This window comes from Sphingomicrobium sp. XHP0239, assembly GCF_039555325.1.
Classification (GTDB): domain Bacteria; phylum Pseudomonadota; class Alphaproteobacteria; order Sphingomonadales; family Sphingomonadaceae; genus Sphingomicrobium; species Sphingomicrobium maritimum.
Map to the genome: position 1 here is coordinate 780740 of NZ_CP154608.1, position 55310 is coordinate 836049.

Annotated in this window: 59 protein-coding genes and 1 other RNA gene (2 of these 60 running past the window's edge); 37 read left to right on the forward strand and 23 right to left on the reverse strand. The window is 64.2% G+C overall.

Features of this window, described 5'->3' with window-relative positions; all coding sequences use genetic code 11:
• From WJT74_RS03990 to recA, 5 genes are all read left to right on the forward strand, one after another.
• On the forward strand, positions 1-844 hold the end of the coding sequence (locus WJT74_RS03990; protein WP_343347130.1) for a M13 family metallopeptidase. It extends 1199 nt beyond the left edge of the window; 844 of the gene's 2043 nt are visible here — the last part of the coding sequence; the start codon falls outside the window, past its left edge; it ends in the stop codon at positions 842-844.
• A gap of 1 nt (position 845) precedes the next feature.
• Positions 846-3245, forward strand: a complete 2400-nt coding sequence (locus WJT74_RS03995) for a response regulator (RefSeq protein WP_343347132.1) — start codon at positions 846-848, stop codon at positions 3243-3245.
• A gap of 33 nt (positions 3246-3278) precedes the next feature.
• On the forward strand, positions 3279-3647 hold the full coding sequence (locus WJT74_RS04000) for a response regulator (RefSeq protein WP_343347134.1): 369 nt from the start codon (positions 3279-3281) through the stop codon (positions 3645-3647).
• Between the two features lie 57 nt (positions 3648-3704).
• Positions 3705-4445, forward strand: a complete 741-nt coding sequence (locus WJT74_RS04005) for an alpha/beta hydrolase (RefSeq protein WP_343347136.1) — start codon at positions 3705-3707, stop codon at positions 4443-4445.
• 99 nt (positions 4446-4544) lie between these two features.
• Positions 4545-5618 carry a recombinase RecA gene (gene recA / locus WJT74_RS04010; RefSeq protein WP_343347139.1) on the forward strand — a complete coding sequence of 358 codons (1074 nt, stop codon included), beginning with the start codon at positions 4545-4547 and terminating at the stop codon, positions 5616-5618.
• A 49-nt stretch (positions 5619-5667) separates the two neighbouring features.
• On the opposite strand, the gene WJT74_RS04015 is transcribed toward recA, so the two are convergent.
• The gene (locus WJT74_RS04015) at positions 5668-6936 is read right to left on the reverse strand and encodes a multidrug effflux MFS transporter (RefSeq protein ID WP_343347141.1); all 1269 of its coding nucleotides are present in this window, start codon (positions 6934-6936) and stop codon (positions 5668-5670) included.
• Positions 6937-7006: 70 nt separating this feature from the next.
• On the opposite strand from WJT74_RS04015, the gene WJT74_RS04020 reads away from it, so the two are divergent.
• The 3 genes from WJT74_RS04020 (at position 7007) to WJT74_RS04030 (ending at position 9806) form a co-directional block, all read left to right on the forward strand.
• Complete coding sequence (locus WJT74_RS04020) at positions 7007-7627, forward strand: glutathione S-transferase family protein (protein WP_343347143.1); 621 nt, start codon at positions 7007-7009, stop codon at positions 7625-7627.
• Positions 7628-7704: 77 nt separating this feature from the next.
• Positions 7705-9024, forward strand: coding sequence for a dicarboxylate/amino acid:cation symporter (locus WJT74_RS04025; RefSeq protein ID WP_343347145.1), 1320 nt, complete (start codon positions 7705-7707; stop codon positions 9022-9024).
• Positions 9021-9806, forward strand: coding sequence for a TIGR01459 family HAD-type hydrolase (locus WJT74_RS04030; RefSeq protein ID WP_343347148.1), 786 nt, complete (start codon positions 9021-9023; stop codon positions 9804-9806). Before WJT74_RS04025 ends, WJT74_RS04030 begins: the two co-directional genes overlap by 4 nt.
• A 4-nt stretch (positions 9807-9810) precedes the next feature.
• Here the strand turns inward: WJT74_RS04030 and rpoH are convergent, their stop codons facing one another.
• Both rpoH and WJT74_RS04040 read right to left on the reverse strand, forming a co-directional pair.
• Positions 9811-10728 carry an RNA polymerase sigma factor RpoH gene (gene rpoH / locus WJT74_RS04035; RefSeq protein ID WP_343347151.1) on the reverse strand — a complete coding sequence of 306 codons (918 nt, stop codon included), beginning with the start codon at positions 10726-10728 and terminating at the stop codon, positions 9811-9813.
• Between the two features lie 66 nt (positions 10729-10794).
• Positions 10795-11742, reverse strand: a complete 948-nt coding sequence (locus WJT74_RS04040; RefSeq protein WP_343347153.1) for an RluA family pseudouridine synthase — start codon at positions 11740-11742, stop codon at positions 10795-10797.
• A 93-nt stretch (positions 11743-11835) separates the two neighbouring features.
• Here WJT74_RS04040 and WJT74_RS04045 point away from each other — a divergent pair, with 93 nt between their 5' ends.
• From WJT74_RS04045 to WJT74_RS04090, 10 genes are all read left to right on the forward strand, one after another.
• The gene (locus WJT74_RS04045) at positions 11836-12471 is read left to right on the forward strand and encodes a histidine phosphotransferase family protein (RefSeq protein ID WP_343347155.1); all 636 of its coding nucleotides are present in this window, start codon (positions 11836-11838) and stop codon (positions 12469-12471) included.
• An 86-nt stretch (positions 12472-12557) separates the two neighbouring features.
• Positions 12558-14918: a chemotaxis protein CheA gene (locus WJT74_RS04050; protein ID WP_343347157.1), complete on the forward strand. Its 2361-nt coding sequence runs from the start codon at positions 12558-12560 to the stop codon at positions 14916-14918.
• Complete coding sequence (locus WJT74_RS04055; RefSeq protein ID WP_343347160.1) at positions 14918-15364, forward strand: chemotaxis protein CheW; 447 nt, start codon at positions 14918-14920, stop codon at positions 15362-15364. Before WJT74_RS04050 ends, WJT74_RS04055 begins: the two co-directional genes overlap by 1 nt.
• A gap of 60 nt (positions 15365-15424) precedes the next feature.
• Complete coding sequence (locus tag WJT74_RS04060) at positions 15425-15790, forward strand: response regulator (protein ID WP_343347162.1); 366 nt, start codon at positions 15425-15427, stop codon at positions 15788-15790.
• 14 nt (positions 15791-15804) lie between these two features.
• Positions 15805-16902: a chemotaxis-specific protein-glutamate methyltransferase CheB gene (cheB, locus tag WJT74_RS04065; protein ID WP_343347164.1), complete on the forward strand. Its 1098-nt coding sequence runs from the start codon at positions 15805-15807 to the stop codon at positions 16900-16902.
• Positions 16902-17753: a CheR family methyltransferase gene (locus tag WJT74_RS04070; protein WP_343347166.1), complete on the forward strand. Its 852-nt coding sequence runs from the start codon at positions 16902-16904 to the stop codon at positions 17751-17753. The genes cheB and WJT74_RS04070 overlap by 1 nt, the downstream gene beginning before the upstream one ends.
• A gap of 34 nt (positions 17754-17787) precedes the next feature.
• On the forward strand, positions 17788-18468 hold the full coding sequence (locus WJT74_RS04075; protein WP_343347168.1) for an N-acetylmuramoyl-L-alanine amidase: 681 nt from the start codon (positions 17788-17790) through the stop codon (positions 18466-18468).
• A gap of 16 nt (positions 18469-18484) precedes the next feature.
• Positions 18485-18865, forward strand: an RNA gene (rnpB, locus tag WJT74_RS04080) — RNase P RNA component class A.
• A 359-nt stretch (positions 18866-19224) separates the two neighbouring features.
• Entirely contained in the window at positions 19225-19953 is a 729-nt protein-coding gene (locus tag WJT74_RS04085) for a CPBP family intramembrane glutamic endopeptidase (RefSeq protein WP_343347170.1), read from the forward strand.
• A gap of 32 nt (positions 19954-19985) precedes the next feature.
• Positions 19986-20522 (forward strand): J domain-containing protein, encoded by a 537-nt coding sequence (locus WJT74_RS04090; RefSeq protein ID WP_343347173.1) that lies wholly within the window; start codon positions 19986-19988, stop codon positions 20520-20522.
• Here WJT74_RS04090 and WJT74_RS04095 read toward each other — a convergent pair.
• The 8 genes from WJT74_RS04095 to pspA all read right to left on the reverse strand — a co-directional run bounded on the left by WJT74_RS04095 (position 20519) and on the right by pspA (position 23998).
• Complete coding sequence (locus WJT74_RS04095) at positions 20519-20962, reverse strand: PaaI family thioesterase (protein WP_343347175.1); 444 nt, start codon at positions 20960-20962, stop codon at positions 20519-20521. The genes WJT74_RS04090 and WJT74_RS04095 overlap by 4 nt on opposite strands.
• Positions 20959-21360, reverse strand: a complete 402-nt coding sequence (locus WJT74_RS04100; RefSeq protein WP_343348092.1) for a SufE family protein — start codon at positions 21358-21360, stop codon at positions 20959-20961. Before WJT74_RS04100 ends, WJT74_RS04095 begins: the two co-directional genes overlap by 4 nt.
• 264 nt (positions 21361-21624) lie before the next feature.
• Complete coding sequence (locus WJT74_RS04105; protein ID WP_343347177.1) at positions 21625-21939, reverse strand: hypothetical protein; 315 nt, start codon at positions 21937-21939, stop codon at positions 21625-21627.
• A complete protein-coding gene (locus WJT74_RS04110) occupies positions 21940-22245 on the reverse strand; it encodes a hypothetical protein (RefSeq protein WP_343347180.1) in 306 nt (101 codons plus the stop codon).
• Positions 22246-22247: 2 nt separating this feature from the next.
• Complete coding sequence (locus tag WJT74_RS04115) at positions 22248-22574, reverse strand: hypothetical protein (RefSeq protein WP_343347182.1); 327 nt, start codon at positions 22572-22574, stop codon at positions 22248-22250.
• Between the two features lie 12 nt (positions 22575-22586).
• Entirely contained in the window at positions 22587-22973 is a 387-nt protein-coding gene (gene pspC, locus WJT74_RS04120; RefSeq protein ID WP_343347184.1) for an envelope stress response membrane protein PspC, read from the reverse strand.
• Positions 22973-23302, reverse strand: a complete 330-nt coding sequence (gene pspB / locus WJT74_RS04125; protein WP_343347187.1) for an envelope stress response membrane protein PspB — start codon at positions 23300-23302, stop codon at positions 22973-22975. The genes pspC and pspB overlap by 1 nt, the downstream gene beginning before the upstream one ends.
• A gap of 27 nt (positions 23303-23329) precedes the next feature.
• Positions 23330-23998, reverse strand: coding sequence for a phage shock protein PspA (gene pspA, locus WJT74_RS04130; RefSeq protein WP_343347190.1), 669 nt, complete (start codon positions 23996-23998; stop codon positions 23330-23332).
• Positions 23999-24152: 154 nt separating this feature from the next.
• Between pspA and pspF the strand changes: the two genes are divergently transcribed.
• The 3 genes from pspF (at position 24153) to WJT74_RS04145 (ending at position 26554) form a co-directional block, all read left to right on the forward strand.
• A complete protein-coding gene (gene pspF, locus WJT74_RS04135) occupies positions 24153-25196 on the forward strand; it encodes a phage shock protein operon transcriptional activator (protein ID WP_343347192.1) in 1044 nt (347 codons plus the stop codon).
• Positions 25197-25276: 80 nt separating this feature from the next.
• Positions 25277-25819: a tetratricopeptide repeat protein gene (locus tag WJT74_RS04140; RefSeq protein WP_343347194.1), complete on the forward strand. Its 543-nt coding sequence runs from the start codon at positions 25277-25279 to the stop codon at positions 25817-25819.
• A gap of 105 nt (positions 25820-25924) precedes the next feature.
• Positions 25925-26554 carry a superoxide dismutase gene (locus WJT74_RS04145; protein ID WP_343347196.1) on the forward strand — a complete coding sequence of 210 codons (630 nt, stop codon included), beginning with the start codon at positions 25925-25927 and terminating at the stop codon, positions 26552-26554.
• Positions 26555-26605: 51 nt separating this feature from the next.
• Here the strand turns inward: WJT74_RS04145 and WJT74_RS04150 are convergent, their stop codons facing one another.
• From WJT74_RS04150 to dapF, 6 genes are read right to left on the reverse strand one after another with little or no spacing between them, the layout of a single operon-like run.
• The gene (locus WJT74_RS04150; RefSeq protein WP_343347198.1) at positions 26606-27367 is read right to left on the reverse strand and encodes an ABC transporter permease; all 762 of its coding nucleotides are present in this window, start codon (positions 27365-27367) and stop codon (positions 26606-26608) included.
• The gene (locus WJT74_RS04155) at positions 27364-28296 is read right to left on the reverse strand and encodes an ABC transporter ATP-binding protein (RefSeq protein WP_343347200.1); all 933 of its coding nucleotides are present in this window, start codon (positions 28294-28296) and stop codon (positions 27364-27366) included. Before WJT74_RS04155 ends, WJT74_RS04150 begins: the two co-directional genes overlap by 4 nt.
• A complete protein-coding gene (locus WJT74_RS04160; protein WP_343347202.1) occupies positions 28293-28916 on the reverse strand; it encodes an inner membrane-spanning protein YciB in 624 nt (207 codons plus the stop codon). The genes WJT74_RS04155 and WJT74_RS04160 overlap by 4 nt, the downstream gene beginning before the upstream one ends.
• Complete coding sequence (ftsY, locus tag WJT74_RS04165; RefSeq protein ID WP_343347204.1) at positions 28913-29830, reverse strand: signal recognition particle-docking protein FtsY; 918 nt, start codon at positions 29828-29830, stop codon at positions 28913-28915. The genes WJT74_RS04160 and ftsY overlap by 4 nt, the downstream gene beginning before the upstream one ends.
• Complete coding sequence (mtaB, locus tag WJT74_RS04170; protein WP_343347206.1) at positions 29827-31041, reverse strand: tRNA (N(6)-L-threonylcarbamoyladenosine(37)-C(2))-methylthiotransferase MtaB; 1215 nt, start codon at positions 31039-31041, stop codon at positions 29827-29829. The genes ftsY and mtaB overlap by 4 nt, the downstream gene beginning before the upstream one ends.
• Positions 31038-31838: a diaminopimelate epimerase gene (gene dapF, locus WJT74_RS04175; RefSeq protein ID WP_343347209.1), complete on the reverse strand. Its 801-nt coding sequence runs from the start codon at positions 31836-31838 to the stop codon at positions 31038-31040. The genes mtaB and dapF overlap by 4 nt, the downstream gene beginning before the upstream one ends.
• Before the next feature lie 41 nt (positions 31839-31879).
• Here dapF and WJT74_RS04180 point away from each other — a divergent pair, with 41 nt between their 5' ends.
• From WJT74_RS04180 to rimM, 4 genes are all read left to right on the forward strand, one after another.
• Complete coding sequence (locus WJT74_RS04180) at positions 31880-32437, forward strand: DUF924 family protein (protein ID WP_343347212.1); 558 nt, start codon at positions 31880-31882, stop codon at positions 32435-32437.
• 157 nt (positions 32438-32594) lie between these two features.
• Positions 32595-34046: a signal recognition particle protein gene (ffh, locus tag WJT74_RS04185; protein ID WP_343347214.1), complete on the forward strand. Its 1452-nt coding sequence runs from the start codon at positions 32595-32597 to the stop codon at positions 34044-34046.
• Positions 34047-34074: 28 nt separating this feature from the next.
• Complete coding sequence (rpsP, locus tag WJT74_RS04190; RefSeq protein WP_343347216.1) at positions 34075-34575, forward strand: 30S ribosomal protein S16; 501 nt, start codon at positions 34075-34077, stop codon at positions 34573-34575.
• 6 nt (positions 34576-34581) lie between these two features.
• Positions 34582-35082 (forward strand): ribosome maturation factor RimM, encoded by a 501-nt coding sequence (gene rimM / locus WJT74_RS04195; RefSeq protein WP_343347219.1) that lies wholly within the window; start codon positions 34582-34584, stop codon positions 35080-35082.
• On the opposite strand, the gene WJT74_RS04200 is transcribed toward rimM, so the two are convergent.
• On the reverse strand, positions 35067-36017 hold the full coding sequence (locus WJT74_RS04200; RefSeq protein ID WP_343347222.1) for an NAD(P)/FAD-dependent oxidoreductase: 951 nt from the start codon (positions 36015-36017) through the stop codon (positions 35067-35069). The genes rimM and WJT74_RS04200 overlap by 16 nt on opposite strands.
• A gap of 164 nt (positions 36018-36181) precedes the next feature.
• On the opposite strand from WJT74_RS04200, the gene WJT74_RS04205 reads away from it, so the two are divergent.
• The 3 genes from WJT74_RS04205 to rplS are packed head-to-tail and all read left to right on the forward strand — an operon-like array spanning position 36182 to position 38055.
• Positions 36182-36901, forward strand: coding sequence for a DUF5818 domain-containing protein (locus tag WJT74_RS04205; protein WP_343347226.1), 720 nt, complete (start codon positions 36182-36184; stop codon positions 36899-36901).
• A gap of 31 nt (positions 36902-36932) precedes the next feature.
• Positions 36933-37664 carry a tRNA (guanosine(37)-N1)-methyltransferase TrmD gene (gene trmD, locus WJT74_RS04210; protein ID WP_343347229.1) on the forward strand — a complete coding sequence of 244 codons (732 nt, stop codon included), beginning with the start codon at positions 36933-36935 and terminating at the stop codon, positions 37662-37664.
• A 4-nt stretch (positions 37665-37668) separates the two neighbouring features.
• Complete coding sequence (gene rplS, locus WJT74_RS04215; protein ID WP_343347231.1) at positions 37669-38055, forward strand: 50S ribosomal protein L19; 387 nt, start codon at positions 37669-37671, stop codon at positions 38053-38055.
• Positions 38056-38131: 76 nt separating this feature from the next.
• On the opposite strand, the gene WJT74_RS04220 is transcribed toward rplS, so the two are convergent.
• On the reverse strand, positions 38132-40276 hold the full coding sequence (locus WJT74_RS04220) for a M28 family peptidase (protein WP_343347233.1): 2145 nt from the start codon (positions 40274-40276) through the stop codon (positions 38132-38134).
• A gap of 193 nt (positions 40277-40469) precedes the next feature.
• On the opposite strand from WJT74_RS04220, the gene WJT74_RS04225 reads away from it, so the two are divergent.
• The 6 genes from WJT74_RS04225 (at position 40470) to WJT74_RS04250 (ending at position 47577) form a co-directional block, all read left to right on the forward strand.
• The gene (locus WJT74_RS04225; protein ID WP_343347236.1) at positions 40470-42725 is read left to right on the forward strand and encodes a S9 family peptidase; all 2256 of its coding nucleotides are present in this window, start codon (positions 40470-40472) and stop codon (positions 42723-42725) included.
• Positions 42712-43428 (forward strand): polysaccharide deacetylase family protein, encoded by a 717-nt coding sequence (locus tag WJT74_RS04230; protein WP_343347239.1) that lies wholly within the window; start codon positions 42712-42714, stop codon positions 43426-43428. Before WJT74_RS04225 ends, WJT74_RS04230 begins: the two co-directional genes overlap by 14 nt.
• A 73-nt stretch (positions 43429-43501) precedes the next feature.
• Entirely contained in the window at positions 43502-44527 is a 1026-nt protein-coding gene (locus tag WJT74_RS04235; RefSeq protein ID WP_343347242.1) for an aspartate-semialdehyde dehydrogenase, read from the forward strand.
• Between the two features lie 5 nt (positions 44528-44532).
• Complete coding sequence (locus WJT74_RS04240; protein ID WP_343347245.1) at positions 44533-44862, forward strand: hypothetical protein; 330 nt, start codon at positions 44533-44535, stop codon at positions 44860-44862.
• A complete protein-coding gene (locus WJT74_RS04245; protein ID WP_343347248.1) occupies positions 44859-45623 on the forward strand; it encodes an alpha/beta fold hydrolase in 765 nt (254 codons plus the stop codon). Before WJT74_RS04240 ends, WJT74_RS04245 begins: the two co-directional genes overlap by 4 nt.
• Before the next feature lie 55 nt (positions 45624-45678).
• Positions 45679-47577 (forward strand): M2 family metallopeptidase, encoded by a 1899-nt coding sequence (locus tag WJT74_RS04250; protein WP_343348095.1) that lies wholly within the window; start codon positions 45679-45681, stop codon positions 47575-47577.
• Between the two features lie 95 nt (positions 47578-47672).
• On the opposite strand, the gene WJT74_RS04255 is transcribed toward WJT74_RS04250, so the two are convergent.
• From WJT74_RS04255 to WJT74_RS04265, 3 genes are all read right to left on the reverse strand, one after another.
• Entirely contained in the window at positions 47673-47876 is a 204-nt protein-coding gene (locus tag WJT74_RS04255) for a hypothetical protein (RefSeq protein WP_343347250.1), read from the reverse strand.
• A 121-nt stretch (positions 47877-47997) separates the two neighbouring features.
• Positions 47998-48270, reverse strand: coding sequence for a hypothetical protein (locus WJT74_RS04260; protein ID WP_343347252.1), 273 nt, complete (start codon positions 48268-48270; stop codon positions 47998-48000).
• Positions 48271-48382: 112 nt separating this feature from the next.
• Positions 48383-48862 (reverse strand): peroxiredoxin, encoded by a 480-nt coding sequence (locus WJT74_RS04265; protein ID WP_343347254.1) that lies wholly within the window; start codon positions 48860-48862, stop codon positions 48383-48385.
• A gap of 97 nt (positions 48863-48959) precedes the next feature.
• Between WJT74_RS04265 and WJT74_RS04270 the strand changes: the two genes are divergently transcribed.
• The gene (locus WJT74_RS04270; RefSeq protein WP_343347257.1) at positions 48960-49523 is read left to right on the forward strand and encodes a YqgE/AlgH family protein; all 564 of its coding nucleotides are present in this window, start codon (positions 48960-48962) and stop codon (positions 49521-49523) included.
• Between the two features lie 59 nt (positions 49524-49582).
• Positions 49583-50968 (forward strand): adenosylhomocysteinase, encoded by a 1386-nt coding sequence (ahcY, locus tag WJT74_RS04275; protein ID WP_343347260.1) that lies wholly within the window; start codon positions 49583-49585, stop codon positions 50966-50968.
• 493 nt (positions 50969-51461) lie between these two features.
• Here ahcY and WJT74_RS04280 read toward each other — a convergent pair whose 3' ends face one another.
• Complete coding sequence (locus WJT74_RS04280) at positions 51462-54857, reverse strand: TonB-dependent receptor domain-containing protein (protein ID WP_343347262.1); 3396 nt, start codon at positions 54855-54857, stop codon at positions 51462-51464.
• Between the two features lie 272 nt (positions 54858-55129).
• On the opposite strand from WJT74_RS04280, the gene WJT74_RS04285 reads away from it, so the two are divergent.
• On the forward strand, positions 55130-55310 hold the 5' portion of the coding sequence (locus tag WJT74_RS04285) for a sensor histidine kinase (protein WP_343347264.1). 2156 nt of this gene lie beyond the right edge of the window; the window shows 181 of its 2337 coding nt (coding positions 1-181); its start codon is at positions 55130-55132; its stop codon lies off the right edge, out of view.

Here is a 55310-nt window from a genome sequence, read left to right on the forward strand (position 1 = left end):
CGACTGGATGGCCGACGAAACCAAGGTGCAGGCGATCCAGAAGCTCAACGGCTTCACGACCAAGATCGGCTATCCGGACCAGTGGGATCCCTACGAGGGTCTCGAGATCCGCGAAGGCGACGCGTTCGGCAACGCGATGCGCTCGGCCGAATGGCAGCACCAGGACAGCCTGTCGCGGCTCGGCGGGCCGATCCAGCGCTGGCGCTGGGGGATGGCCCCGATGACGGTCAACGCCTACGCCAACTTCGGGATGATGGAGATCGTCTTCCCCGCCTCGATCCTGCAGCCGCCCTTCTTCGACCCCAATGCCGATCCAGCGATCAACTACGGCGGCATCGGTGCGGTGATCGGTCACGAGATTAGCCACCATTTCGACGACCAGGGCGCCAAGTATGACAGCAACGGCAACCTCAACAACTGGTGGACCGAGGCCGACTACGCCAATTTCGAGGCGCGCGGTAAGGCGCTGATCGAGCAGTATGACCAGTACGAGATCTTCCCCGGCGAGAATATCGACGGCGAGTTCACGCTGGGCGAGAATATCGGCGATCTGGCCGGCCTCTCGATCGCGTACGACGCCTACAAGAAGTCGTTGAACGGACAGGAAGCGCCGGTGATTGACGGCACGACCGGCGATCAGCGCTTCTTCCTGGGTTGGGCGCAGGTGTGGCGCCGCAACTACCGCGACGAGGAACTGAAGAACCGGTTGAAGACCGACAGCCACTCGCCGTCGATCCAGCGGGTGTGGGTCATCCGCAACATGGATGCATGGTACGATGCGTTTGACGTCCAGCCGGGCGACGACATGTACCTCGCGCCCGACGAGCGCGTGACCGTCTGGTAGCATGCTCGCACGCCACGCTGCTCTGGAGGATCCCGGTCTCGAGGGTTTCGACCTTCGCCTGCCCGGGCTTCTCGTGGGGCTGGTGGCGCTTGCCAGTGTCCTCGCGCTCGCCTTTCTCGCCGACCGTCCGATTGCGGCGGTGGGCGTGGCGGGGGCGGGGCTGCTGCTCGCTGGCGCGGGCTGGCGCCTGTTCCGCCGGTCCGATTCCGGAGAAGAGCCCGATCCGCAAGCAGAGCCGCTCGAGGCGTTCGGACTGGCGAAGGCGGCATTGCATCTGTCCGACGCGGCGGTGGCCGTCACCGACCTTTCGGGGCGGCTGCTGCTCGCCAATCGGGCCTACGACGAGCGCTTTTCGGGGGGCGACGATCCACTGACGCGCGGGAACGCGCCGGAGATGCTGGTCCGACGCGCCAAGGCCGACGGGCGTGCCGAGACCGACCTGCAACTCGGCGACAAGGCCGTCGGGACGACTCGGGTCGAGCGGATCGGGCACGACCCTGGTGCGCTCTTGCTGTGGCATTTTCCCGTCGCGGCGCAGCCAGACCCGCTCCAGATTGCCAAGGCGCGGGTCGCGGGAAAGATGGGCGAAAGGCTCGCGGCGGCCGGCGTGCTCATCGCGCTCGGCGATCAGGAGGGTCGATTGGTTGCCGCGAACACCGCCTTTCGCGATCGCGCGTTCGACCGGGTGCCGACCGATCCACCGCGTCTCGACACCCTGTTGCAGCAGGACGACAACGGCAATCTGCGGTTCGTGTCCGAAGGCGAGGGAGCCAAGGCGCTGCGGGCGATCCACGTTCCGATGGACGTCGATCGGCCCGAAGGTGCCGGGACGTTGCTGCTGTTCGAGGCGCAGGACAATATCGGCCTCGCCTCCAGCGAGAACGTGCAGGCGTTGCTCGAACTTCTGCCGCTCGGGCTTGCCTTCGTCGATCGCGATGGACGCTTCCTCACCATGAACCGAGCGTTCCGGGTCGCCGGCGGGATTTTGGATGCGGACATGCCCGCCTATCCCGGCGACCTCGTGGTCAAGGAGGACAAGGGGACCGTCGCCGACAATGTCCGTCGGCATGCCCGCGGGCCCGCCATGTCGAACGACATCGCCGTCCGCCTCGTGCGCAATCCCAAGGAGCCGGTCGCGCTGACGGTCGCAGGACTGCGCGGGATCGGGGAGGCGACCGTGCTCCTCCTTCTCAAGGACAATAGCGAGGAAGCCAAGCTCAAGCGCCAGATCGCGCAGGCCACCAAGATGCAGGCGGTGGGCCAGCTAGCGGGCGGGGTCGCGCACGATTTCAACAATATCCTGACCGCCATCATCGGCCACTGCGACCTGATGCTGATGCGGCATACGCCGGGCGACAGCGATTACGACGATATCCAGCAGATTAAGTCCAACTCCAACCGCGCCGCAGGTCTCACGCGCCAGCTGCTCGCTTTTTCGCGTCAGCAGACCCTTCGCCCACAGGTGCTGCAGCTTGCCGATGTGGTCGCGGAAGTCTCGCACCTCCTCAAACGGCTCCTCGGTGAAACGGTCGAACTGAAGGTGAAGCACGGCCGCGATGTGGGTCTCGTGCGGGCCGATCCGGGTCAGATGGAGCAGGTCATCGTCAATCTCGCCGTGAACGCGCGGGATGCGATGCTCGACAAAGGGGGCGGCACGCTCACCATCCAGACCTACAAGGTACGCGCCGACCAGGTCGCCGATATCGGCAGCGAGATCCTGCCGGTCGCCGATTACAGTGCCCTGTCGATCACCGACACGGGGTCGGGAATCGAGGCGTCGGTGCTGGGCAAGATTTTCGAACCCTTCTTCACCACCAAAGAAGTCGGCAAGGGCACCGGACTGGGCCTCTCGACCGTGTACGGGATCGTCAAGCAGTCGGGCGGTTACATCTTCGCCGACAGCAAGGTCGGGGAGGGGACGAGCTTCTCCATCTATCTGCCGGTCCACGAGGTCGCCGCCGAGGAACGCGCCCGCCCGGCGGGCAAGGCCAAGGAGCCGGAGAGCGAATTGTGGGGATCGGGCACGATCCTGCTGGTGGAGGACGAACCGATGGTGCGCACCGTGGCCGAACGCGCGCTGACCCGCCACGGCTACGAGGTTCTGACGGCGACCAACGGCGAGGAGGCGCTGGAAGTGCTTGCGACCACGGACGACATTGCGCTGCTGGTCAGCGATGTCGTGATGCCGATGATGGACGGGCCGACCATGGGCCGCGAGGCGCGCAAGGACCGTCCCGACCTGCCCATTCTCTTCATGTCGGGCTACGCCGAGGAGCAGCTTCGCAAGTCGATCGATATCGACAACGTCAACTTCCTGCCCAAGCCGTTCAGCGTCCAAGAACTGGCCGAAGCGGTGCGCGCGGTCGTCGAAGAATCGGCGACGGCCAAGAAGAGACTTTAATTTCCCCTCCCGCGTGGGTATCGAACCTCCAGTATGCCGTCGTCCCTCTCCATCATGATCGTCGAAGACGAGCCGCTCATTGCGATGATGCTCGAGGATTTTCTCGATTCGCTGGGGCACAAGGTGCTGGAAACCTGCGAAAGCGTGGCATCGGCGCTCCACTGCCTCGAAAGCGAAACGCCCGATCTCGCCATTCTCGACGTCAATGTCGCGGGTGAGGAGGTCTGGCCCGTTGCACGCGTCTTGCGGGACAAGGGAATTCCCTTCGCTCTGGCGACCGGTGGCCTCGTCCAGTCCGCGCCCGAAGGGTTCGAGGACCTGCCGACGTTGGCAAAACCCTACACGATCGACCGTGTCGAACCGGTGATCGAAGAAGCGATGGCCTCCGCGAACAGTGCCTGACGGGTGCGCCGCATCCTCGCAATTGTCGTAATTGCCCTTGTCGCAACGGTGGTGCTCATGATGGCGCTCGAGGAACGACTCCTCTTCCCCGCCCATGCGGTCGGCGAAAGCGGGCCGCTACCGTCGCGGGCAGCACCGATCCAGACGGTCTCGGCGGATGGCTATCGCCTCGTCGGCATTCATGTGCCGCCCGCGCGATCGAGCGATCTCCTCGTTCTCGTCTTTCCCGGCAATGGCTGGAACAGCGGCGATGCGGCGACGCTCGTCCATTCGCTTTATCCCGACGCACATGTCGTCAGTTTCCACTATCGCGGCTATCGCGAATCCGAGGGCGCAGCGAGTGCGAAGGCAATCTTGGCGGACGCTCCTTTAGTCCTGGACGCCGCGGCGAAGGACACAGGAGCGTCGCGCGTTCTGCTGGTCGGAATGAGCATCGGGACGGGCGTTGCCACCCATCTGGCCGCCGAGCGCGAGGTGGAAGGCGTCATTCTGGTGACGCCGTTCGATTCGCTGCGCAAGGTCGCCTCCGACGCCATTCCGATGCTTCCCGTCGGGAGCCTGTTCCGTAACGAGATCGCGTCCGCCGATGCCCTGGCCGGTCAGACCGTTCCCGTCGCCATCATCGAGGCCGAACGCGACGAGATCATTTCATCAGCGCGGACCGACGGGCTGCGGGCGGTCGCCGGGAATCTCGTGCTGGATCGCACGATCGCCGGAGCGGGGCATAACGATCTTTACGGGCGACCCGATTTCGCGGCAGCCATGGCGGACGCGCGCGCAGCGATCGAAGGGGCATAGGCCCTCGTCGTTCTCCACTTGTTCTTCTAGAACAAACTGTGTACATCAAGCCTCTGGCCGCGGCAGTCTGCCGCCGGCATTGACGAAAGGGGATGGATGATGGCAGCCCAGTTGAAAGTCGTGGATTCGGGGAAAAAGAGCATGGATAGCGACCGGCAGAAGGCCTTGGACGCCGCCCTCGCGCAGATCGATCGCGCGTTCGGGAAGGGCTCGGCGATGAAGCTGGGCAGCCGTGAGAAGATCGAGATCGACAGTGTCTCGACCGGTAGCCTCGGGCTCGACATCGCACTGGGCATCGGCGGTATCCCTCGTGGACGCGTCGTCGAGGTCTACGGGCCGGAAAGTTCGGGCAAGACCACGCTCGCGCTTCATTGCATCGCCGAGGCGCAGAAGGAGGGCGGCACCGCCGCCTTCGTCGATGCCGAACATGCGCTCGATCCCGTCTATGCCCGCAAGCTGGGCGTCGACATCGACGAGCTGATCGTTTCGCAGCCCGACACCGGCGAGCAGGCGCTGGAGATCGTCGATACGCTGGTGCGGTCGAATGCCATCGACGTGCTAGTGGTCGATTCGGTTGCCGCGCTGGTGCCGCGCGCCGAGATCGAGGGCGAGATGGGCGACAGCCACGTCGGGCTTCAGGCCCGTCTGATGAGTCAGGCGCTGCGCAAGCTCACCGGCTCGATCAACCGTTCCAAGACCACCGTCATCTTCATCAACCAAGTGCGGATGAAGATCGGCGTGATGTACGGCAACCCGGAGACCACGACGGGCGGAAACGCGCTGAAGTTCTACGCGTCGGTCCGTCTCGACATCCGCCGCACGGGTCAGATCAAGGACCGCGACGAGATCGTCGGCAACTCGACCCGCGTGAAGGTCGTGAAGAACAAGGTCGCTCCGCCGTTCAAGCAGGTCGAATTCGACATCATGTACGGCGAAGGCATCTCGAAACTGGGCGAGATTCTCGATCTCGGCGTGAAGGCCGGATTGGTCGAGAAGTCGGGGAGCTGGTTCAGCTACGACTCGACGCGGATCGGGCAGGGGCGCGAGAACGCCAAGCAGTTCCTCAAGGAAAACCCGGAGATGGCCAACGAGATCGAACAGGCGATCCGCGGCAATCGCAAGGAAGAGCTTGAAGAAGCGATGATGACCGGGCCCGAGCCCGACGCGGACTGACCGCTGCGAACGGCGGGTTGGAATCGTCTCCGACGACGACGACGACCCGCTATTCGCGTACCGGTCCCCGAAGTTCGGGCGGTTCCTCGTCGCGCTTGGCGAAGAGCCGCCCGCGTTCGGTCCAGAGCACGATGGCCATCGCCCCGACACTCGAGCAGAGCAGGCCCATGACGAAAGGGCCGACGGTGCCGTCATAGGCCTGACCCACGATCAGCCCCAGAACCGCGGCCATGACCGTGCCGATGGCTCCCTGCACCGAACTGGCAGTCCCTGCGATCGGTGCCATGTTGGTCATGGCCAGCGTGCCGAAATTGGCCGTGGTAAAGGCGAAAGCGGTCAGCGCCGCGCTCATGAAAAGGGTGAAGCTCAGCAGCGTCGATCCGACCATCATGTGCCACAGAAAATGGCTGGTCGTCGCGACGAGAAACAGGACCAGCCCCCCGTGCCCCGCGGTCCGCAGCCCGATGCGTTCGACGATACGGCTGTTCCCCCAACTCGCGAGGCTCATCGGTGCGGCCACCGCTGCAAATACCCAGCCGATCGCTTCGGGCCGGCCGAACGTGTCGCCGACGATCTGCTGGACGGAGGCGAGATAGGCGACGAGCGTCAGGAAGACGGTACCGAGCGCGAGTGTGTAGCCGATCGACAACCGGTCGATCAGCGCGCCCTTGAACCCTTCGAGGATGGTCCGGATTTCGATCGCGCGGCGAAATTCGGGTTTGAGCGTCTCGGGCAGCCGGATGGTGCCCCATGCCAGAAGTACGACGCCGTAGGCCACCAGCATCCAGAAGATCAGCCGCCAGTTCCCGCCCAATAGGATGAGCTGGCCCAGCGAGGGGGCCACCACGGGCACCACCATGAACACCATGTAGGTAAGGCTCATCACCCGCGCCATCCGCTCGCCCTCGTACAGATCGCGGACGATCGCGAGCACCAGGATCCGGCTTACCGACCCGCACGCACCCATGAGAAAGCGCGCCGCGATCAGCAGCGTGAAGTCGCGCGCCGCCGCCGCGAGGATGCCGAACGCGATGTAGCCGCTGATCCCGAGGGTGAGCACGCGCTTGCGGCCGTAGCGGTCGGCCAGCGGCCCCCAGAACAGCTGGCTCGCGCCGAAGCCCATCATGTAGGCGACGATGACATATTGCTGCGCGTTGGCCTGCACGATGCCGAGTTCCGCGCCGATGGCGGGCAGGGCCGGCAACATCGTATCCAGCGCGAGGGCGTTCATCGCCATCAGCCCCGCGAGCAGCGCGACGATTTCGCGTTCGCCGCAGCGGCGTTTCGTGGGGGTCGGGAGGGAGGCGGGAGCGTGCATCGCCGCTCGCTGGCCTATCGTCGAACGACATGCAACAAGCATCGCCGAACCCAGCAAGGAAAGCCCCGCGATGATCACCGTTCACCATCTCGAAAACAGCCGCTCCCAACGCATTCTCTGGCTGCTGGAGGAATTGCGGCTCGATTATGAGATCCGCCGGTACGAACGCGACCCCAAGACGATGCGGGCGCCCGCTTCGCTCAAGAAGGTGCATCCCCTCGGCAAGTCCCCGTTGATCGAGGAGGATGAGGTCGTGATCGCCGAAAGTGCCGCGATCATGGAATATCTGATCGCGCAGCACGGTCGTTTCGGGGCGCCGGAGGATCCGATCCTCGCACGCCATTATCATTTCTACATGCACTATGCCGAAGGCTCGCTCATGCCGCCGTTGTTCGGCACCCTCATCGTCAAGCGCCTGGGTTTGCTAGGCTTTCCTGCGCGAAAGCCGCTGCGCGCGATGCTGCACGAGCATTTCGCCTTTCTGGACCGCGAACTGGCGGGTCGCGAATGGTTTGCGGGCGATCATCTGACGGCCGCCGACATGATGATGAGCTTTCCGCTCGAGGCCGCGCAATCGCGCGCTGGCCTCGACGAGCGCTATCCCAACATCCGCGCCTGGCTGAAGAAGTGTCACGAACGGCCTGCCTATCAGGCCGCGCTCGCGCGGGGCGGGGACTATGCATACGCCTGATGTCCGCGCCTAGTTGACGGGCGCATCCGCCGTCCGCACAACCGGCGGCGATCAAATTTACGGGGAAACGGACAGACATGACGGACGAACTGGCAACGCCCAAGACGGGCGGTATCGGCCTGCAATGGCAGATGCTCATCGGGTTTCTCGTCGGCCTTGTCGCCGGTCTCATCGTCTATGCCACCGCGCAGGATGCGGGTTGGGTCGAGACGGTCAGCGAGGTCACGGGTTTCGTCGGCCAGCTGTTCCTGCGCCTTCTCTTCATGCTCGTCATTCCGCTCCTCTTCTCCGCGCTGGTCGTGGGTATTGCGGAGATGGGCGACGCGCGAAGCCTCAAGCGGGTCGGCCTCAGGACTCTGTTCTACACGGTGATGCTGTCGAGCGTCGCGGTGGTGATCGCACTGGCCGCGGCCAACATCTTCCAGCCCGGGGCGGGGGTCGATCGCGCGATCGCCGAAGGCCTGCTCGCCGATGCTGCCGACGGCGCCGCTGCAATCATCGACCGCAACGCCGAAACGCCCTCGGGTCTAGACGCGGTCCTCGCCATCGTGCCGTCCAACGTCTTCAGCGCGATGAGCGCCAACGATATTCTCGCGGTGATGTTCTTCGCGCTCTTCTTCGGCATCGGCCTGCTGTTCACCGACAGCAAGCAGGCGAACCTGCTGCAGGCAGGTATCGAGGGCATTTTCCACGTGACGATGAAGCTCATCATGTGGGTCATCCGCCTCGCGCCGATCGCGATCGCCTGCTTCATGTTCAATCTCGCCAGCGCATTCGGGTGGGATTTGCTGTTGCGCCTCGCCGCCTACGTCGGCGTCGTGCTGCTGGCGCTCGCGATCCACATGTTCGTGATCTATCCTATCGTGCTGCGGCTGTTCGCGGGGGTGAGTCCGATCTGGTTCTTCCGCAACGTGAAGGAAGCGATGCTGATCGCCTTTTCAACCGCAAGTTCGAACGCCACGCTGCCCTATGCGCTCAAGGTCGCCGACGAGAATCTGAAGCTGCCGCGCGCACCGGCCCGGTTCGTCCTCACGATCGGTGCGACCGCCAACCAGAACGGGACGGCGATGTTCGAGGGGATCACGGTGCTTTTCCTTGCGCAGTTCTTCGGTGTCGATCTGACCCTGGGGCAGCAGGTCATCGTTCTTCTGATGTGCATTCTGGGCGGGATCGGCACGGCGGGCGTGCCCGCCGGGTCGCTGCCGGTGGTGGCGCTCATCCTTGCGATGGTCGGCGTGCCGCCTGCGGGGATCGGCATCGTGCTGGGCGTCGACCGACTGCTGGACATGTGCCGCACCACGTTGAACGTCACGGGTGATCTCGCCATCGCCACGCTGGTGAGCAAGGGCGAGAACGACAACCGCGACCGCGAGGTTTCCGACCTCCAGACCGCATGACGCTGGACGACCTGCCGGAACGCTATTCGACGATCCTTTGCGATGTCTGGGGCGTGCTGCACGACGGGGCGCGCCTGTTTCCCGGGACGGTCGACCGATTGTCGCGGTGGAAGGACGAGGGGCGCACGATCGTCGTCATCACCAACGCCCCGCGACCGGCCGACCGGGTGATCGCGGATCTGGAGGCCATGGGCCTGTCGAGCGATCTTTGGGACGGCCTGATGTCGTCGGGGCAGGCGGGGATCGAGGCGCTGACCGATCCTCCGCGCGCCGTCGGGTTCGAAGGCAGTCGTTTCGACCATGTGGACCTGATCGCGCACGGCGTGACGATTGCCGAACCGGGCGAGGAGGTCGCCGAAATCGCGCTGACGGGGCTCGACGAACATCGCGCGAGCGTCGCGGAATATGAGGCCGAGATTGCGCGATGGGTCGAGCGGGGCCTGCTCGTCCATTGCCTCAACCCGGATCGCATCGTCATGCATCGCGGCCGCGAGGTCGTCTGTGCCGGGGCGATCGCCGACGAAGTGGCGGCGCGGGGAGGGCGGGTCCAATTCTACGGAAAGCCCCACCGCCCCATCTACGAACAGGCGCTGAAGCTCGCCGGCGGGCCCGACCCCGCGAACGTGGTCATGGTCGGCGACAATCCCGCGACCGATATGCTCGGCGCCGCGCGAATGGGCATGGCGGGCGTGTTGGTGGGGAGCGGCGTTTCGAACGCCGGACATGATTGGGGCGCCGAGTTCGAAAACTGGCGCCCCATGATGACCGTCGAGGGTCTGTAGCGACCTAGGCGGCGTCGCCGGCGATCAGGTAACGCTGTTCCTCGGCATTCTTGATCAGCGCGGCCTGCAGCTTTTCGAACGCCCGCACTTCGATCTGGCGGATCCGTTCGCGGCTGACCCCATAGACCTGACTGAGATCTTCGAGAGTTTTCGGATTCTCGGTCAGTCGGCGTTCGGTCAGGATGTGCTGTTCGCGTTCGTTGAGCGCGTTCATCGCTTCCATCAGCAGTTCGTGTCGAACCTGCCGCTCCTCGTCGTCGGCGACGATTTCGTCCTGCAACCGCTCCTCCGACTGAAGGGTATCGAGCCACTGCGTGTCGCCTTCGTCGTCGGCGCCGCGCATGGGCGCGTTCAGGCTGGTATCGCCGCCGCGCGCCATGCGGCGGTTCATCGAAACGACGTCGGCTTCGGACACGCCCAGTTCGGTCGCGATTTGCGTCACATCCTCGGGCTTCAGATCGCCTTCCTCGAACGCTTCGATCTGGTTCTTCATTCGGCGAAGGTTGAAGAACAGCTTCTTCTGCGCCGCGGTGGTGCCCATTTTCACAAGGCTCCACGAGCGCAGGATGAATTCCTGGATCGAGGCGCGGATCCACCACATCGCATAGGTAGCAAGCCGGAAACCGCGCTCGGGCTCGAACTTCTTGACGCCCTGCATCAAGCCGATGTTCCCTTCGGAAATCAGCTCCGAGACGGGCAGTCCATAACCGCGATAGCCCATCGCGATCTTCGCCACCAAGCGGAGATGCGAATTGACCAGTTCGGCCGCCGCTTCGGTGTCGCCATGCTCTTTCCAGCGGGTCGCGAGCATATATTCGTCCTCAGGGGTGAGGATTGGGAATTTCTTGATCTCCGACAGATACCGGTTGAGGCCGTCTTCGCCTCCGGTGCTCGGGATCGATAATGCTCCGCTCTTGGCCATTCTTGCTCCTCATGCGCCCCCGCCAGCGGCGCGATCTCTCATGCGGCTTTCTTAGCCGCTCCTAACCTATACGTGAAGCGCGCTCAGAAGTTGCGTCATGTCCGACGGAAGCGCGCTGGTGAACGACAGACGGTCGGTCGTGGCCGGATGGGTGAAGCCCAATCGTGCCGCGTGCAGAGCCTGCCGGGAAAAATTCAACTCTTTCAATAACGTGCGGTGTTCCTTTTTGATCCGACCATAGAAGGGGTCGCCGACGAGCGGATGCCCGATCGACGCCATGTGAACCCGGACCTGGTGCGTCCGCCCGGTGTCGAGGCGACATTCGACTAGTGTCGCGGCTTTCAGGTTCTCCTGCCGGGTCCAGTGGGTGACGGCCCGTTTGCCGCGCCCGCCCTCGACCACCGCCATCTTCTTTCGATTGGTCGTCGATCGGGCCAGCGGCGCGTCGATCGTTCCCGACGGCATCCGCATTTCACCGGATGCCACCGCGAGGTAGCGTCGGTCGATACTGTGTGCCGCAAACTGTTTCGCGAGCCCGACGTGCGCTGGATCGGTCTTCGCGACCACTAGGAGGCCCGATGTGTCCTTGTCGATCCGGTGCACGATCCCCGGCCGCGCGACACCGCCGATCCCCGACAGCCGTCCGGCACAATGATGGAGCAAGGCATTCACCAGCGTACCGTCCGGGTTGCCCGCGGCCGGATGCACCACCAGCCCGGCGGGCTTGTCGACGACCAGCAGATGATCGTCCTCGTGAACGATGGTGAGTGGTATATCCTGCGGTTCGGCATGGTGCGGGCGCGGTGCGGGAACGCTCAGGATGTAGCGTTCATCGCCCTTCAGCTTGATCGCCGGATCGCGAACCGCGCCGTTTGTGCCCTCGAGAGCGCCCGATGCGATCAGTTTCTTGACCCGTTCGCGCGACAGGGTGCCGACGACGTCGGTGACCGCCCGGTCGAGCCGCCAGCCGCGCTGATCCTCCCGGATCGCAATGTCGTGACGCCCCCCGCCCATTTCACCGAAATGGGGAGCGGGTCGGGGCCGTTCAAGAACGACGGCAAGCTTTCCCCTTGCAACGTCGCGCCGCGCTGGCCCATTGAGGCGCGCATGACCGATCACGACTTCGCCGCCCTCCTGTGCAGCCGCCTTTGCCACGATCTCATGAGCCCCGTCGGAGCGCTCAACAACGGCCTCGAACTGCTCGAGGACGAGAAGGACCCGGCGATGCGCGAGCAGATCGTCGAGCTGCTGGGCGACAGTGCAACGGCGACAGCGACCAAGCTCAAGTTCTTCCGACTGGCCTTCGGCGCTGCGGGTGGGTTCGGAGCCGAGATCGATACCAGCGAAGCCCGCACCGTGCTCGAAGGACTGTTCGCGCAGGAAAAGAAGGTCGCGGTGAACTGGATGGTCGAGGAGCCGCGCCTTCCCAAGGACGCGGTGAAGCTGCTGCTCAATCTTGCGCTGGTGGCGGGCGATGCTCTCGTGCGTGGAGGTCAGCTCGACGTCGGCGCGGAAAAGCGCGTCGGCGAGGTCGAACTGGTGATCCGTGCCGAGGGGCCGCGTCTCATCCTCGACAAGAAGCTGCGCGCCATGCTCGAAGGCGCGCCCATCGAGGGCGAACCCGAACCGCGCGCCGCGGGCGTCCTTCTCGCGCAGAAGCTGGCGGCGGAGCAGGGCGGCTCGATCCGCTTCTCCTCGCCCGCCGAAACAGTGATGATGATCGGCGCGACGCTCGCCGCCTGACGGGCAGGAATCCCGAGCAACCGCTAACGCGGCTTTAACCCTTAATCGTCATGACGGACCGGAACAGACACCGGGACGATGCACGCATGGACGATCTGATTGCCGATTTTGTCGCGGAAAGCCGCGAGATGCTCGAGAGCCTGGGTGGCGAGATCGTCGCTTGGGAAGCAGAGCCGGGCGACCGTGCGCGTCTCGATAATATCTTCCGCTTCGTCCATACCGTGAAGGGTAATTGCGGCTTCTTCGACTTTCCGCGTCTCGAGGCCCTCAGTCACGCAGCCGAAGATGCGCTGTCCGACGTACGCGCCGGCCGACGTCAGCCCGATGCCGCGATGGTCAGCGCCGTGCTCGCCATCATCGACAGGATCGGCGAGATGATCGAGATCATCGACCGCGGAGAAGCACTGCCCGACGGAGACGACGGCGCGCTGATCGCCGCCATTTCGGGTCGGGGAATAGTCGAGACGGCGCCTGCCGCTCCGCTCCTCGCCGCCGGTCCCGCCGATGACAAGATCGCGCCCGCCGTCGCACCCCGCACGATCCGCTTGTCCGTCGAACTGCTCGACCGCGTTATGTCGGGTGTAAGCGACATGGTGCTGGCGCGCAACGAACTCGCCCGCCGTCTGCGCGAGGCCGACGAGGACCCGGCCGTCGCGGGCGCGTTCGAGCGACTGTCCTCGATTATCGCCGACATGCGCGACAGCATCACCCGTACCCGCATGCAGCGCATCGAAAACCTTTTCGTCGCCATTCCCCGCCTCGTCCGGGACCTGTCGGGCGAATTGGGCAAGCAGGTGATGGTCGACATCGATGGGGGCGATGTCGAACTCGATCGCGAAATGATCGAGATGATCCGCGATCCCCTGACGCATATCATCCGCAATGCGGTCGATCACGGCATCGAGAGTCCCGCAGACCGGCTCGACGCCGGCAAGCGCGAGAACGGCCTGATTACCGTTTCGGCGCGCCAGTCGGGAAACCAGATCCTCATCGACATCCAGGACGACGGCAAGGGCATCAGCGCCGACCGGCTCGTCGAAAAGGCGATCGCCACCAAATTGATCGACAAGCGCACCGCGCGCGACCTGACCCATGCCGAGAAACTGGGGCTGATTTTCGAGGCGGGCCTGTCGACCGCAGCCGAGGTCACGTCGGTCTCGGGTCGGGGCGTCGGAATGGACGTGGTTCGTTCCAACATCGAACGGATCGGTGGGACGGTCGAAGTTGGCAGCACGCTTGGCGAAGGCACCCGCATGACGCTGCGCGTGCCGTTGACGCTCACCATCATTCCCGCGCTGACTGTCTCGATCGGCGACCAGCATTTCGCCATTCCCCGGAGCGCGATCGAAGAAATCGTTCGCGCCAACGGCGACAGCGTGACGTTGGAGCGGGTCGGCGGCGCCGGAGTGGCGACCATCCGGGGACGCCGCGTTCCCGAGATCGCGCTCGCGGATGTCCTTGGGCTCGACAGCGATTTGGCCGACGAGGCACGAACCCTGGTTGTCCTGCGACCCGCGGGCGGCGATGTCTACGCTCTGGCGGTCGACCGGATCCACGATCACGAGGAACTGGTGGTCAAACCTGCGGCGCCCGCGGTGATGGCGACCGGACTCTATGCCGGCACCACGCTGGCCGACGACGGGTCGCCCATCCTGCTGTTCGACGCTGCCGGACTGGCGCAAGTCGGCGGCATAAAGCTGGAAACGCAGGATCGCTCGGCACGGGTGGCGGAGGATCGGCAGGCCGCCAACGACGATGCGGTCGAACTGCTGCTGTTCCGGGCGCTGGGTGGCGAGCGGCGAGTCGTGCGGCTCGGCACCGTCGACCGGATCGAGGACGTTCCGGTGGCCGCTTTCACGCAGTGTGCCGGGGCGCTCCGCGTCACGCTGGGCGACCAGTTGCTGCCCGTTGCGGGCTTGAACTCGCTCGAGGAACTGGACGGGCGCCAATCTGTGCGGCTGTTCCGCCTGTCCGACGGCAGCCGCGAGATCGGCTATGCCTTCGATACGGTCATCGACTTGAAAGCGCTCAGCCACGACGTCATCGCGGCGGGACAGGAAGGCGAGGTCGCGGGCGTCAGCCTGGTTGGCGAGGAGCCGGCCGAACTGGTCGATACCCATTATCTTTTCGCGTCGCTGAGCGAAGACGGCCGCCGCGCCGGCAGCGACCTCGTCTGCGCATTGCCGGCGGACGATCCTTGGATGAAGAACATGCTCCGCCCGATCGTCGAGGCCGCGGGCTATCGGGTCGTGGCGCTGGGGAGCGAGGCGGCTGCGGAGGCCGACCTGGTGATCGACGCACGCCCCGATGCCAGCGCGCCCGAGGGCGGCAAGGCGCGGCTCGTGAAGCTGCGCGCGACGCCCGACGGCGATGACGACAGCATCTATCGATACGATCGTGCGGGCCTGCTCATGGCGCTCCGCTCGGTCGCGAAGGGAGCCGCCTGATGAACCTGCTTCTGATCGTGACCATCGGGGATACCCGTGTCGCGCTGGACGCCGCGCGGATTGAAAGCGTGATCGAACTCGATGCGCTCAGCCCCATTCCGCGCGCACCCACGCATCTCGCGGGCCTTTCGGCGCTTCGCAGCCGCGTGCTGACCGTCGTCGACTGCCGTCGGGCGCTCGGGCTCGGCGCCTCGAATTTCACCCCCGGCGCGATTCACGAAGCCGCCGTTGTGGAGGTGGAAGGGCATCACTACGCACTGTCCGTCGACAGCGTCGAGGATGTCATCGAGGGCGAAAGCAATCCGACGCCCGTTCGCGCCAATATGGGGGAGGGGTGGGAGCGTGTCGCTCTGGGCATGGTCGAGACCCACGAGGGTCCGCTGCTGCTCGTCGATATCGACAAGCTCATCGCCGGCCCCGACGCCGAGGAAGCGCGCGCTGCTTAACCGCCTGTTACCACTTTTCCGCTATCTGCGTATCTGAACACTAGCCAAGGGCCCATCCCCATGAAGACCTGCCTGATCGTCGATGACAGCAAAGTGATCCGCAAAGTCGCGCGTCATATCCTCGAAACCCTCGACTTCAAGGTCGAGGAAGCGGGTGACGGCAAGGAAGCCCTGTCGCATTGCGAGCAGGAAATGCCCGACGTGGTCCTGCTCGACTGGAACATGCCCGTGATGAGCGGGATGGAATTCCTGAAGCTGCTTCGCCAAGGCGGTCACGCCGATCAGCCCAAGGTCGTCTTCTGCACCACCGAGAACGACATGGCGCATATTCGCGCGGCGCTGGAAGCCGGGGCGGACGAATATGTGATGAAGCCGTTCGATCGCGAAACGCTGCACGTCAAACTGCAACTCGTCGGCGTCGCCTAGAACAGGAGCACCGCATGGGCGGGGTGCTCGCATCTCTTTCCCGCAGTGATACCGGACGCGGCGATCCCGCGACGGTGAAGCTGATGGTTGTCGACGATTCCACCGTGGCGCGCGCCGTGTTGTCGCGAATGATCGAAAGCGATCCGCAGTTTCGCGTCGTCGCCGACGCGCCGACCGCCGAAGATGCGATCGCACAACTCGCCCGTGTCGATACCGATATCGTGCTCCTCGACCTCGAAATGCCGGGGGAAGGGGGGCTGAAGCTGCTTCCCAAGATCATCGAGGCATCGCGCGGGGCGCAGGTCCTGGTCTGTTCCTCGCTGGCCGAGGAAGGAGCGCAGGCGACGATCTCCGCGCTAGCGATGGGGGCGTCCGACACCATTCCCAAGCCCGGCACCGGCCGGTTCGGCGGAAGTTTCTCCAGCGTCCTCATCGACAAGCTGCGCGCGTTGGCGCGGTCGGGCGCGGTTCCCAAGTCGGCCATCCCCGTTCCGCCCGCGCGCCTTGCGCAATTGCGCGAGGATCATCTCGGGCCCGTCGACGTCCTGCTGATCGGCGCATCGACCGGGGGCATCCACGCGCTCGGCCAGTTCCTGCGTGCGCTTCCGGCGCGTATCGGCATTCCGATCTGCATCACGCAACATCTGCCCGCCGCCTTCATGCCGGTGTTCGCGCGTCAACTGACCCAGTTCGCCAATCGCCCCACGCACGTCGCGGAGGATGGTCATCCCCTGCTTGCCGATCGCATCTACGTCGCGCCCGGCACCCACCATCTCGAGATCAAGGCGACGACGCAGGGGCTGATGGCCCGGTTGACCGAGGGCAAGTCGGCGTCAGGCTGCCTGCCGTCGGTCGATCCGATGTTCGCCAGCGCGGCCGAGGCCGTCGGACAGCGCGCCTGCGGTGTGATCCTTACCGGCATGGGCCGTGACGGGACGGCAGGGGCGCAGCGCCTCGTCGCGTGCGGATCGGTGGTGATGGCGCAGGACGAAGCTTCCAGCGCCGTATGGGGAATGCCCCGCAGCCTTTTCGAAGCGGGGCTGGCTTGCCGTCTCGCACCTCCCGGCGATCTTGCCGGCTTCGTTGCCCGCAGAATGGAAAGTGCCGCGTAATGGCCATCAGCGATTCCTCAAGCCGCATTCTCGCCGGACTTCTCGAGGCCCGCACGGGGCAACAGCTCACCATGAGCCGTCGCTGGCGCATCGAGACCGCGCTCCAGTCGGTCCTGCGCAAGCGTCAGATCGATTCCATCGACGAACTCATCACCATGCTGGTGACCAACAAGATCCCGATGCTCGCGGACGAGGTGGTCGAGGCACTGCTCAACAACGAAACCTATTTCTTCCGCGATCGTGCGCCGTTCGAGATGCTCGAGCGAGATCTTCTGCCCGAACTGCGTATCCGGCGCGCCGCCGAGAAGAAGATCGCGATCTGGTCCGCCGGCTGTTCGACGGGGCAGGAAGCCTACAGCCTCGCGATGATGTTCGCCGAGGACCCGGTCGCCTGGGCGGGTTGGAAGATCGAGATCGTCGGCACCGACGTCTCGGGCGCCGTCATCGACCGGGCCCGCGACGGTCACTTTTCCCACTTCGAAGTACAGCGCGGCCTCGGCATCCAGCAGACGGTCCGCTGGTTCGAGGAAGAGGGCGATCATTGGAAGGTCGCCGAGGCGCTCAAGGCCAAGGTACGGTTCGAGACGCGCAACCTGTTCGACACGCCGCCGCGCCCGGGGCGTTTCGATCTCATCTTGTGTCGGAACGTGCTGCTCTATTTCTGTGCACAGCGTCGCGCCGATGCCTTTGCCAATTTCGCCAAGGTCCTGAAACCCGACGGTGGCCTGTTGCTCGGCGCCGGCGAAACCGTGATCGGCCAGACCAACGCCTTCGTGGCCGACCGCGTGATGCGCGGAATCTACCGCCTCGACGGCTCGGAAAATGCCGATCGCCGCGCCGCGAGGGCTTGACCCGGTGGGCCGTGCGTGGCCCTAATCGTGCCGCATGCGGATCATCGAGCGCCCATCTCCCAATCGTAACGAGCGGCAGCTGCCGGTCTCGATGATTGTGCTCCACTATACCGGGATGCCCACCGCCGAGGCTGCGCTCGACAAGATGTGCAGCGCCAACGGCGGCGTGTCCGCGCATTATTGCATCACCGAGGACGGGACGATTTACCAGCTCGTCGACGAGGAGGAGCGCGCTTGGCACGCGGGTGTGAGCTACTGGCGCGGCATCAGCGACGTGAATAGCGCTTCGGTCGGGATCGAGATCGTCAACCCGGGTCACGAGTTCGGCTATCCCGACTTTCCCGACGAGCAGATCGCCGCGCTCATCCCGCTCTTGTCAGATATCAAGAACCGTCACGGGGTCAGCCGTGGAAATGTCGTCGGTCATTCCGACGTGGCGCCGACGCGCAAGGTCGATCCGGGGGAGAAGTTTCCCTGGCCCGCACTGGCGAAGCGTCGCCTGGCGCTGCCCAGCCCGACGCGCGATCTGATGGATCCCTTCTGGACCGATGCGGGCTTCATGCTGGCGCTCGAACGGTTCGGCTACGACGTCACCGACGAGAAGGCCGCCGTCGAAGCGTTCCAGCGACGTTTCCGTCCCGACACCATCGACGGCATCATCGACGGTGAATGCCGCGCCAAGCTGCTGTCGCTCTTGCTGCCACGCCCGCAATAGCCCATATCGCGCTGCGCCAGGGGACCGGGCGGCCGCGGCATGTTCGCATGTCGAGGAAAGTCCGGGCTCCACGCAACGACGGTGCCGGGTAACGCCCGGCGGGCTCGTTTCTTCGGGGACGGGTTCAGGGACAGTGCCACAGAAAGCATTCCGCCGCGCTTCGGCGTGGTCAGGGCGAACGGGTGCGGTAAGAGCGCACCGCGCGCATCGGCAACGATCGCGGCACGGTAAACCCCACCGGGAGCAAGGCCGAATAGGGGCGGCACATGGGCCAGTTGCGGCTCGTCGCCCGGGTTGGCTGCTGGAGCGCGTCGGTAACGGCGCGCGCAGATGAATGGTCGCCCATCCTGCCCTTGCGGCGGGTGGACAGAACCCGGCTTACAGGTCCCCTGGCATTTTTGATTTTGCTGCGAAGAGAGAGTAACCCGGTTCCGTCCGAGCAGGGGGAAGCGATGGGACGGCTGACTCGGTTTCTTGTCCTCACCTTCGTGTGGAGTTGGGGCTGGTGGGCGCTCCTGATGGCGATCGGATACGAACCCGCCTCGGCAACCGCACGCCATCTCACGACGCTCGGTACCTTCGGTCCCGCCATCGGCGGTGTCGTCGCACTGCGCCTGACCTCACCGGATCGGCAATGGGGCGTAGGGACACCCGGATTCATCTTCGGTATCGTGCTCGGACTGGCGGCGATCCTGATAAACCTCTCCGTGTTCACCGATACGGTTTTCGTTCATCCCGCTCGGCCCGATCCGCTCGATGCAGCGAGCTTCGGGTCCGGCCCCGCGTTGGCCGCTCGCCGCGGCGATCCTGCTCGTCTCCGGTTATGTCTTCGGTTCGATCGGTGCTCCCGACCGAAGCGTCGCCGCCTATTTCAGGGGTCTCCGACCGGACCGGCGGGCGCTCCTGATGACGCTGCCGGTGTTGCTGCTCATGCCAGCCATTCTCTTGCTCGGTCATCTTCTCGAGCGACTGATGGGAGGTAGTCCGCCGATACCCTACGTCTTCACCGCCTCTCCGCTCAACTGGCTCCCGACCATCGTGTTCGGGCTCCTCAGCGTGGCCGCGCTGACGGGCGGGAACGAGGAGCATGGATGGCGAGGGGTGATGCAGCCCGTCCTCCACAAACGGGTCTCTCCGCTGGTCGCTGCGATCATGATCGCGGTGGTCTGGGACGTCTGGCATTTCCCGCTCCATCTCGCCGGCGCCTACGGCGACAACATGGACCTGATGGCGATCTTCCTGCAGCGGCTACCCGGGCTTGTCCTTCAGTCGATCGTCCTCGCTGCGATCTATCAGTGGAGCAAGGGATCGATATACCTCTGCATCCTCTATCATGCGTCCATCAACACGATGGTGGGTTTCTTCGCCGGAAACGATACGCAACTCTATCCGATCCTCGTGGGTGTCGTGGTGGCCGCCGGCCTGACGGTCGGCCTGCAACTGTGGAAGCGAGACGGCTTTCGACCCGCGGCGCCACGGGGGTAGGCAGCGCGTCGCTGGCTCCCTAGATGGAGCGTATGCCGCGTGCACGACGATCCAACGACTGGGGTTTTCCCCGCTGGCGCTCCTATGGTGAATCCAGCCGCGAGGCCGCGAAGGTGCGCCTGTGCGACCGCGTCGACTGCACCGAGGCGGGAGACCGGCCCGCGCCCAAGGCGCCCAATAGCCCCGAACGCTGGTATTTCTGCGAGAAACACGCTGCGGAGTACAACAAGAACTGGAACTACTTCCAGGGCTTGTCGAAGGAGGAAGCGGCCAAGCGCGCGGCCGAAGAGAATCGCGACGCGGAAGGGTTCCGTCAGAGCGCCCATTACGAATGGGCCGGCTCGGGCGATGGCAGCCGGAGCCGCGAGGAGATGCGAGCGCTGAGCCTGTTCGACCTCGACGCTCACGCCGAGTTCGCGGAAATCCGGAAGGTCTATCGCGCCCGCGCCAAGGAATTGCACCCCGACGTTAATCCGGGCGATGAGGAAGCCGCTGCGGAATTTCAGAAGGTGAAGGCCGCCTACGACGTTCTCAAGAGCGCGGAGGACCGTCGCCGAGCGCTGGGCTAGGGCTCGATGATGTAGGTGCCGGTGGCGTGGGCCAGCGGACTGCCGTCGGCAACCCGCGCCACGCCGCGAACGAAGCCGACGTTTCTCGTCAGCTTGAAGCATTCGCACCGGGCCGTGATCGTCCCGTCGTCGAGCGTCGCGGGGCGCAGATAGTCGAGGCGCAGGTCGATCGTCGCGATCGGCAACAGCTTGCCCATCGCCTGCCACACCGCTGCACCTCCGCAACTGTCGAGCAAACCGACGATCGCTCCCGACGCCAGAATGCCTTCTTCGGGTACGCCGACCAGTTCGGGCTTGGGATCGAGGCACATCTCGATCCAATCCTCGCCCTCGTCGTGGAAGGTATAGCCGAGCGCACGGCCGTGTCCGACCTTGCCCGCCATCCGCAGGAATTGGGGGAGATCGAAACCCGGACCCGGCGCGACCGTCTCGCCGCTCATTGCAGGCGCTCGGCGGTTTCCTTCACCAGCGCGATCATGTTCGGGATGCCCTGCGTGCGGTTCGACGACAGTTCGTTCGCCAGATTGAAGGGTGCCAGCTTTTCATGAATGTCGGTGTCGGCGACCTCGCGAGCGGGCCGGTCCTGGACCGCGCTCAGCACAAGGGCGACGACGCCCTTGGTGATCGCCGCATTGCTGTCGGCAAGAAAGTGCAGCGTATCGTCCTGCTGCGTCGGATAGACCCAGACGCTGGCCGAACATCCGCGCACCTTGGTCGCGTCGGTCTTCAGGGCGTCGGGCATGGGTTCGAGCTTGCGCCCCAGCTCGATCAGCAGCCGGTAACGGTCCTCGCTCTCCAGGAATTCATATTCTTCGGCGATGTCGGACAAGGGGGGCAGGGGCATGGCCGCTGACTAGCGGGAGCGCGTCAGTCGCGCAATTCCTCGATCTGCCGCGTGAGCGTGTCTTCCTTCTCGACCGCGATCCGTTCGAGCACCTGGACCCGGTCGCGCAGCTTGCCGACCTCTCGTCGCGCAGGGCCTTCATCTCTCCGTCGTCGGGCACGTTCTCGCGGACTCTGCGACGGGTCTTGGCCATTTCCTGTAAGATACCGCCGACGGTGGCGATGAATACGATCGCCACCACCATCTCGAACACTTCCATCAGTCGTCCTTTCGATCGATCGGTGCCGGTCGCCGCTCTGGCCGCGGGGGCAAGGCGTCGAGCTTATCGATCTCCGAGGCCAGTCGCGAGGGCTTGTCGGTCACGATGCGTTCGAGCGTCTCGATCCGGTCGTAGAGCTGTTCGACGCGTTCGCGCAGTGCCCCGTTCTCGGCGCGAAGTTCGTCCCGGTCGTTGCTGCCGACCCGGTTCATCCGCTCCTTCTCGTGGGACATGGCAGCCCATTTGGTGATGAACGTACCGACAATGGCGGCCAGCAATACGACGACGATCCCGATGATGAGCAGGCTGGACATCTAGCGTCGCTCCTCGTGGCGTTCGCGCGCCTCGAGCGGCGGGATGTCGCGCAGCGCCTCGATCTGTTCGGCGGTGTCGGCGCCGCGATCGGTGGCGATGCGTTCCAGCACCCGAATGCGCTTCTCTAGCGCCTCGATCCGCGCTTCGTGCGCTTCGGCGCGTGTACCTTCCTCGCGCCGGATCACGTTCCCCATGTCGTCGGTGATCGGATAGCCGTGCTTGGCCTTCATCCAGTTCGACAGGAAACCCCCGATCGAACTGATGAGAATGATTGCCAGAATGAATTCGAAAGTCCCGATTTCCACGTTTAGTTGGCCCCCTTGTCCCTTTTTTCCAATTGTTCGATCTCGCGCGCCAGGCTGTAGCTCTGGTCGGTGACGATCTTTTCGACCGTCTCGACGCGCTCCTTCATCGCGCTCATCTGCGCCCGCAATTCGGCATTCTCGCCCGTCAGCAGCTTGATCCGCTCTTCCGCTTCGCGATCCTTGTGCGGGTGGATGGCGTTCCCCCAACTGCCTTCGAGCGGATAACCGTTCTTGATCTTGAGCCAGGTGGTGAAGACCCAACCCCCCACGCTCACCGCGACGATCGTGGTGATGAAGGGGGCAAGGTTGATGATCGCTTCGATGGGCATGTCGGAAGGCTCCTACTTCAGTTCGTCGATCTGTCGCGCGAGGACGCGGTTCTCGCTGGTGACGTAGCTCTCGATGTCGGCGAGGCGGCGGTCGATCGCGCGGAATTCGGCGTGGATCGACTTGGCGGTCTTGGTCGGGCTGGCACGGACCCCGCGCCAGAAGCGCTGATCTTCCTCATTCTCATATTTGAGCTCGGCCGGCTTGTCCTCGGCGACCACGCCCGCGATGAGGTAGAGGAGGAACGCCCCGCCCGAGCTCATCAGAATGGCGAACAGGACCATGATCCGCATCAGCGTGAGATCGATGCCGGTATAGTCCGACAGGCCCGCGCACACGCCCATGACCTTGCCGTTGGCCTTGTCCTTGTAGAATTTCGTGCGGCTCGGGGACGGGGGCATCAGCGGCGCTCCTTTCGCGATCCGGACAGGAGGGCTTCATGCTCGGCGAGCAGGTCGTCGGCCCGTTCCAGCAGCGCCTGGTCGCGGTTGCGTTCAGGCAGCGCGCATTTCTGTCGCCATTCGGGATCCTCGGCGCTCATGATCCGCTCGATCGTGCAGAGACGATCGTCGAGCCGCCGCGCGGCATCGTGCAATTGCTCAAGCAACTTCTCGTCCGGTTGCGTCAGCGTCGCCTGACCCTTCCACTTAGTGACATAGTGAAAGATCAGCCACGGCAATGCGATGAAGATCGCCGCGATCGCGAAAAACCCCATGAACTCGTCCATCATTTTCCCCTTTTCGATCCCCTCGGGAATCTAGTTCGATTTGCTCTTCAAGGCGGCCTTCATGGCCTCCAGCTCGGCATCGACCTTGTCCGAAGAGCGAAGGTCGGAGATTTCTTCCTCGAGGCTCTTGGGCCCCGTCATGCCCAGGGCATCGGCCTGGCCCTCGGCCATGTCGGCGCGCCGCTCGAGGCTCTCGAAGCGCGAAAAGGCGTCCTGCGTGCGGCTGCCGTTCAGCACCTCGCTCGCCTTGTGTCGGTTCATCGCGCTTTCGAGACGATTGGCGATGGCGTTCTGGCGACTGCGTGCCTCGCGCAGCTTGGACTGAAGCTTCGCGATGTCCGCCTCGTAGATCTTGAGCGTCTCGTCGATCTGCGCGAGTTCCTCGTTCAGACCCTCGGCCATGTCCTTGGCCTTCTGCCGTTCGACCAGCGCCTGCTTGGCAAGGTCCTCGCGGTCCTTCGAAAGGGCAAGCTCGGCCTTCTCGGTCCAGCTTTCCTGCAATTGTTCGAGCCGGGCCATCGCGCGGCGCATTTCCTTGCCGTCGGCAATGCTTCGCGCCGCGGAGGCGCGGACCTCGACGAGTGTTTCCTCCATTTCGAGAATGATCATGCGGATCATGCGCGCCGGATCTTCGGCACGGTCGAGCAGCTCTGTCATATTGGCTGCGAAAATGTCCCTTACACGGGAAAAGATTGCCATAGGGCACTCCGTCTAGATGCGTATTGTCCCAACATATGCGAGAATCGTGCCAATAGTGTCAATTAAGCTTCCAATCGTCAATCTCATGGCTTTTCGACCGACGGTGGGTTGAAACATCTTGCCAGATGGTGGGATTTTCCACCACATAAAGCGCATGGAGCGGACCAATCAGTTCGTCGGGCAATCGCTTGCCTTTCTCGACGCGGTCGAGCGCGCCAGTCGCGCTGCCCCGCTGAACCGCCCGGTGCTGGTCATCGGGGAGCGGGGAACGGGCAAGGAACTCATTGCCGAGCGCCTGCACCGTCTTTCCACCCGCTGGTCGGGGCCGCTGGTGACGATGAACTGCGCCGCGCTTCCCGAAAATCTGATCGAGGCCGAACTGTTCGGTCACGAGGCCGGGGCCTTCACGGGGGCGAGCAAGACCCGCCAGGGACGGTTCGAGGAAGCCGACGGCGGAACGCTCTTCCTCGACGAGCTGGCAACCTTGTCATCTGGTGCGCAAGACCGGCTGTTACGTGCTGTAGAATATGGGGAAATCACGCGTATCGGCGCCTCGAAGCCGATCCGTGTCGACGTGCGCATCGTCGCGGCGACCAACGAACATCTTCCCAGTCTCGTCGAACGCGGCCAATTTCGCGCCGATCTTCTCGATCGCCTTTCGTTCGAGGTCGTCACGCTACCGCCGCTGCGGGCACGCGAAGGAGATATCGGTTTGCTGGCCGACCATTTCGGTCGGCGCATGGCGGTCGAACTCGACTGGCCGAACTGGCCCGGCTTCGACGAACGGGCGACTGAGCGGCTCGAACAGCATCCGTGGCCAGGCAATGTCCGCGAACTGCGCAACGTCGTCGAACGCGCCGTCTATCGCGCCGAGGATCCCGAGCGACAGGTCGCCACGATCAATTTCGATCCGTTCGAATCGCCTTGGTCCCCGCGACCCTCCGACCGAAGTGCCGGCGATGCAGCGAACGCGGGGGCGCCCGCGTCCGCCAATGGAGCTTCTGCTTCCGCCCCGATCCCGCCCACCGCCGAAACCGATGATTTCAAGGCGAGTGTTACCGAATATGAGCGCGCGCTGCTGTCCGCCGCGCTCGAGCGCAACCGCTACAACCAACGCGCAACGGCCGATGCAGTGGGTCTGAGCTACGATCAGCTGCGCCACGCTATCAAGCGCCTCGACCTGTCGAGCGAGGGCTGAGCCAAACCGCTGCCCTGACTGGCGGAATCGCCTGTTCCGTGGTATCGAATGACCCCTGCCGTTACCGAGGGAGACGTTCGATGTCTGTCGCTTCTCTGGCCATTCTTTCAATCGCGCTGACGGGTGGTGCGCCCGTGGGCATCACCCTCGGCGAGACGCATGCGAAGAGCTGCTACGACGCGGCCGAGGCCGGCAATACCAGCCGATTTGCGCTGGCGTCCTGCGAACGGGCGCTCGCGGTTCAGCCGCTCAGCGCCGGCGACAAGGCCTCGACGCTCGTCAATCGCGGCATCATTCGCATGAACCGCGGTGAGTACAATCTGGCAGATCGCGATTTTGCCGAAGCCCTCAAACTCGATGCCTCGCAGGCCGAAGCCTATCTCAATGCGGCGATCCTGGCGTTGCGCCGGGCGGATAGCGCGCGGGCGCTGACCTATTCCTCCCGCTCGATCGAGCTGGAAACGCGCAAGCCGCACATCGCCTATTATGTGCGCGGAATGGCCAACGAGGATCGGGGCGCCGCGAGCGCGGCCTATCGCGACCTGCAAATGGCGCAGTCGCTCGCTCCCGGTTGGGACGTGCCGGCGATCGAACTGACGCGCTATTCGGTGGTGACGCGCTGAGGCGCTGACCACACGAACGTAAGAAAGTCTTTGGGCGAAGCGTTGCAACGCTGCGCAGGGCCACGCGTTGCCAAAGTGAACCTATCATCCAACAGGAGCACAAGAATGGCCTTCGAACTTCCCGATCTTCCTTTCGCCAAAGACGCGCTAGGCGACCATATGTCGTCCGAAACGCTCGATTACCATCATGGCAAGCATCACAAGGCCTATGTCGACAAGACCAACAAGGCGGTCGAGGACGACAAGCACGGCATCAAAGGCAAGAAGCTCAGCGAAGTGATCAAGCACGCCGCCGAAAAGGGAGAGCAGGGCCTGTTCAACAATTCGGCGCAGGTATGGAACCACAGCTTCTTCTGGCAGTGCCTCGCGCCCGAAGGATCGACCAAGCCGTCCGAAAAGCTGAACAAGATGATCGCCGACGATTTCGGTTCGACCGAAAAGCTGCTCGACAAGTTGCAGGAAGAAAGCGCCGGTCATTTCGCAAGCGGTTGGGGCTGGCTCATTCTCAACAACGGCAAGCTGGAAGTGACCAGCCTGCACGACGCCGACAGCCCGGTCGCCCACGGCATGACCCCGCTGTTCACCGTGGATGTGTGGGAACACGCCTACTATCTCGACTACCAGAATGCGCGCCCCGATTATCTGAAGAGCGTGCTGCACAACATCGTGAACTGGGACTTCGTGAGCGAGAATCTCGACGGCAACGGCATCGCCCGCGCCGATCAGGAAGGCTAACGCACTCCGACCTCGATGCTTCAGAAAGGGCGGTGACTTCGGTCGCCGCCCTTATTGTTTGAGCCGCTTGCCCGTCCGGAAGATGTACGCGATGGCCGCGAGCGGGACGAGGATCGACAGCGCCATCGCAGCCACGCTGGCAACGAGCGGCACGTCGGCGACGCCGTAGAAGGTCCATCGATAGCCCGAGACGAGATAGACGACGGGATTGAAGAGGGTGACGGTCCGCCACGGTTCGGCAAGGGAGTCGACCGCGTAGAAAATCCCGCCGAGAAAGGCGAGGGGGGTGACCACCAGCAGCGGCGCGAACTGCAACTGTTCGAAATTGTCCGCCAAGAGCCCGATCAGGAACCCGAACAGACAGAAACCCACCGCAATCGCGACGAGGAACAGCAGCATCAACAGGGGATGCTCGACCCGAACCTCGACGAACAGCGTCGCGGTCGCCAGCGTGACCAGTGCGAGGATGACCGATTTGGTCACCGCCGCGCCGACGTAGCCCGTGACCGTTTCCAGCGGCGACAGCGGAGCGGACAGAATTTCGTAGATCGTACCTGTGAACTTGGGAAAGTAGATGCCGAAACTGGCATTGGCGATCGACTGGGTCAGCACCGACAACAGGATCAAACCCGGCACGATGAAGCTGCCATAGTCGATGCCCGCCATGTCGCTCATCCGCCCCCCGATCGCCGATCCGAAGACGAGGAAATAGAGCGCGGTGGTAATGACCGGCGCCACGAGGCTCTGCCCCAGCGTGCGCCGCCAGCGCGACATCTCGAACTTGTAGATGGCGTAAAGGCCGCGGGGGTTCATTGCGCGTCCTTCGAACGGTTGACCAACGACACGAAGATATCTTCCAGGCTCGACTGACGAGTCGTCAGATCGCGCCATGAAATGCCGAGCGTATCGAGCTGGCGCATCAGGGTCGGGATGCCGGTCTGCTCGTCGTTGCTGTCGAAATGATAGCAGAGTTCGTGACCGTCATCCTCGAGATCGATGTCGCGGTCGGCCAGTTCGGGCGGCAGGGCGGCGAGCGGTTCGTCGAGGAAGATCTTCAATGTCCGCCGGCCCATCTGGCGCATCAGTTCCGCCTTGGTCCCCAGCGCGACCAGCTCTCCATCGCGGATCACGCCGACGCGGTCGGCCATTTCCTCGGCCTCCTCGATGTAGTGGGTCGTCAGGATGATCGTGGTTCCGTCGGCCCGCAGCTTGCGCACCAGCTCCCACATGTCGCGGCGCAGTTCGACGTCCACCCCCGCAGTGGGTTCGTCGAGAAACAGGACTTCGGGCTCATGGGCGAGTGCCTTGGCGATCATGACACGCCGCTTCATCCCACCGGACAATGTCATCATCTCGGCCTTGCGCTTGTCCCAGAGCGTCAAACGCTTCAGCACCCGCTCCAGATAGGCGTCGTCGGCCGGCTTTCCGAACAGGCCGCGCGAGAAGCGCACCGAATCCCACACCGTCTCGAAGGCATCGGTGGTGAGTTCTTGGGGTACGAGACCGATATGCTCGCGCGCGGCGCGATACTCGCGCTCGATATCGTGGCCCAGCACCGAAACGCTGCCCCCCGTCTTGGTCACGATCCCGCAGACGATCGATATAAGCGTCGTCTTGCCCGCGCCGTTCGGTCCGAGCAGGGCGAAGATCTCGCCTTTCTCGATGGCCAGATCGACGCCTTTCAGCGCCATCGTGCCGCTGTCGTACGCCTTGGTCAGTCCTTCGATCGAAATGACGCTCATTCGCTCTTCTCCTCGAGCATCAAACCGTGGCGGATCAGCATCGGCATATTGGCGGCGGCGAAAATGAAGGTGAGGGGCATTGACAGCCAGATCTTGGCGCCAATCCAGAAATCGGTGGAGAAGTTGCGCCAGATGACTTCATTGAGGCAAGCCATCGCCACAAAGAAAATCGCCCAATTCCGGGAGTATAGCGTCCATCCGCGATGGCTCAGTCCGGGAAAGACGCCGCCGAGGAGCCATTTGAGCGGCACCTTCTTCAGCATGACGCCAACGCCCAGAATCGTCGCCGCCCCCAGATTGTAGACCGTCGGCTTGATCTTGATGAACGTATCGTCGCGCAGCACGATGGTGATGGCGCCGAACCCGAACACCAGCACCGAACTGAACAACTGCAGTTTCGAGAAATGCTTCACCAGCGCGAAATGCACTCCCATCGCCACGACCATGGCAGCCATGAAAGCGCCGGTCGCGATCACGATCCGGTCGAGATCGCTGCCAGGGGCCAGGCGATTGGTGGCGAAGAAGACGACTAGCGGACCCAAGTCGAGCAGCAGTTGCATCCCGCTCGACAGTTTGCGGCGCTCGGCGTCGATCTCGGGCCCCGGGGTGACGTCGGTCATGCGGGGGGCAGCCCCGCGATGGCGCGGGCGACGGCTCGCGGGTCGAAGGGGCGCAGATCGTCGACGCCCTCGCCGACCCCGATGGCGTGGATGGGCAGCCCGAATTTCTCGGCTGCCGCGACCATCACCCCGCCGCGCGCGGTGCCGTCCAGCTTCGTCATGACGAGCCCGGTGACGTTCGCCACATCTCGGAAGACCTCGATCTGATTGATCGCATTCTGCCCCGTGGTCGCATCAAGGACGAGAATCACGTCGTGCGGCGCCTCTTCGTTGAGCTTGCCGAGGACGCGGCGGATCTTCGCCAGCTCGTCCATCAGATAGGCCTTGTTCTGCAAGCGTCCTGCGGTGTCGACGATGAGCACGTCCTCGCCCGTCGCGGTCGCCTGCCTGACACCGTCGAACACGATGGCGGCGGGATCGCCCCCTTCCGGTCCAGCGATGACCGGCGCGCCGATCCGGTCACCCCAGATCTTCAGCTGTTCGATCGCAGCGGCGCGGAACGTGTCCCCCGCCGCCAGCAGTACGCCGTAGTCCTGCTCCTGGAGCAGATGGCCGATCTTGCCGATCGTCGTCGTCTTCCCCGACCCGTTGACACCGATGACGAGCATGACGTGCGGACGGGGAAAACCGTACACATCCAAGGGCTTGGCGACGGGCGTGAGGATCGCTTCGATCTCTTCGGCCAGGATCGTGCGCAGCCCCCGTTCGTCGAGCGTGTCGAACTTGCGCGCGGCGATGGCCTCGCGAATGCGCTTCGACGCCTCGGGTCCGAGATCGGAAGCGATCAGCGCCTCTTCGATGTCGTCGAGCGTCGCGGTGTCGAGCGCCTGCTTGCTCGTCAGACCGCTGATATTCTCGCCGACGCGATCGGCGGTCTTGCGAAATCCGCCCGTCAGCCGCTCGAGCCAGCTCATGTCATTTCCCCCGTCAGTCCCTTGTCGTTCATGCCGACGATATGTGCCATCCCCGTCGTGCCGCGAGCCGCCGCAGTGATGGCGATGGGCGCGAACCCGTCCGTATGCCCACGACCACCGTTTTCGATCAGCACCGGCTGCCGCGTGCCGACCTTGCTCTGCAGCCAGCGCCGTCGATGCGCGGCGGCCGTTGCGCGCAACCGCGCCGCACGATCTTTGATGATCGACCGATCAACCTGCGGCATCCGGGCGGCGGGCGTCCGTTCGCGCGGGCTGTACGGGAAGATATGCGCCGCCACGATGTCGCAGTCCTCGATCAGCGCGAGGCTATTGTCGAACATCGCCTCGTTCTCAGTCGGAAAGCCGGCGATCATGTCGGCACCGACGCTGATCTCGCGCTTCGCCTTCAGTCGTTCGACCAGTCGCACGGCGTCGGACCGCGAATGGCGCCGTTTCATGCGCTTGAGGATCATGTCGTCGCCCGCCTGGAGCGACAGATGAACATGCGGCATCAGCCGATCATCCTCGGTCAATAGATCGAACAGCGCCCCGTCGATCTCGACCCCGTCGAGACTGGAGAGGCGCAAGCGCTTCAGCCGCGGTTCGTCGGACAGCAGTCGCTGAAGCAGATCGCCAAGTCGGACCCCGTCGAGATCGTAGCTGGTGATGTCGACGCCCGTGACGACGATTTCGGCCGCACCCGCATCCAACTCGCCCGCGACCGCGCGCCGAACCGCATCGTAGGGAAGCGACACGCTGTTTCCGCGGCCGTAGGGGATGGTGCAGAACGTACAGCGATGGTCGCAGCCGGTTTGAACCGAGACGAAGCTGCGCACCTTGCCCGCGTTTCCCGCCGCCACTTCCGCACCGTCGGACGTCATGACGTCACCGACGAAAGCGGTTGTTTTCCCGACGAACTTTTCGAGATCGAGTTTGTCGCGGTTGCCGATCAGCCCGTCCACCTCGGGCATCGCCGCCAATTCCTCACGCTCGATCTGCGCCGCGCACCCCGTCACCAGCAATCGCGCATCGGGCCGCGCCTTGCGCGCCTTGCGGATCTGCTGGCGGGTCGTCCGCACAGCTTCGTGCGTCACCGCGCAGCTGTTGACGATCGTGGTGTCGCGCACCCCAGCCGCCTCGAGCCGACGACGGATCGTCTCGCTCTCCGCGAAATTCAGCCGGCAGCCGAGCGTGATCGTCTCCACGCTCATGCCAGCGCCCCCACGTCGATCTCGCCAGAGAAGACGTGGGTCGCAGCCCCGCGCATGACGATCCGCTCGCCGGGGCTCCAGTCGACCGTCAACGACCCGCCCCGCATCCGGACCTCGACGGGAGCGACCACGAGCTTGCGGCGGATCGCGGCGACGGCGGTGGCGCAGGCACCGGTTCCGCATGCCTGGGTAATTCCGACCCCGCGCTCGAACGTCCGCAAGTTCAACGCTTTCGCGTCCACATCGGCCACGTTGACATTGATGCGGTCGGGAAAGGCGGGGTCCCGCTCGATCTGTTGGCCATATTCTTCCAGCGGCATCGCGTCGGCATCCTCGACGAAGAAGACGAGGTGCGGATTGCCGACATTCACCGCATCCGGCCGTTCGAAGGGGCCCCAGCCCATCGGCAGCGGTGCGGTATCGACCGGATCGGCTAGTGGAATGGCGTCCCACTCGAACCTGGGCGGGGGGAGGGTCACGCTGATTTCCTCGCCGATCGCTTTTGCTTCCAGCAGCCCGCCGCTCGTCTCGATGCGGTTCGCCCCGGTCAGCGCCGCGACACAGCGGGTCGCGTTGCCGCAGGCCTCGGCGGGCTTTCCGTCGGCATTCCAGATGTCCATCACGAGATCGGCGGTCGCGCTCGACCGCAAGCGAATGAGCTGGTCGCACCCGACGCCGCGATGGCGGTCGCACAGCAGGCGCCGCTGCGCCTCGGTCGGCTCCACCGCCGTCGCGCGCGCGTCCAAAATCACGAAATCGTTGCCGAGCCCGTGCATCTTGTGAAAGCGTGTGACCATGCTGCGCGACTTAGGGTCGCGGCCAGAAGAGGGCAACCGACATGAGCGAAGACCGTATCCACGAACAGGCTGCCGACGTCCTCAAATTTTGGTTCGACGAGGCTGGCGAGGAGCGATGGTGGAAGAAGGACGAGGATTTCGACGCCGAGATCCGCGAGCGCTTCGGCGTCCTTCGCAACGATGTGTTCTCAACGCAGGCGACGGGTTGGCGCGACGATCCGCAAACGTTGCTCGCCGCAGTGATCCTTCTCGACCAATTCTCGCGCAACCTGTTTCGCGGCGACGCGGAGGCATTCGCCGCCGACCCGCTGGCCTGCGAACTGACCCGCGAGGCGATCGCGAAAGGCTGGCCAGAAAAGATGGACCCCGACCATCGCTTCTTCCTGTTCATGCCCCTGATGCACAGCGAGGACATGGCGGACCAGAAGGACAGCGTGCGTCTGTTTGATGCCATGGCCGACGATGGTCACGACAGATTCGCCCATCTGCACTATGACCAGATCGAGCGTTTCGGCCGCTTCCCCGGACGAAACGAGGCGCTCGGACGGACCAGCACCGAGGAGGAGCGCGGGGCGCTGGCCGATGGCGCCGCCTTCTGACGCGACCTTGACCCGCAGACGGCATTGACCTATTGGCACACCGTCCCACGGGATGACATATTGCAGGCGCTGCGGCGCACGCTGGCCGACGAGGTTTCGTCCGCCGGCGTTTTTCGCGTTATGTCCGTGAGGGCAAGTGATTGAGGAGACTTGAGTTTTGTTCGACAGCCTGAGCGATCGCCTTGGCAACGTTTTCGACAAGATCCGCGGCCGCGGAGCCTTGACCGAAGGCGACGTACGCGATGCGATGCGTGAAGTGCGCGTCGCCCTGCTCGAGGCGGACGTCGCGCTGCCGGTGGCGCGCAAGTTCGTCGAACAGGTGACCGAACGCGCGGTTGGCGAGGAGGTCGTCAAATCGGTCACCCCCGGCCAGATGGTCGTCAAGATCGTCAACGACGCGCTCGTCGAACTGCTCGGCAGTGAGAATGCCGAACTCGATCTGAAGGTCGCGCCGCCCGCCGTCATCATGGTCGTGGGCCTGCAGGGCTCGGGCAAGACCACGAGCACGGCGAAACTCGCCAAGCGGCTGAAGGAAAAGGATCGCAAGAAGGTCCTGATGGCCTCGCTCGACGTCGCGCGCCCGGCCGCGCAGGAGCAGCTTGCGGTGCTGGGGCGGCAGGCGGACGTCGATACGCTCCCCATCGTACCGGGTCAGCAGCCCACCGAGATCGCCAAGCGCGCGATCCAGGCGGGCAAGCTCCAGGGCTATGACGTCCTCATGCTCGATACGGCGGGTCGCCTCCACGTCGACAATGCGCTGATGGACGAGATGAAGGCGGTCGGCGCGGCGGCCAATCCCGCCGAAACGCTGCTCGTCGTCGACAGTCTGACCGGGCAGGACGCGGTCAACGTCGCCAAGGGCTTCGGCGAGGAAATCGAGCTTACCGGTGTGATCCTCACCCGCATGGACGGCGATGCGCGCGGCGGTGCGGCGCTGTCGATGCGCGAAGTCACCGGAAAGCCGATCAAGTTCGCCGGGACGGGCGAGGGGCTCGATGCACTCGAACCCTTCCACCCCGACCGTGTCGCGGGCCGCATCCTCGGCATGGGCGACGTCGTCAGCCTCGTCGAAAGGGCCGCCGAGACGGTCAAGGCCGAAGATGCCGAGCGGCTCGCCAAGAAGATGGAGAAGGGCAAGTTCGATCTCGACGATCTTGCGCTACAGCTTCAGCAGATGAAGCGCATGGGCGGAATCGGCGCGCTCGCCAAGATGATGCCCGGAATGAAGGGCATGAAGCAGGCGGGCGAGGTCGACGACAAGGCGCTGACGCGCCTCGAAGCGATGATGAGCTCGATGACCGCCGAGGAACGCGCGCGTCCCAAGATCATCAACGCGAAGCGCAAGAAGCGCATCGCCAAGGGCTCGGGCTCGACGGTCCAGGAATTGAACAAGCTTCTCAAGATGCACCAGCAGATGGAAGGCATGATGAAGAAGCTGAAGAAGATGGGCGGGTTCGGGAAGCTTGCCTCGATGTTCGGCGGCGGTCCCGATCTGGGCGGGGACGACGGCAAGATGCCGCCACTTCCGCCCGGCGGCCTGCCGGGTCTCGGCGGACCGGGCATGCCCAACAACCTGCCGCCAGGTTTCGACAAGTTTTCAAAGAAATAACGACACACTCTTTAGAAGGAATATCATCATGGCAGTTGCAATTCGTCTCGCCCGCGGTGGCGCCAAGAAGCGTCCCTATTACCGCATCGTCGTGGCCGACAGCCGCAAGTCGCGCGACGGGCGCTTCATCGAGCGCGTCGGCAGCTACAACCCGCTGCTCGCCAAGGACGACCCCGAGCGCGTGAAGCTCGACAAGGAGCGGATCGAGCATTGGATGTCGGTCGGCGCCAAGCCCACCGATCGCGTGATGCGCTTCCTCGACGCCGAAGGCATCGCGAAGCGCGAAGAGCGCAACAATCCGAAGAAGGCGGAGCCGGGACAGAAGGCCAAGGATCGCGCCGAAGAGCGTGCCGAGAAGGAACAGGCTGCCAAGGACGCCGCGGAAGAGGCGAAGAACGCCGAAGCCGAAGCGCCTGCCGATGACTCGGCTACCGAAGAAGCGACCGCCGAGGAAACGCCGGCCGCCGAGGACAAGGGCGAGACCGAAGGCGACGCCAAGGCCTCAGAAGACGGCGACAAGGCCGAGTAATCCGGCATGGCGGGCGCGGACGACAAACGCATCGCGCTCGCCGCCATTGCCGGTGCCCATGGCGTGCGGGGAGAGGTTCGCCTCAAACTGTTCGCCGACGGCATCGATACGCTGAAAGCACAGAAGGCGCTGTTCGTCGGTGGCGACGAGCGGCGCCTTTCGTCCGTCCGGGCCAATGCCAAGGGCGGCATCGCACGGTTCGAAGGCATCGACAGTCGGGAGGCCGCGGAGGCCCTTCGCGGAAGCCTCGTCGAAATCGACCGCGAAGCGCTGCCTGCATTGGACGACGACGAATATTATCTCGGCGATCTCATGGACCTGCCGGTCGTGGACGAGACGGGATCTTCCGTGGGCACCATCGTGGCGGTCGAGAATTACGGTGCGAGTGACGTCATCGAGATCGAGCGCCCGGATGGCAAGCGGTTCATGATCCCGCTGATCGAGGCGGCGGTGCCCGAATGGAATAGCGAGAGGCTCGTCGCCAACAGCGCCTATTGCGAGGGCTGAACCGTCGGTTCGCGCCGGATCGGTCGTTTCTTCGCCAGATCGTTGCGGATCGTCGTTGACGCGACCCCGCCCTGGCCCATCGCGTTGGAAATCTGGTCGAGCCCGATCACGACATCTCCCGCCGCATAGAGGCCGTCGATATTGGTGCGCATATGGTCATCGACCTCGATGCATCGTTCGCCGCAAAGGCTTGCCCCGACCATTTCGGCCAGTTGCACATGCGTGTCCGATCCCAGCGCGGGATAGATGCTGTCGAAGGCGAACGTCCGCCCGTCCTCGACTTCGACCATGATCTCGCCCTCGCCGGGACGGATGTTCGCGACGGGACCGTCGATCCGCTCGATCCCCGCTTCCTCCAGGTCCGTGCGGCAGGGCGGGGTCAGATCCTGCGCCCCGTCGGGCGCGATCAGCGTGATGCTCGCGGTAAAGCCGCGCAGAAACTGCGCCTCGGCAGCGGCATGGTCGCCCGTGCCGATGACGCCGACACGCTTGTCGGTGACTTCGTAACCGTCGCACACAGGACAGTAGCGGATCAGTCCTTCGGCCATCGCGGCGTCATGCGTTTCCACATCGATCATCGGCGGCCGCCGGTTGGACACGCCGGTCGCCAGTAGGACGGTGCGCGCTTCGACCGGCCCCGAACCCCAGTCGGCCACGAACAATCCGTCCTCGCCGCGGTCGAGGCGGGTCACGCGCCCGTCCTTGATCTCGGCGTGATAGCGAAGCGCCTGTTCCTTCATGCGATCGAGCAGTTCCTCGCCGTTGATCCCCTCGGGGAAGCCGGCATGGTTGTGGCTCGTCGGGATCCATTTGGCACGGCTGTTGCCTCCGTCGACCACCCAGATGTCGAGATGATAGCGTGCCAGATAGATGGCCGCGGTCAGCCCTGCCGGGCCGGCACCGATGACGAGGCAATCGAGGGGTGTGTCGCGCATGGATCGTCAATCCGCGCCGCAAAGCTTCGGTTCCTGCCCGCTTCATCGCCGTCGAGGCCTACGCTTCAGACTCCGCGTCAACAGCGGTCGGAAAGGGCGCTCGCCGCTTCAAATCGGAACACGGCTCGGGTCCGGTCCATTTTTGTGATGAAGGAGGAAATCACATGAGGATCAACGCTCTGACGGTCGTTCTGGCAGCAGCCACCGCAGCCGCCTGCGCACCGGCCGAAGACGATGTGTCGCAAGGAACTCCTCAGGATCGCGACGCGGCGGGGACCCGTCCCGCGGATCAGCCGTCGCTGGTCACCGTCGAGGGAAGAATTTCCGATGGGGTCGAATGCCCGATCGTCACGACGCCGGACGGGATCGTCTATTCGATCTCGCTGCAGGAGAGCGACGCCGCGGTGGGCGATTACGTCGCGATCGAAGGGGAGATCGCCGATGCCTCGATCTGCATGCAGGGCGAGGGGCATCTGATCCCCCGCTCGATCGAAGCGGCGGAACCGCCGGCGCGGGATCGTGACCCGGCGCGATCGGGAGGACAGCCCCTGACGTTCGGATACCTGCTCGGACCGTGGGTCGCGAGAGGCGTGGATGCCGACTGCGCCCGTCCCGATTTCGATGTGTCCGACAACGGCCGCGACATGGCCATCATCGAGACGCGCGTGAACGGCGTGCCGTCGACGGGCGTGATCAACTACGGGCCGCAGCCGCGGATCGTCTTCGACAAGCCACTCCCAGAATTGCCGATCGAGACGCGCGGGCCCGATGGGCTTGCGGTGATGCCCAATGCCGACGGACGCGGGCTGACCCTCGCTGGCAAGCGTATCGAGGGCGACGGCGTGGTCTTCGTCAAATGCCCAGCGAATGCCAACGAAGTTTGACCGCCTTCTCATCCTGTCCTAGCGGCGCCCGATGACCTTCCGCGCTTCCGTCCTGACGCTCTACCCGGACATGTTTCCCGGGCCGCTCGGCACCTCGCTCGCGGGGCGGGCGATGGAGGAAGGCCGCTGGAGCCTCGACACCACGCAAATCCGCGATTTCGCGTCCGATAAGCACCGCACCGTCGACGATACGCCCGCGGGTGGCGGAGCGGGGATGGTGCTTAAATGCGACGTACTCGCGGCCGCGATCGACAGCGTGGCCGATGGACGACCGATCTTCGCGATGACGCCGCGCGGCGCTCCGCTGACTCAGCGCCGGGTGCGCGACATCGCTGCGGGCGAGGGCGCGATCGTCCTGTGCGGCCGCTTCGAGGGGTTCGACGAGCGGATCTTCGATGCGCGCCCCATCGAACCCGTCAGCGTGGGCGACTATATCCTGTCGGGCGGCGAGATCCCCGCGATGCTGATGCTCGACGCTTGCATTCGGCTGCTTCCCGGCGTAATGGGCGCGGCTTCAAGCGGTGACGATGAAAGCTTCGAAAACGGGCTCGTCGAATATCCGCATTATACCCGACCGGTCGAATGGGAGGGGCGCACGATCCCCGAAGTGCTGCGATCGGGGGATCATGCGCGCATCGCGGCATGGCGTGAAGAACGCAGCCGCGAGGACACACGGCTAAGGAGGCCGGACTTATGGGAGCGTCACGGGGATGCTCCAGGTCAGTCTCCCTCTGGTGCGCAGGCGAAGAAGAAACAGGATTGAACCGATGAACATCATCCAGACGCTCGAGCAGGAAACCATCAAGGCGCTCGGCAAGGACATCCCCGATTTCCGCCCGGGCGACACGCTTCGCGTCGGCGTGCGCGTGGTCGAGGGCGAACGTACCCGTATTCAGAATTACGAAGGTGTCTGCATCGCCCGGGCCAACAAAGGCGCCGGCAGCAGCTTCACCGTCCGCAAGATTTCGTTCGGCGAAGGTGTCGAGCGCGTATTCCCTCTCTATTCGCCCAACGTCGACAGCATCACGGTCGTGCGTCGCGGCGCCGTTCGTCGCGCCAAGCTCTATTACCTGCGCGGCCGCACCGGCAAGTCGGCCCGTATCGCCGAGCGCAAGGACACTCGTCCCGCGAAGGGCAAGAAAGAAAACGCCTGATCCATCGAGGATCGAGCAGGAAGGGGCGTCCGGCGACTGGTCGGGCGCCCCTTTTTCTGCCTGCCCTCGGAAGGGGTCAAAGCATCAGGTGGGTTCGGCGGAGGCTGCCGTCGGGCGCACCCTTTGGGAGATAGTCGTCGGGTCGTGCATCCGCGAGGGTACGCGCCGCGGGGGGAAGAACGCCCGGTGCGAAGGCTTCCAGTTCGGCGTCGACGGGCGTGTCATCGTCGAACCGTACCTCGATCACCGCTCCGTCGCACGCTCTGCCGTAGCAGCGCAGCAGCGCCGGCCCATCGCCAGCGTCGCTAAACGGTAGGACCTCTTCGCCGATACCCGCCGCTCGAACCCCGCTTCCCTCTTCGATCCGCAGCACGGTGCCCGTGATGCGATCGTCGAGTTGGAGGCGATAACGCACGATCCGGCCATCTTCCCCCTTTCGCGACGACAATCGGGTCATCCGGGCCGCGGGTGCATCGAAGGGCTCGACCGGTACCGCATCGCTGCTACCGCCGCCGGTCGTGAACTCGAATTTCCTCCATTCGGCAGCGTTGGAGACGGGATCGGGAAGCGCGCGCCCATCGCTCAGCGCACGGACCGCGGACAGGTCGGCACTGTCGTCCCGTTCGTAAACGAAGCTGAGCGGCCCTGGACTGCGCGCGCTCGTCATCGGTTGTGCCAGCGCGAGGATCGCGAGGCCCGCGGCGATAATCGCGGGCGGCAGCGGAAGCGCGGCTCTCCGTTCGTGGGGCAGCACCTCGACCAGCAGCGGCAGGGCGACGAGCGCGACCAACGGCGCACCCGCCCAGAGCGGTCCTGCGATCAAAATCTCCTCCATCAACGCCACGAATTGCGCGATCAGCACCGCCTGGACGATGATGGCCGCCCACGAAGCCAGCCGTTCGACCCGTCCGCCCGCCAGGAGGCCGAGAAACGTAAGCGTCGGTCCCACGAGGAAAAGGATGAGCGCCCCCGGCAGGAAGAGACTGGCCGCCATTCCAATAAGCGCGACCAGCAACCATGCCGCGACCCGGTCGCGCCGCCGATCCGCCGCACCGCGGCGCAGGGCATGGGCGAGCAACAGACCCGCCAGCATCGCTGCGTGGATGGCGAGGTAGGTAGGGAGCGGCGTGCCCCGCCAGAACTGGCCGGCCACCGCCTGCGACAAGCCCCATCCCGCAGCGACCGCTGCCCCGAAAGCCGTCGCGAACGCCAGCAACATGAAACCGAGCGCGCCGAACGCCCCCCGTTTCACCGCGAACACCAGCAGACCGACGAGCGCGATCCCGAAGATCGCTGCCGCCATGGTCAGCGGCAATGACAGAAACACGAGCCCGCCCACGTCGCTGTATACGCGGCGCGGACCGGCCGCGGCCGGACCGTCGGCGAGCGCTCGGGTGGCGGCGAGGACCTGGCTGCCCATCTGCCCCAGCGTCCGGGTGTCGAGCGCGGCCACGGTGTCTCCGGCGCTATGATAGCGCGCCTCGTTGAAGGCGATGGCATATTCGAGCACGTCCCAGTCACGGCCCGCGCGGCGGAAATGCTCGCCGTCCGTACGATTGGGGATGAGGTTCGCGAAGTCGCTCGAAAGCGAATTGGCGGCGGGGCGGGGCGTGACCTCGCCATAAAGGCCGATCATGTCGCCGCGCACGCTCGACTGACGGAACATCAGCGCCGGCCCCTCGGTCCCGCGAGCCTCGATGTTGATGAGGGTGTCGACCCGTTCCGCGATCGAATTGTCTTCATCGAAGGCGGCTGCCCCGATCAGCCCACGCTCTTCGCCCTCGTTGAACAGAAAGGTCACGGGGCGTGCCGGGGCAGGCATGTCCGTCAAGGCTTCGGCGACCGACAGCATCACCGCTACCCCGATCCCGTCGTCCGCGGCGCCTTCACCGACGTCGGTACTGTCGTAGTGGCTGTTGAGGAGCAGGTGGGGGCGATCGCCGCTGCCGATCGTGGCGATGACGTTGCGAATTCTCGCGCAGCTGATGGTGGGACGCGAATCCTCGCTTCGACATTGCATGCGATCGGTGACATCGGGATCGAGCCCGATGGCGCGCAACTCGGCCACCAGCCGCTCGCGCACCGCATCGTTCGCATCGCTGTCGACCGGATGCGGTCCGGCATCGCCGATAATCCGCTCCAGCCGCGCCTTGCTCGCCGCCGCGTCGAACCCTTCGACGTTGGCAGGGGGCGCGACCAGCACCCCCTTGAGCGCCAGCAAGCCGAGAAGAAGGATCGTGGCTAGCGTCGCTCGAAGCAGGTGGCGTCTCCCATCGTCGGCGCACCGTCGAACCGCCCCGCGATCCTGTCAAGCATGGCGGGCTGGCCGCCCCTTGCGTCGAGGGAGCGACTGCGCCACCTTTCGTCCCGACCTGTTCTTCCCCGGAGTTTCCCTTATCATGCGACTGTCGATCATGGCCGGCCTGGCCATCACCACCATCCTTGCAAGTCCCGCCTTCATGTCCTCCCCCGCCCATGCTCAGAATGCTTCGGCGACCCCTGTCGCCCAGCAGGAACTCACCCTCGAGCGGATCTTCGCGTCGCCCTCGCTCGATGGCGCCAGCCCGCGCGGCGTCATGCTGGCGCCCGATGGCTCCTATCTCACCATGCTTCGCCCGCGCGAAGACGAGCGGACGCGCTACGATCTGTGGGCGCTTCCCGCCGACGGCGGCGAATGGCGGATGCTGGTCGACAGCGCGGCGGTCGGCACCGGCGCCGAACTGTCCGAGGCTGAAAAGATGCAACGCGAACGCGCCCGCATCGGCAGCCTGTCCGGCATCGTCACCTACCAATGGGCACCCGACAGCCAGTCGATCCTCGTTCCCATCGACGGCGACCTCTATCTCGCGGGCGTGGACGGCAGCGTCCAGCGCCTGACCGACACCGAGGCGGGCGAGCTCAATCCAAAGCTCAGCCCCGAAGGCACCTACGTCAGCTTCGTTCGCGACCAGCGCCTGTTCGTGGGCGCGGTCGGCGCCGAACCTGTCGCGATCACGCCAGCGGAAGAGAGCGATCTCATTCACTGGGGCGAAGCCGAATTCGTCGCGCAGGAGGAGATGAGCCGCCGCACGGGCTATTGGTGGGGGCCCAACGACACGCGCGTCGCGGTTCAGCGCTTCGATGAAAGCCCGGTCGGCGTCTTCACCCGCACCTCGATCGGCGCGGGCGGCACCTCGACCTACGAGCAGCGCTATCCCGCCGCCGGCACCGACAACGTCCTCGTCGACCTGTTCGTCATGGATCCCGACGGCGGCAACCGCGTCGAGGTCGATCTCGGCGAGGAAGAGGACATCTATCTCGCCCGCGTCGACTGGGCGCCCGACGGGAGCGCGCTCTACGTCCAGCGGCAGAACCGCGAACAGACCGTGCTCGACATGCTCCGCGTCGATCCTGCCACGGGCCGCAGCGAGATCTTCTTCACCGAAACCGCCGCCGAAGGACATTGGACGAACCTCAGCGACAATTATCGTTTCTTGGAAGACGGTTCGCTCATCTGGTGGTCCGAGGCCGACGGCTACGCCCATCTCTATCATGTCGCGTCCGACGGCACGCGACGCCAGCTGACCGACGGCGAATGGGTCGTCCTCAGCCTCGACGGCGTCGATCAGGAGGCGGGGCGCCTCTATTTCACCGCCAATCGCGAGAGCGTGCGTGAAAGCCATCTCTACAGCCTCGACTATCGCACGCCCGGCGCACAGCCGACGCTGCTCACCGAACCCGGCGCCATGTACAATTGGAACATGGACGAGGACGCCAGCCGCGCGATCGTCAGCCGCTCGAGCCCAAGCCAGCCGCCGCAGCTCTATTTCGCGGATGCTCAGGCCATCCGCATCGACTGGATCGAGCAAAATGCTCTCGACGCCGATCATCCCTACGCACCCTATCTTGCGAGCCATGTGACGCCCGAATTCGGGACGATCACGACCGCCGACGGCACCGAGTTGCACTATGAAATGCTTAAGCCCGCTACGATGCGGCCGGGCGAGCGCTATCCCGTCTTCTACCAGCATTATTCGGGTCCCGGTCCTCAGACCGTCACCAACAGCTGGGGCGGCGCGCTCAAGCAATGGATCGTCGACCAGGGATATATCTGGTTCCAGCTCGACAATCGCGGCTCAAACAACCGTGGGGTCGATTTCGAAAAGCCGATCTATCGTGCGATGGGCGGGATCGAGGTCGAGGACCAGAAGCTCGGGGCCGAATGGCTCAAGCGCCAGGCCTATGTCGATCCCGATCGGATCGGCACCTATGGATGGAGCTACGGGGGCTACATGACGCTGCTGATGCTCGGCAAGGACCCGGGCCTGTATGCCGCAGGCGTCGCCGGGGCGCCGGTGACCAAATGGGAATTGTATGATACCCACTATACCGAACGCTTCATGGGCGATCCGCGCGAAGTCCCCGAAGCCTACGAGGCGTCGAGCACCTTTCCCACCGCAGGCGATATCGCCGATCCGCTGCTCCTCATCCACGGCATGAGCGACGACAACGTCTTCCTCGACAATTCGACGCAGATGGCGGCGGCGATGCAGGAAGCGAGGGTGCAATTCGACATGATGTTCTACCCTGGACAGGCCCACGGCGTTCGCGGCGAGAACATCTCGGTGCATCTGTGGGAGACGATCAGGCGCTTCCTCGAGGAGAATGGCGTGCCGGGTGGGCCGCGCTAGGCACTGGCTGCGCGGCGGGGCGATCCTCGCCGCCGGCCTGCTCGTGTCGGCGTTCGGCCTGCGCGAATATTCGACCGCGCGCTGCACCGCGATCACAGGCGATCTCGCCTGCCACGGTCCGCGCGAGGAACGCCGCGTCGCACTGACGTTCGACGATGGGCCGACCGCGCGTGGCGTGGAGGCGGTGTTGCCCGCGCTCGACGCGGCGGGCGTGCGGGCGACCTTCTTTCTCGAAGGGAAGACCGCCGCCGAACGGCCCGAACTGGTCGCCGCGATCGCCACAGCGGGACACGAGATCGGCAATCACAGCTGGTCCCATGGCCACATGGCGGGACTTGGAAGTGCTGCGTATCTTCGAGAATTGCGCGATACCGACGCGGCTATCGTCGCGGCAGGCGCTCCGAGGCCCCGCTATTTCCGACCTCCTTACGGCATGAAGTTCGTCGGCCTCGGCAAGGCGACCGATGCCAACCGCCAGCGGATCGTTATGTGGGACGTCGAGGAACCGCCGGCCGGCGAGGGGACCGAGGCCTATGTCGAGGACATCATGGAGCAGGTGCGCCCCGGCTCGATCATCCTCGTCCACCCGATGTTCGCCTCGCGCGAGGTCGAGCGCCAAGCGGTCCCCTTGCTGCTCGAGCGGCTGGCTGCGGAGGGCTATGCCGTCGGAACGGTTGCGCAATTGCTAGAGCCGCGCGAATAGGGCGGCGCATGGTTGCGCTTCGCCCGCCAAGGGCCATCTTGGAGCGCAGGGACACTGAAGGATAAGAACAGTCATGGGCTATAGAGTCGTCGTCGTCGGCGCGACCGGGACGGTCGGGCGTGAAATGCTGGCCATTCTTGCCGAACGCGAATTTCCGATCGACGAGATCGCCGCCGTCGCCAGCTCGCGCTCGGCGGGGGAACGGATCGATTTCGGTGACAGCGGCAAGGAACTCAAGGTCAAGAACCTCGAGCATTTCGACTTCACCGGATGGGACATGGCACTGTTCGCAGCGGGTTCGAAGGTCAGCCAGCAATATGCGGAAAAGGCTGCCAAATCCGGCTGCACCGTCATCGACAATAGCTCCCTGTTCCGGATGGACCCCGACGTCCCGCTGATCGTGCCGGAGGTCAACGCGGAAGCGCTGGAGGGATACAAGGCGCGCAACATCATCGCCAATCCCAATTGCTCGACCGCCCAGATGGTCGTCGCGCTCAAGCCGCTGCACGATGCCGCAACCATCCTGCGCGTCGTCGTCGCGACCTACCAGTCGGTCTCGGGCGCAGGGCGCGAGGCGATGGACGAACTGTTCAAGCAGTCCCGCGACATCTTCGTCGGCGATCCGGCCGAACCCGAACTCTTCACCAAGCAGATCGCGTTCAACGTCATCCCGCATATCGACGACTTCCTCGACGACGGATCGACCAAGGAGGAATGGAAGATGGTCGCCGAGACCAAGAAGATCCTCGGCGCCAAGGTGAAGGTCAGCGCGACCTGCGTCCGCGTGCCCGTCTTCGTGGGCCATGCCGAGGCAATCAATGTCGAGCTCAAGGACGAATTGTCCGCCGCCGACGCGCAGAAACTGCTGCGCGAAAGTCCGGGCATCATGCTCGTCGACAAGCGCGAGGACGGGGGATACGTCACGCCCGTCGAGTGCGTGGGCGACTATGCGACCTTCGTTTCGCGCGTGCGTGACGACAGCACGGTCGACAGTGGTCTGTCGCTTTGGTGCGTCAGCGACAATCTGCGCAAGGGCGCGGCCTTGAACGCGGTGCAGATCGCCGAACTGCTCGGCCGGAAGCATCTGAAGAAGGCCTGACGCGCGTGACGTTCGAGGATCCAGGCCGTGATTGCCGCGCCCGCGAGGGTCTCGATGCGGTGACCTATCTGTTGATGGGCAAGTTCGTGAAGCGCTGGGGTTTCATCCTTGCGGTGACGCTCGTCATCGGCCTCGTCGAACCGAGCCTGATGCCGCTCTTCTATGGTGCGCTGGCATTCAGCGCGGTCGTGCTGCTGATGATCCTCGGCACCCGCCGTGCCATCGCCAACAAGCTGGCCGCGGGCCGCTCCGCGGTCATTGACGTCGAAGCCGAGGAAATCGAGGACGATCCGACTCTCATCGATGTAACGCCGCAGCGCGAGGACGAGCGATGACCGAAACGGTCGGCACGCATCGCTGGACGGCCTTGGACGGTATCGAGCTTGCCTATCATGTCCTGGGCGAGGGGGAGCCGCTGCTGCTGCTCCACGGCCTCTTCTCGAATGCCGATACGAACTGGATCAAGTACGGGCACGCCGAACGGATTGCGGCGGCGGGATATCGGGTCGTCATGCCCGATCTGCGCGCTCATGGCGACAGCGACGCGCCGACCGACGCCAGCGCCTATCCGAACGGTATTCTCGGCCGCGACCTCGAGGAACTGGTGGGCCACCTCGGCCTGATGCCGGGCGAATACGATCTTGGAGGCTTCAGCCTCGGCGCGCGCACCGTGGTGCAGGGCGTGGGGGAGGGGCTTCGACCCCGCCGCGCGCTGCTGTGCGGCATGGGCCTCGGCGGACTGACCGGTTGGGACGAGCGACAGGCCTTTTTCCTCGGCGCGGTCGACAATTACGAAACGGCAAAACGCGGGGATCCCGATTTCATGGCGATCGCGTTCATGAAGACGATGGGCATCGATCGCGATGCCGCACGGCTGCTGCTGCCGACCTTCACCGACGCGAAGGAGGAATGGCTCGACGCCTTCTCCATGCCGACGGCGGTCATCTGCGGCGAAGAGGATCGGGACAATGGCGATCCGGTCGCGCTCGCCGATCACCTTCCCGATGCGCAGCATGTCCCCATTCCCGGCACCCACATGTCGTGCGTGACGAAGAAGGAGCTGGGCGAGGCGATTGCCGCCTTCTTGACCGCTTGATTTCATTCCGGTGGCGGCGCAATCTCGCGCGCATGTGTTTTACCGGGAGAGTATGATGATCAAGTTCACCTGCACCGTTTCGCTCGCCGCGCTCGCGCTGGCGGGCTGTGCCACCTCAATGGACGGTGACATGGGCGAGGTTACCGCCACGCCGCAGCCGCCCCTGACCGAACCGGTAGCAATGGCCGATGCCGACCTCGACTATCCGCTCACCCCCGCCGGAGCGACGGCCTTCGTCAACGAGGTCGAAGCGGAATATCTCGAACTGTCCGACATCGCGAGCCGCGCCTACTGGGTGAACAATACCTACATCACCGACGACACCGACCAGCTCGCCGCCTATTTCGGTACGATCTTCACCGAAAAGGGTGTCGAATATGCGACCAAGGCCGCGCAATATGCCGAGGTCGAGGGTCTCGATTACGATACCGCGCGCAAGCTGAACATCATGCGGGGCAGTCTCACCCTCGCCGCGCCCACGACGGAAGGCGCCGCGCGCGAATTGAACGACATCTCAACCAAGCTGAATTCGCTCTACGGCCGCGGCGAAGCCGAGCTGAACGGCGAAACCATTCCCGGCAACGATGCCGAGGCGCTGATGGGCACCAACCGCAACCCCGAAGAGCTCGCCGAACTGTGGCAGACGTGGCACGAGAACGTCGGTCGCCCGATGAAGGACGATTACGCCCGGATGGTCTCCATCGCCAACGAGGGCGCGCGCGAGCTGGGCTTCGAGGATACCGGCGCGATGTGGCGCTCGGGCTACGACATGACGCCGCAGGAGTTCTCGGCGATGTACGACCGGCTGTGGGGCGAGGTCGAGCCGCTCTACAACGACCTTCACTGCTACGTCCGCAGCGAACTCAGCGATCACTACGGCGAGGAAATCCAGCCCGACAGCGGCTATATCCGCGCCGACCTGCTCGGCAACATGTGGGCGCAGGGATGGGGCAATGTCTTCGAGCTGGTCGCTCCCGAAGGCTCGGGCGACATCGGCTACGACCTCACCGACCTGCTCGTCAGCAACGACGTGACGCCGGAAGGCATCGTCCGCCTGTCGGAGCAGTTCTACACCTCGCTGGGCCTCGATCCGCTACCCGAAAGCTTCTACGAGCGCAGCCAGATCGTCCGGCCGGAAGGCCGCGATGTCGTCTGCCACGCCTCGGCCTGGAACCTCGACAACGTCGATGACTTGCGCATCAAGATGTGCACCAAGGTGAACGCCGACGACTTCGTGACGATGCACCACGAACTCGGCCACAATTACTACCAGCGCAGCTATAACCAGCAGCCCTATCTCTATCTAAACGGCGCCAACGACGGTTTCCACGAAGCGATCGGCGATTTCGTCGCGCTGTCGGTGACGCCCGAATATCTGGTGCAGATCGACCTCCTCGATCCGGAGGACGTGCCCAGCGCGGACAAGGATATCGGCCTCCTTCTCAATCAGGCGATGGACAAGGTCGCCTTCCTGCCGTTCGGCCTGTTGGTCGACAAATGGCGCTGGGGCGTCTTCGACGGGTCGATCACGCCCGCGACCTACAACAGCGCATGGGTGGATCTGAAACAGCAGTATCAGGGTGTTACCCCGCCGGTGCCGCGCAACGATGCGGTCGATTTCGACCCGGGCGCGAAATATCACATCCCGGGCAACACGCCCTATGCGCGCTACTTCCTCGCGCACATCCTGCAGTTCCAGTTCTACAAGGCGGCCTGCGACATCGCGGGGTGGGAAGGGCCGCTGCATCGCTGCAGCTTCTACGGCAACGAGGAAGTCGGCCAGCGCCTTGATGCGATGCTGGCGATGGGCGCCTCGCGCCCCTGGCCCGACGCGCTCGAAAGCTTCACCGGCACCCGCCAGATGTCGGCCGAACCGATGAAGGAATATTTCGCCCCGCTGCAGGCGTGGCTGAAGGAACGGAACGCCGGCAAGAATTGCGGATGGGAGGCGTAAGCCTTCCTATTGCCGAGATGTCGGTAAAATAAAATGGCGCCGCCCCACTGATAGGGGCGGCGCCTTCATTTTAATCGCCCAACTGGTGCTGGGTATCAGTAAGCGATCGCACCCGTCTTGATCTGCTCCTCGACATCCTCGGCGGTCGCCTTTTCGAGGCGGTCCAGCTTGATGCGCTGTCGGATCGCGAGAAAGCTGCCTGCGGCGGCGACGATCGCACCACCGGCGGCGGCGACGAGATAGGGATGCTCGCTCACTTGTTTGCGAACGGTCTCGGCTAGATCGCTGGTCTGGCTCATGCGCTTTCTCCTTGTTGGCTTACTTACCCAACGCGGCGACCCACCCTCGGGTCCACGCGAACGAAAAACGCCGCCTTCCCGAAGGAAAGCGGCGCTATCCGGTCGTTCGTGAGGGAAGAAGTTAGGCCTTCGGCTCACGATTGATTTCGTCGACCTTATCGAGGACGTCGCCATCGATCCCGCGTGCGGTACCGAAAGCCGTTCCCGTCTTCGCCTTGCGGTTCAGAAGGAACGCGCCGGCACCGGCGGCAACGGCCACGCCTGCGCCGATCGCAGCGCTGGTCTTAGGATTATCCTTGATCGTCTGCACCGAACTGTCGACGAATTCGCCACTCTTCTGACGAACGGTGGAAAACCGGCTGCTGCTCGCGTTGGTCTGGTCGAGCGTGTTCACGGGCTGCTTAGTCATAGGATATTCCCTTCTTAAAGATTGTTTCGCCTCACCAACGCTCGAAGAAGGCTCCGTTATCCGCGCTTCGTCGCGGCCCCGTATCGGTTGGGCGAGCCTATAGCTGGCCGAGCAGCGTTTCGGCGCCCGACACCTCGTAGGCGCCCGGATCCTCGACGTTCAGCTGCTTCACGATCCCGTCCTCGACGAGCATCGAATAGCGCTGCGAGCGCGTGCCCATGCCGAAGCCGGACGCATCCATCGTGAGGCCCAGCGCCTTGGCCAGCTCGCCGTTCCCGTCGGCGAGCATGTCGATATCCGCGCTGCCGGCATCGCGGCTCCACGCGCCCATCACGAACGCATCGTTGACGCTCGTCGCGGCGATCTGGTCGACGCCTTTCGCCTTGAGCTCGTCGGCCTTCTCGACGAAGCTGGGCAGATGCTTGGCGGAACAGGTCGGGGTGAAAGCACCCGGCACCGCGAACAGGGCCACCGTCTTGCCTTCGAAGTAGGTCGTCGAACGCACGGGCACGGGGCCTTCGGGCGTCGCGAGCGAAAGGGATACATCGGGTATTCTATCACCGACAGCGATGGTCATGGTCGTCTCCTTGTTGGGTTCGCTTGATCTATGCCTGCGAGGCTGCACAGGTTCCCCCCACGATGGACAGAAGTGCGCGGCGGCGCGTTCAGCATCCATGGACGAAACCCCCACCTTTCTGACCGGACGCCTTCTTCTCGCCATGCCCGGCATGGGCGATCCGCGCTTCCGCGAGGCCGTCATCCTGATCGCATTGCATGACGAGGACGGCGCGCTCGGCATCGGCATCGGCCACGAACGGGGCGATCTCGGCCTCGCCGACCTGCTTGGCCAGCTCGATATCGAAGGCGGAGACCCCCCGAGCGGCCCCGTCTTTCATGGCGGTCCGGTCGATACCAATCGCGGCTTCGTCCTCCATTCGACCGACTGGGGCGGCCAGGACACCGTCGGGATCGCGGGCCTGTGCGCCCTGACTGCGACGCAGGACGTGCTGCGCGCCATCGGCGAGGGCAGGGGACCATCCGACTATCTCGTCGCGCTCGGTTATGCGGGTTGGACAGGGGGCCAGCTGGAAGAGGAGATGACCCGCCACGGATGGTTCATCGTCGACGCCAGCCACGAGCTCCTTTTCGAGACCGACAGCGACGATCGCTGGAACGCCGCCTACCGCAGTGCGGGGATCGACCCGGCGCTTCTGGGACCGGACAGCGGTTCGGCCTGATTGCCAGCGGGCGGCGCAGCGTTTAGGGGCACAGCCAAACCGAAACTCAGGAGCATCCATTGACCGACCATATCGTGAAGGACCTGTCGCTCGCCGAATACGGGCGCAAGGAAATCGCCATCGCCGAAACCGAAATGCCGGGCCTGATGGCGCTGCGCGAGGAATATGGCGCCAAGCAGCCGCTGAAGGGCGCGCGCATCACCGGCTCGCTGCACATGACGATCCAGACAGCCGTGCTGATCGAGACGCTGGTCGCACTGGGCGCGGAGGTCCGCTGGACCACCTGCAACATCTATTCGACGCAGGATCACGCCGCCGCGGCCATCGCCGATCAGGGCATCCCGGTGTTCGCCGTGAAGGGCGAGACGCTGGAGGAATATTGGGACTATGTCGCGCGCATCTTCGATTGGGGCGACGAGACCTGCAACCTGATCCTCGACGATGGCGGCGATGCCACCATGTTCGCGCTATGGGGCGCACGCGCCGAAGCGGGCGAGGAACTGCCCAAGCCGACCAACGAGGAAGAGCGCGAGTTCAACAAGGCGCTGAAGGCGTTTCTCGACAAGAAGCCCGGTTACCTCACCGAGACGGTCAAGAACATCAAGGGCGTCAGCGAGGAAACGACCACGGGGGTCAACCGCCTCTATCAGCTCGCCAAGGCCGGTAAGCTTCCCTTCCCCGCGATCAACGTCAACGACAGCGTCACCAAGTCGAAGTTCGACAACAAGTATGGCTGCAAGGAAAGCCTCGTCGACGGCATTCGCCGGGGCACCGATGTGATGATGGCGGGCAAGGTCGCGGTCGTCGCGGGCTACGGCGATGTCGGCAAGGGTTCCGCAGCCTCGCTGTCGGGCGCTGGTGCGCGCGTCCTGGTGACCGAAATCGATCCCATCTGCGCGCTTCAGGCGGCGATGGACGGCTACGAGGTCGTGACGATGGAAAATGCCGTCTCGCGCGGCGACATCTTCGTCACCACCACGGGCAACAAGGACGTCATCACCGTCGACCATGTCCGCGAGATGAAGGACATGGCGATCGTCGGCAACATCGGCCACTTCGACAACGAGATCCAGGTCGAGGCGCTCGAGAACTTCAAGTGGACCGAGATCAAGCCGCAGGTCGACATGATCGAGAAACCCGACGGCAAGCGCATCATCCTCCTGTCGAAGGGTCGCCTGCTCAACCTCGGCAATGCCACCGGCCACCCGAGCTTCGTGATGTCGGCGAGCTTTACCAATCAGGTGCTGGCGCAGATCGAACTGTGGCAGCGCGGCGAGGAGTATGAGAACGACGTCCACGTCCTTCCCAAGCATCTCGACGAAAAGGTCGCGGCACTGCACCTCGAGAAACTCAACGTCCAGCTCAGCGAACTGACGAAGAACCAGGCCGACTATATCGGGGTCGATCAGTCGGGTCCGTACAAGCCCGATCATTACCGCTACTGATGCGAGGGCAGGGAAGACTTCCCTGCCGAACCGCTGAATAGGAAGGGCGTCGGAGAGATCCGGCGCCCTTTTTATTTCCGCTGACCGCGAAGGTTCGGAAGCCGTCCTGTTGTCAGGAAGCTGGAGCAAGTTCGCTCGATCAGCGACAGACCGTCCTTCGATACAAGATCCGCATGGGCAGGAGGGCAGGGGCCGCCGGCTCCGCTCCTAGTATGCTCTTGTGACTTATTCTCCCCTAGGGGGGCTGTGAGAGATGCGGAGCGCGGAGTTTCAGGCGGTAGGATTTTGAAATTTAGGGAATGAGGCGCTGCCGTGTACGGCACGCTCTCGTTACGAACGCGCTGGCCGCGACGACCTTCAACTCGAACGGGCACAATCATCCGTCTCCGGTGACGTCCAGGGCCAATCCCACTGATCGTCCATCCGCAAAGAAAAAGGCCCCGCGGGTTTCCCCGCGAGGCCCTTTCTCGTCCGGCGAACCGGGCGGTGCGCGTTAGAAGCGCAGGTTGATCGACCCGAAGTACTCACGACCGTTGAGGTCGTAGCCGTTACCGATCGGGGTGTTCGAAATCGCGAGGATTTCGTTCCCGTCGACCAGCGGCGGCGCGGTATCGAAGATGTTGCTCACGCCGAGGCGCAGCGTCACGTCATCGGTGTAGTCGTAACGCAGTGAGGCGGTGTGGACGAAGTAATCGTCCGCAAAGCCCACGTCGCGACAGAAGACGCCCGTGCCCTCGACGATGCCGTCAGGGACGAACTCGCCCGTGACGGGGTCGTTCGTGCCCGAACCGTTGCCGAGACAGGTCTGACCGATGAAGCCGGTCGGCTGACCGTCGGGACCACGACCAAAAGCATCCGAGAATTCGTCGATCGCATCTTCGCTCTGTTCGGTGTCACCGATCCAGCGGGTCTGCCACGTGAACGTCAGGTTCTCGTAGCCGACCGAGCCGGTCGCGCGACCGGTCCAGCGGGCGAAGCCGAAGTCACCGGTGGCATTGTCGATGTTGGCGTTGCCGAGATCGTCAAGGAAGATCGTCGAACGCTCGAGCAGGTGGTTGCCGCGAAGATCCAGGCCAAGATCGAGGAAGTCGTTCCCGATGGGGAGCTCGTAACCGAAGTTGGCATTGATATCGACGCCGCGAACCTTTTCGGTATCGACGTTCTGGAAGCCCGCGAAGACGTCCGTGATCAGCAGGTTGCTGTTCGCATCGGTGTTGAACTGGATGAAGTCGCAGAACTGGCTGCGCTGTCCGTCGTCACGAAGGAAGCAGGAGTTGACCACGAAAGCGGCCGACGGCTCGATGATCGAACCTTCGACGACGATGCTGTAGTAGCTCGCGCCGAGGTTGATGTCGAAGCCACCGAGCGTGTCGCCATAGGCCGCACCCATGGTGAACGAACGCGACGTTTCGGGATCGAGCTCGAGGCTACCACCGGCCGAGACTTCCACGCTGGGCGTGTTCACAACGTTGGTGCCGCCTGGGACGATACCGACGCGGGTCGGGTCACGGCCTTCACGGCGGCAGTTCTCGAGAACTTCGGGTTCACGCGTATCTTCGTCCGCCTGATAACCGCCATTCAGCGGTTCAAATGCGGCCTGCGGAACCGAGCAGGGATCGAAGACGCCGGTGAAGCCCGACTGACCGGCGAGGAAGTTCTCGCGAAGGTTTGGCGCACGGAACGACGTGCCGTAGCTGGCCTTGAGGAGCAGCTCGGGGATCGGAGCGTAACCACCCTTGATCGAGTAGGTACCCGCGGTCCCGTAGAACTCTTCCTCGGTCACACGACCCGAAAGGTTGAGGTCGAAGTCACCGAAGTTGGCACTGTCGAACACCGGAATGTCGAGTTCGCCGAAGCCTTCGATGAGATACTTCGAACCCTGCGCACCGTTATCGCTGAAGAAGCCGAAGAACAGGCCTTCCGAAGCGACAGCACCCGGCTGCGAGTCGAGCGTATCTTCGCGGAACTCACCACCGAGCACGATCGAGACCGGACCGGCGGGGAGATCGAAGATGCTGCCCGTTGCATAGGCCGACGCGATCTTCTGTTCGTAGGTCGTGTCGAAGTCACGCTCGCCGAACAGGTAATCACGCTCCGCCTGAGTGGCGAAATCGCCCACGGCGGTGGTATAGAGGCTCTCGGCGAACAGGTTCACCGGAACACAGCCCTGGAGCAGATCGGGCTGCACGAGGTCCGGGTTGCGGAAGCCCGACGTGGCGCAGGGACCGCCGGCCAGCAGCGGCGGCGTCGCGCCACCCGCGTTGGGAGCCGTCGGATCGATGCCCAGTGCGAGCTGGAGACGATCATTGCGAATCCCGCGACGGACGGCCGAGCCTTCGGAGCGCGAGTAGACGCCCGAAACTTCGAAGGTCCAGTCGTCGGCAATGAACGGCAGGTCGCCGCGCAGGCCGATGACGCCGCGATACTGCTCGATCGACGATTCGACGTTGTCGCGGTCACCGCGAACGCTGACCACCGGGCGAACGATAAAGCTTCTGCCGGTCGGAAGCTCGTTCCGCGTACCGGTCAAATTGTCGAAAGCGTTCTGAGCGGCGGCACAATCTACCCCATTCGGGTTGGCAAGGTTACACGGGTTGAACGGGTTGTTGGCCGGAACGTACGGGAAGAGCTGCGGAGAGCTGCTCTGGGACACCTTCACGTCGGCGCGGCTGTAGCCGGCTTCGAAGAAGGCCGCGAGATTGGCGTCGCCACCGAACTCATACTCACCATAGGCCATGCCGTTGTAACGGTCTTCAGGGCTCTGGAACTGCTGGTTGAGCTGAACACCGTTGCGGGTCACGTCCGCAAAGTTGACGTCGAGCAGGCCGTCGCCGTCACGGTCGACAGGGTTGCCGAACGCGTCGAACGCATCGCTGAAGCCCGGGATGCCCGTGTTGCCGCCGTTCGGATCGAAGTAGATCGAACCGAAGAAGAGGTTGCTCGGAATGATACGACGAACCGCCGCATCGATCGTGCAGGGCGTCAGAACTTCGCCGATCTCGCCGTTCGAATCGGCCAGCGTGTTGGCGTTGTCCGACAGGCGAACCGTGCGGATCTCGCCGCTCTGCGTGACTTCGTATTCGGTGTTACAACCGGCAAAAAAGTCGCGATCGCCGATCAGGATCTCGCCGCGACGGGCATATTCGAAACCGACGCCGAAGTAGCCGCGGTCGAACGTGTCACCGAACGCCGCCGAGACCGTATAATCCTCTTCGCTGCCCTGCTCGTTGAGCGAGCCGCTGGCGAACAGTTCGATACCGTCGATGTCGTTGCGCAGGATGATGTTGCCCACGCCCGCGACCGCGTCCGAACCGTAGACCGACGAAGCACCGTCGAGCAGCAGGTCGTAGCGCGCGACGAGCGAGCTGGGGATGAGGTTGATCGAGGGGCTCGAGGGAGCGCCTTCCACACCGGCCGGCGCGATACGACGACCGTTGATGAGCAGCAGGGTGCGGTCGGCACCAAGGCCGCGAAGGTTCAGCGTCTGCGAACCCGGGCCGTTGTTCAGAACGAAACCCTGGAAGGTCGCGTCGATCTGCGTGCCGGCGGCGCTTTCGGCGCGCTGCAGGACCTGCACGGCGTCGAAGTCACCGACGTCGCGTGCGGATTCGGTTTCGAGAACCTGCAGCGGCGAGATGCTGCTGAAGGTATCGCGACGAACGCGCGAACCGGTCACGACGATCTCGTCCTGACCTTCCTGCGTGTTCTGCGGAATGACTTCCGGATCACCCGGATCGTTGACGGTGACACCGTCGGCTTCGACGCCTTCAACGGCCTCTTCGTCTTCGTTGGGATCCTCTGGATTGCCACGGTCCTGCGCGTAGGCCGGAGCCGCGCTCAGGGCCAACGCAAACGCGGAGGCGGTGGTAAACATTGCGATGCGGCGCATTAACTACCCTTTCAATTGCATGAATGTCCGGTCGAGGGTTCTGCGCGATGCGTCGACCAAAAAAAAGCGGTGAGTTTCAATCCGATGACGATGGTGAAAACTTGTGACAATTACGTCACAGACCTTCGGACAGGGCATTGGCTTCCGATCGAACACGCGAGGAGCGATCCCGGCGTCGCAGCAATACCCGATCGGTGCTAGCCGCAAAGCGATTGGCGCACGGCGTGCTTGCGGCTACAAACCGCCGACATGCGCCGATCCGGACAGCCTGCGTGAGTGACGACGCCATCCTTTCCCTCGTCCTCGCGGCCTGGACCGCGCTTGCGCTCGCGCTCGTCCTGCTCGCGGCGCGGCAACTCGTCCGTGCCCGGGCGGTCCTTCGCTCGGCCCGTTCGCTCGGGGACCTGATCGAGCGCTCGCCCGCGCGCGCGTTCATCATCTCACCCGACAACG

Coding starts and splice junctions, on each gene's coding strand:
- WJT74_RS03995 (WP_343347132.1), top strand. CDS start 846: ATGCTCGCACGCCACGCTGCTCTGGAGGATCCCGGTCTCGAGGGTTTC.
- WJT74_RS04000 (WP_343347134.1), top strand. CDS start 3,279: ATGCCGTCGTCCCTCTCCATCATGATCGTCGAAGACGAGCCGCTCATT.
- WJT74_RS04005 (WP_343347136.1), top strand. CDS start 3,705: ATGATGGCGCTCGAGGAACGACTCCTCTTCCCCGCCCATGCGGTCGGC.
- recA (WP_343347139.1), top strand. CDS start 4,545: ATGGCAGCCCAGTTGAAAGTCGTGGATTCGGGGAAAAAGAGCATGGAT.
- WJT74_RS04015 (WP_343347141.1), bottom strand. CDS start 6,936: ATGCACGCTCCCGCCTCCCTCCCGACCCCCACGAAACGCCGCTGCGGC.
- WJT74_RS04020 (WP_343347143.1), top strand. CDS start 7,007: ATGATCACCGTTCACCATCTCGAAAACAGCCGCTCCCAACGCATTCTC.
- WJT74_RS04025 (WP_343347145.1), top strand. CDS start 7,705: ATGACGGACGAACTGGCAACGCCCAAGACGGGCGGTATCGGCCTGCAA.
- WJT74_RS04030 (WP_343347148.1), top strand. CDS start 9,021: ATGACGCTGGACGACCTGCCGGAACGCTATTCGACGATCCTTTGCGAT.
- rpoH (WP_343347151.1), bottom strand. CDS start 10,728: ATGGCCAAGAGCGGAGCATTATCGATCCCGAGCACCGGAGGCGAAGAC.
- WJT74_RS04040 (WP_343347153.1), bottom strand. CDS start 11,742: ATGGGCGGGGGGCGTCACGACATTGCGATCCGGGAGGATCAGCGCGGC.
- WJT74_RS04045 (WP_343347155.1), top strand. CDS start 11,836: ATGACCGATCACGACTTCGCCGCCCTCCTGTGCAGCCGCCTTTGCCAC.
- WJT74_RS04050 (WP_343347157.1), top strand. CDS start 12,558: ATGGACGATCTGATTGCCGATTTTGTCGCGGAAAGCCGCGAGATGCTC.
- WJT74_RS04055 (WP_343347160.1), top strand. CDS start 14,918: ATGAACCTGCTTCTGATCGTGACCATCGGGGATACCCGTGTCGCGCTG.
- WJT74_RS04060 (WP_343347162.1), top strand. CDS start 15,425: ATGAAGACCTGCCTGATCGTCGATGACAGCAAAGTGATCCGCAAAGTC.
- cheB (WP_343347164.1), top strand. CDS start 15,805: ATGGGCGGGGTGCTCGCATCTCTTTCCCGCAGTGATACCGGACGCGGC.
- WJT74_RS04070 (WP_343347166.1), top strand. CDS start 16,902: ATGGCCATCAGCGATTCCTCAAGCCGCATTCTCGCCGGACTTCTCGAG.
- WJT74_RS04075 (WP_343347168.1), top strand. CDS start 17,788: ATGCGGATCATCGAGCGCCCATCTCCCAATCGTAACGAGCGGCAGCTG.
- WJT74_RS04085 (WP_343347170.1), top strand. CDS start 19,225: ATGCAGCGAGCTTCGGGTCCGGCCCCGCGTTGGCCGCTCGCCGCGGCG.
- WJT74_RS04090 (WP_343347173.1), top strand. CDS start 19,986: ATGCCGCGTGCACGACGATCCAACGACTGGGGTTTTCCCCGCTGGCGC.
- WJT74_RS04095 (WP_343347175.1), bottom strand. CDS start 20,962: ATGAGCGGCGAGACGGTCGCGCCGGGTCCGGGTTTCGATCTCCCCCAA.
- WJT74_RS04105 (WP_343347177.1), bottom strand. CDS start 21,939: ATGTCCAGCCTGCTCATCATCGGGATCGTCGTCGTATTGCTGGCCGCC.
- WJT74_RS04115 (WP_343347182.1), bottom strand. CDS start 22,574: ATGCCCATCGAAGCGATCATCAACCTTGCCCCCTTCATCACCACGATC.
- pspC (WP_343347184.1), bottom strand. CDS start 22,973: ATGCCCCCGTCCCCGAGCCGCACGAAATTCTACAAGGACAAGGCCAAC.
- pspB (WP_343347187.1), bottom strand. CDS start 23,302: ATGATGGACGAGTTCATGGGGTTTTTCGCGATCGCGGCGATCTTCATC.
- pspA (WP_343347190.1), bottom strand. CDS start 23,998: ATGGCAATCTTTTCCCGTGTAAGGGACATTTTCGCAGCCAATATGACA.
- pspF (WP_343347192.1), top strand. CDS start 24,153: ATGGAGCGGACCAATCAGTTCGTCGGGCAATCGCTTGCCTTTCTCGAC.
- WJT74_RS04140 (WP_343347194.1), top strand. CDS start 25,277: ATGTCTGTCGCTTCTCTGGCCATTCTTTCAATCGCGCTGACGGGTGGT.
- WJT74_RS04145 (WP_343347196.1), top strand. CDS start 25,925: ATGGCCTTCGAACTTCCCGATCTTCCTTTCGCCAAAGACGCGCTAGGC.
- WJT74_RS04150 (WP_343347198.1), bottom strand. CDS start 27,367: ATGAACCCCCGCGGCCTTTACGCCATCTACAAGTTCGAGATGTCGCGC.
- WJT74_RS04155 (WP_343347200.1), bottom strand. CDS start 28,296: ATGAGCGTCATTTCGATCGAAGGACTGACCAAGGCGTACGACAGCGGC.
- WJT74_RS04160 (WP_343347202.1), bottom strand. CDS start 28,916: ATGACCGACGTCACCCCGGGGCCCGAGATCGACGCCGAGCGCCGCAAA.
- ftsY (WP_343347204.1), bottom strand. CDS start 29,830: ATGAGCTGGCTCGAGCGGCTGACGGGCGGATTTCGCAAGACCGCCGAT.
- mtaB (WP_343347206.1), bottom strand. CDS start 31,041: ATGAGCGTGGAGACGATCACGCTCGGCTGCCGGCTGAATTTCGCGGAG.
- dapF (WP_343347209.1), bottom strand. CDS start 31,838: ATGGTCACACGCTTTCACAAGATGCACGGGCTCGGCAACGATTTCGTG.
- WJT74_RS04180 (WP_343347212.1), top strand. CDS start 31,880: ATGAGCGAAGACCGTATCCACGAACAGGCTGCCGACGTCCTCAAATTT.
- rpsP (WP_343347216.1), top strand. CDS start 34,075: ATGGCAGTTGCAATTCGTCTCGCCCGCGGTGGCGCCAAGAAGCGTCCC.
- rimM (WP_343347219.1), top strand. CDS start 34,582: ATGGCGGGCGCGGACGACAAACGCATCGCGCTCGCCGCCATTGCCGGT.
- WJT74_RS04200 (WP_343347222.1), bottom strand. CDS start 36,017: ATGCGCGACACACCCCTCGATTGCCTCGTCATCGGTGCCGGCCCGGCA.
- WJT74_RS04205 (WP_343347226.1), top strand. CDS start 36,182: ATGAGGATCAACGCTCTGACGGTCGTTCTGGCAGCAGCCACCGCAGCC.
- trmD (WP_343347229.1), top strand. CDS start 36,933: ATGACCTTCCGCGCTTCCGTCCTGACGCTCTACCCGGACATGTTTCCC.
- rplS (WP_343347231.1), top strand. CDS start 37,669: ATGAACATCATCCAGACGCTCGAGCAGGAAACCATCAAGGCGCTCGGC.
- WJT74_RS04225 (WP_343347236.1), top strand. CDS start 40,470: ATGGCCGGCCTGGCCATCACCACCATCCTTGCAAGTCCCGCCTTCATG.
- WJT74_RS04235 (WP_343347242.1), top strand. CDS start 43,502: ATGGGCTATAGAGTCGTCGTCGTCGGCGCGACCGGGACGGTCGGGCGT.
- WJT74_RS04245 (WP_343347248.1), top strand. CDS start 44,859: ATGACCGAAACGGTCGGCACGCATCGCTGGACGGCCTTGGACGGTATC.
- WJT74_RS04250 (WP_343348095.1), top strand. CDS start 45,679: ATGATCAAGTTCACCTGCACCGTTTCGCTCGCCGCGCTCGCGCTGGCG.
- WJT74_RS04255 (WP_343347250.1), bottom strand. CDS start 47,876: ATGAGCCAGACCAGCGATCTAGCCGAGACCGTTCGCAAACAAGTGAGC.
- WJT74_RS04265 (WP_343347254.1), bottom strand. CDS start 48,862: ATGACCATCGCTGTCGGTGATAGAATACCCGATGTATCCCTTTCGCTC.
- WJT74_RS04270 (WP_343347257.1), top strand. CDS start 48,960: ATGGACGAAACCCCCACCTTTCTGACCGGACGCCTTCTTCTCGCCATG.
- WJT74_RS04280 (WP_343347262.1), bottom strand. CDS start 54,857: ATGCGCCGCATCGCAATGTTTACCACCGCCTCCGCGTTTGCGTTGGCC.